Here is a 55,436-nt window from a genome sequence, read left to right as displayed (position 1 = left end):
CATGTTCATCTGCCTATCCTTAACTCTCTATAGAGTAAATTGAGATAGGCAGTTACACAAAATTAGTTACAGTCTCTCGGTTATCCAACGGGAAGCTCTACAGGCAACACACTTATTTCTACCGTTAACGACACTGAATGCAAAAACGTATTTGACCTAATTCTTCAGTCAGCACCAACAAACACAACGTCGACGAACGACACCGTTGTTGCTGATTTCAGATATGCCGTTCGTGAGGACGACTCAGGTGCAAATACACTTTGTGTTTACTACTTAGTTGAATCTATGGGTTTACCTAATAGCTCAGCACCGGCAGACGGAACGCCAGACGGTACAACGTACGATGGTTTCACTTACAACCCAGCCACTGGCCAGGTTACTGTTTTTTAATTAATACCTAGGAAGTTTAATTATGCAAAAATTATCAACACAACAGGGTTTTACCCTAATCGAGTTAATCATTGTTATTGTACTGCTGGGTATTCTAGCGGTAACCGCAGCACCTAAGTTTTTGAACCTTCAAGATGATGCGCGTGATTCTGTATTGGAAGGTATTGCTGGTTCTTTAGAATCTGCTTCATCGGTTGTTTATGGTAAGGCACTTATCAATGACGTAGCCGCTTCAAGCGACGGATCAGAGTCTGTAAATATTGGCAACAGCACTACGGTTTCTTTGGTGTATGGTTATCCTGATGCTGCAACTGCTGCGAATTTTACAAATATCCTCGATGCTGATATCGATAACACTGGCGGTGAATATGCGACTGAGTCTGTAGATGAAGACACTATTCTTATCTATTACACGGGCGCTTATGACGGGGCTCCAGATCCTGCAGCGGCCAATAGTGCCTGTTCTGTTGCTTACACTAATTCAACAGCTGAAGGCGCGCGACCTACTATCACAGTAAATACTTGCGTCGAATAATGTGAAGAAAACCGGTTTTACATTAGTAGAACTTATCATAACCATAATGGTTATTGGGGTGCTGGCGGTAACCGCCGCACCTCGCTTTCTTGGTAACGATACGGAAGAAGCTATCGCCCTTCGCGATCGCACACTTCAAGTCGTCCGTAACATGCAGTTTCGTGCTATGCAAAATGTGCAAGACACTAGCTGTGTGAAAATAACCGCCACAATCATTGCCCCTCCCGCTGGCCACGATTGTACAAACGCCCTTTCTACCGCTTTTGATGCCGATCAGGTAGTCGATGCATCAAGCACCGACTTTACTTTTCAAACGGCCGATGAAAATGGCGATAGCTTTTCTCAAATTCAGTTTGATGGGTTTGGCAGGCCGCGAAATATCGCGTGTTCAACGAATTGTAGAATTCAAATAAGTACCTTTGCCATGTGTTTACAAAGCGAAGGAGCAGTTTATGCGTGCTAGGGTTGTGTTGCCTGTACATAGAAAATGCGTGAACGGCTTTACCCTGTTAGAGCTGGTGATTGGCATTGTTGTATTTACGATTAGCCTAACCGTAGTACTGTCACTTATTGTCCCGCAAGCTGAACAAACCGCAGAGCCATTTCGTCAGGTGAAAGCGGCCAAGCTAGGTCAGTCGTTGATGAACGAAATTCTAAGCCGTTCTTATGATGAAAACAGCGACCGAAGCCCGCCTTTTGTCACCTGTGTCGATAAACCTGATCCGCCTGATGACAATGATAACTTGTGTTCAGACGTTCTAGGTCCCGACGCTGGTGAAACCTCTGAAGATGCTTATGACGATGTAGATGATTATAATGGTTATGCTATTAGCAATGTTGGCGGCAATTATAATGGCTTTGCTTACCGTGTCGGTGTTACTTATGACTCTTCAATTGAGTCAGACTTAAACAAAAGAGCACCAAAACAATACAAGCGTATCGATATTGCGGTCACAGCTCCAGACGGCCAAGTTTACAACTTCAGTGCTTATCGAGGGAGCTATTAATGTCCCTACCAAAAGCAAGACGCCAGCGCGGTTTTACACTTATAGAACTTATTTTAGTGATCACTATTTTAGGTGTGATTAGCGTATCTGTAGCTCAAGTGATTTCGTTGAGTGCTCAAATCTATATAACTGGCGCAGAGCGTACCCGACTCGTTTCAGATGCGCGCTTTATTATTTTGCGATTGGAAAAAGAACTTCGAAATATTGTGCCTAACTCGGTCTCTTTTGACGCTAGTTTAGGGTGCTTGACCTACTATCCAATTGTCATGAGCGGTACATATACCGCAGACCCTTTCGATGACAAGCTGCATTCCGTAGTGTTTGAAATGGAGGCTCCTACAGCGGACGATAAATTAGTTATTTACCCAACGAGTCCGCAAAGTGTGATTGACAACAGCGTAGACTATAATGGATATACCGTCGCCACCGATGACGAAGGCAATGATTTGGATCACCAATACCTAATTGAGTTAGGGACGGAAAACACTCAATCGTCTCCAGGGAAGCGTTTTTTTGTGTTTAACGAAAACCCAGTGTCAGTGTGTAAGGAAACAACGGCGCAAGGTGAGTCTTTGGTCCGCAGAGATGGAATGAGTTCAGGTATTATTGCAACGAATGTAAGTAGCTGGAGTGCAGATGTAATAACGGTAAGTTTGCGCCAAAATGCTTTGGTCAAATTAGACTTGACGCTCATCGGTAATGATGACGAGGCGTTGGCTTTCTCGCACGAGGTACACTTCCCCAATGTTCCCTGATAGACAATTTACTTTATCGCCTTCTCGCACCCTATCAAAACAACGTGGCTCTACCACTATTGTGGCGATCATTATTAGCATTGTACTTCTAGGACTTGGCATTGCGTTGTCTAATCAGATTTCATCAAACATACGTCAGCAATCCATTGAATATTATGGTGCTCGCGCCTATTTAGCAGCGCAGAGCGGGATGGAAGTTGCGGTTTCCCGGTTAGTTGAAATCCAAGACCGAACATGCCCTTATCAGACCGAAATAATGTTTACAACAAGTGGTCTTAAAAACTGTAAAGCGGACATAGAGTGTATAGGTCCTGCAGTAGCACCAGAACCGGAAGTTACCTCTGATGCAGTGGAAGTCTACTTGCTGACATCGGAATCTAGTTGCTCTGCGGGACAAATAGAAACATCGAGGAAAGTAAGCGTTGAAGTAAGGCAGGAACAATAATGAATTTAAAGTCTATTTCGCTGTTTTGTTTGTTTCTCACGTTATATGTTGCACCCCCGGTACTAGCCGTCCCTCAAATCGAAGGCAGGTTCATCGAGCTTCAAAACACCTACAATAAAGCAGAGTGGACAACCATTAGCTTTTCACAGGTATACGACGAGCCGCCAGCAGTGTTTATGCTCTCTACCAATCAAGGTAGCAACCCAGCGATTGTCAAAATTCGCAACGTTACCCGCACAGGTTTTGAAGCTTTGCCCCTTGAGCCTTCTGGAGAAGATGGTCCGCATATCACGATGGGAGCTCATTACTTAGCGATTGCGTATGGCGTTCATGAATTTCCTGACGGTGATATTGTTGAAGTCGGTAAGATGGAGCTCGGAGGGGGGACTATTCAGGCATCGACAAGCTCTCCTTGGTATGAACCTAACGGCCCCTTGAAGGTGGGTGAAGAAAATGCGAGATATGCTCGCGTTTCACTTGAAACTGATTTTGGTGAACAGCCTGTTTTCTTTCACTCTATTCAAACGTTAAATAACCAAGTTGACGTTAATGGAAAGAAGCCACCCAACGAACATTTGTTACCGTTTCTAACTATTGCAGCAAAGTATGAAGCACCGTCTTATTTTATGGCGTTGGAAGCGTCTGAAACAGATTATGCGCCAGTTACACGCAATGAAACGGTAGCTTACATGGCGACAACAGAGGGATTCAATCGTAGATTTTTCGATGACAATGGTATTGAAGTGGTTTGGGAAGCCGATTTTGCCGACGTACGCATACAGGGGTGGGACGATGGTTGCTTTCGAAATGACTTTAAAAATAACTATGCGCAAACTCCTTTGGTTGCAGCCAGTAAAATAAGTAGAAACGGCGGCGACGGCGGTTGGCTTCGCAGCTGCGGCGTAAACAAAAATAGGCTTGGACTGCGTGTAGATGAGGATAGAAGCTTAGACTCTGAGCGCAACCACACTGAAGAAGACGCTAGCATTCTGGCTATGACTTCAGAGTTTGTGTTTAGTGGCGAAGTTCCTAGTTGTGATGACGCCTTTCCTGGCGCGGTTGCCGCTTTTAGTGGTTCTGCAATTTCACTCGCAGCTGGTAGCCGAATGATTGATGAAAATGCAGGTGTGTTGTCAGCACAGCAGTTTATCACCGATGCTACAAGTGGATCTGCAGACTACCCAAAATGCGGACAGAACCCTGTCGACTGTACCGTGAACAATACAGATGCGCTTACCGACTCACAAGCGAGAGCGATACCTACAATTACCATTGACGATAGCGGCCCAGAGATAGCAGAAGGGGATTTAGCGGGGGATTATTATTTTAACCGTCAACTGGTAACCATGGCGGCGGGTAACTACAACGTAATTGCACCCACGCGAATTTATGTTTCTGACCCGGGGGACAATATAGGTGGCGTTGCTACAAAGTTCACTATGGTGAACGCAAATATCACTGTCGCTGAAGGGGCTTATCTCGCTATTTATGTCGATGGAGATGTGGTCATCGATGGCTCAAACCCCAACGCATTGGTTTTAGCAAAAGGTGAAATAACCTTTGCCAATGTGTCTGAAGGCACATTGAGAGGCCGCTTTACCGCAGGAGGTGGCGTCGGCTCACCTGCTACTCTGAGGGTGACGGCTAATGAAGTGCCAAACAATATTCCTGGCATCTGCGGTCGGGAAGTCATTGAAGTACTGAATCATTATCGTTTTGAACTGGCTGATAACAAGGGTAGCAGCTGCGCCGCGAAAGAAGTTACCCTAAAAGCCTGTGCAGACGTCAACTGTGATTTACTCTACTCTCAGCCATCTACAGTCAACTTAGTGCCCGTTAATAGCGGTAACTATCGATGGTCGCCTGACGACAGCGTAACGTTTATCGGGCAGACCTCGCTAACACTCGATAGCCTAAGAGGCGCAGATCCTGAACTTGCTACTTCGGGAGAAAATCCATCTTCTCAATTGCGTTGCTTTATCGGTGGTAAAGAAGTGAATTTAGGTGGCTGTAAAATAAAGTATGAATCCGACGGGCTGGTGTTTAAGAATATCACTGATGATTCAGAAACCATCGTTACTCAGCTTTCTGGTAAGCCTTCAGACACTGGCTTTAACAGCAAGACCTATGCTATCGAAGCATGTGGGAATTCTGACACGCTAAAAAATCAAATTGTCGATGTTGAATTAAATTATAACTGTTCTAGTTCGAGCAATTGTTCTAACACCCTACTGCTTATCAATAACGGTAATGAACATCAACTGGGGCTAACCCCACGCACCTTTCCTATCCAATTTGATGCTGACTCGCGAGCAGCCTTTACGATTCAATACCCAGATGCGGGAGAGTTGTCGTTGTCAGCAGACATAACTAATCGAAGCGGTATTGCAGGTTCTTCTAATACTTTTAAAGTGCGTCCGTTCGGCTTTGCTATGAATATCTTAAATGATAGCGGCACGAGCTCCAATCTTAACGGTTACGCGAATAGTGCGAATGGTTCGCTGCTCAAACTGACAGGGGAAGACTTTGTCTTAGGCTTGCGAACAGTACAGTGGGTCGATGGTGAAGACAGTAACAACGATGGAATACCAGATAACTTTGCAGCACTGGAAAACAATAATACCGCGGAGCATTTTTCAGGTAGCGCGTTGTTAACACCCTTAAATATACTTCCTAGTGGCGGCGCAACGGGTACATTGAGCGTGCCCAGTGTTTTATTTAGCGACGAAGGTAAAGTTAACGTTGGTGTTAATTACGATGAGGTAGGTACAATTTCCATTGCTGCACAGAGTACTTATTTGTCAGATACCACCGTGCAAGGGCTGGTGCAAAACGTTGGGCGTTTCGCACCTTCTAATTTTGCCTTGAGCGGAAGTGTTGAAGCAGCGTGTAACGTCAATGGCGCATTTAATTACTTTGATCAACCCATTAGCGAAGTAAGCTTCTCGCTAACCGCACTTAACCAACATGGCAGCCGCACCACAAACTACTACGATGGTTTTGATAAACTGATCAATATCAGCTTACAAGTCGAGCACGGCACAAGCTTGCTAAATAGGCTTGAAAACATTAATTCAATAAGTTGGCCGCAAAATGCCAGTGCTGGTCTTATTTCATTTTCTGACAACGATATCGTATTTAGTCGCCTTGCTGATAACAGCGTAGATGGGCCTTACCTCGAAGCACACATTGCGCTGGTGGCAGACCAAGCACAAATTGAGGGCGCAAACTTCAATGGACTTTCTTGTTCCGGTCAGTGCGTTGACGATTTTGGTGATTCAATCAGCTTTGCCTACGGTCGCGCAACGTTGATAAATAACTACGGTGCAGCCGACGAAGCGCTTTTGTTACCGCTTCGCACCCAATATTGGGACGGAAATAATTGGCGAATTAATAAGTATGACAGTTGTACGGCTTATGACCACGATAACGTGAATGACGAATCTGGTGAATTGGTTTCTTCGGGGGAAGAGTCGTTAAGTGAAGGAGCCTATAGAAATAGTGACGGAATACGCCTGTCATCACCAAACGGTGCTGGCAATTATCCTGTTAGTTATACGCCTGATGCTTGGCTATTGTGGGATTGGGATGGAGATGGCGAAGCTGATAATCCTCCAAACGCAACGCTCACGTATGGTGTGTACCGAGGAAACGACAATATCATTTACAAGCGCGAGCAAATCAATAATTAGCAAAGAAGGTTGTCCCGCTTGGTCGTAATGCTGGTTGCGTAGCACACCGTAGTGGCGCCAACATAAAGAGATGTAAATTATTAGCAAATTGTTTTTGAACCTTCTAATTTTCACAGGGTCACTATGTGGGTCTAATTTTAAAATTATTTGGAAACGCGTGTGTGGTATCCCTTCATGGGTAAAGCGCTAAAACTACTAAGCAAAAATGCAGTTATTTCGTCACTTAATTACAGCATTACTTGCCCAAAATAGCCCCCATTGTTAAAGTGTGCGAATAAATATCGACTTCACGTTAAAGCGTCGCCATCTCACCTTTGCAAATACGCGTTAACACAGAAACAGGAATACACTCTTCATGTTTAAAAAGCTTCGAGGCATGTTCTCTAACGATCTGTCCATCGACCTCGGAACAGCTAATACGCTGATTTATGTAAAAGACCAAGGTATTGTTCTAAACGAGCCTTCAGTAGTAGCTATTCGTCAAGAGCGCGCAGCAGGACCAAAAAGTGTTGCAGCAGTAGGTGCAGAAGCTAAGCGAATGCTTGGTCGTACGCCGGGTAATATACGTGCAATTCGTCCGATGAAAGACGGTGTTATTGCCGACTTTTACGTCACTGAAAAAATGCTTCAGCATTTTATTAAACAAGTTCATGACAATAATTTCTTGCGCCCAAGTCCTCGTGTATTAGTGTGTGTTCCTTGTGGTTCAACACAAGTAGAGCGCCGCGCAATTAAAGAATCTGCATTGGGTGCAGGTGCCCGCGAAGTTTATCTTATCGACGAGCCAATGGCGGCTGCTATTGGTGCGGGTTTACCTGTATCAGAAGCAACAGGTTCAATGGTGGTCGATATTGGTGGTGGTACAACAGAAGTTGCCATTATCTCACTTAACGGCGTAGTTTATTCATCATCTGTTCGTATTGGTGGTGACAAGTTTGATGAAGCTATTATCAACTACATTCGTCGTAACTTCGGTTCACTAATTGGTGAAGCAACCGCTGAACGCATCAAGCATGAAATAGGTGCTGCCTATCCAGGTGAAGAAGTGCGCGAAATTGAAGTGCGCGGTCGCAACCTAGCAGAAGGCGTACCTCGCGGGTTCACGCTAAACTCAAACGAAATTCTTGAAGCGCTTCAAGAACCACTAACCGGCATTGTTTCAGCCGTTATGGTGGCGCTAGAACAGTCTCCGCCAGAGCTTGCTTCAGACATTTCTGAGCGCGGTATGGTACTTACCGGTGGTGGCGCGTTACTTAAAGACTTAGATAGATTGCTAATGGAAGAAACGGGCATTCCAGTTGTTATTGCTGACGATCCGCTTACTTGTGTAGCACGCGGCGGTGGTAAGGCATTCGATATGATTGACCTTCACGGTGGCGACCTGTTTAGCTACGAATAAACAGGAAAGGCAACCGTAAGGTTGCCTTATTTGTATCATGGATACTATTTTTACCCGCGGCCCTTCGTTAAATAACAGGCTTACACTGGCGCTTGTGCTGTCGGTGATTCTGATATTTGTCGACCATAAGCTAGACGGTTTCAAATCAACGCGGGTTTATCTCAACTCATTAATGAGCCCACTTCAGTATTTAGCAAACCTTCCCGGTTTAATGCTAAATGAAAGTGCCCAGCGTCTTACCTCTCAAGAGCAATTGCTGGCCGAAAACCAGAAACTTAATAATCAGCTGTTGTTAATGAGCGAAAAGCTCCAGCAGTTCGATGTCATTGCAAAAGAAAATGCACAATTAAGAGAGTTACTGCAGGCACCTATTCGGGTTTCTTCTCGAAAAATGGTTGCTGAGTTAATGGCGGTGGATAAAAACCCGTATAGCCAGCAGGTGGTTATCAACAAGGGTGCGATAGACGGCGTATATCTGTCTCAGCCAGTTATTGATGATAAGGGCATAGTGGGTCAGGTAATGGAAGTTGGGTCTACAAACAGCCGTGTATTGCTGATTGCCGATGTTACCCACGCTATTCCTGTGCGATCTCTTCGAAACGATATTCGCTTTATCGCAACCGGAAGCGGCGCACTAAACGAGCTGTATCTAGAGCACGTTCCTCATAGTGTCGATATTCAAGAAGGTGACACATTAATTTCGTCTGGCTTAGGAAAGGTCTTTCCAGAAGGTTACCCTGTGGCAAGAGTGTCACAAGTCGTCCGAGATGAAAGCCGCCCTTTTGCTCGTGTTATTGTCACACCTTTAGCAAACCTAGACAGGCTTCGACACCTATTGCTGTTATGGCACACGCCTGAGTCAGAGAATGAGTCTGATGCTAACTCAACCGACGACACTGATAAGCCAGCTGTAAACGAGGAAGAATCTTCAGATGCGTAAACGTAACCTCGTTATATGGATTAGTTTGTTAGTTGCCCTGGTACTGCAAATTGTTCCACTGCCCACTCAAGTAGATGTGTACCGTCCTGACTGGGTGCTGGTTGTATTAGCATATTGGAGCATGGCGTTGCCCCACAGAGTGAATGTGGGTGTAGCCTTCTTAACGGGCGTAGCCATGGATGTATTGGTAGGCACAACCTTAGGTATTCATAGCCTTGGGTTGAGTATATGCGTATACGTTTTAGCAGCTAACTACCAGCGGTTGCGTAATTATTCTGTATGGCAGCAAGCCATTATTATCGGCCTACTATCGGCGCTATATCACTTACTTACATTTTGGGTGCAGCATCTACTGACTGATATTTATTTCCAAGTCGATTACCTGTGGCCAGTGATAACGTCAATGGTGTTGTGGCCGTGGGTATTTTGGCTGCTTCGACGCACGCGCAGACAGTTTTCAATTTCGTAACCCGAACACGTTCTCGATTAAACCAAAGGTAAGCCAATGACAAAATCGGTAGTGTTAGCGTCAGCCTCTCCACGACGCACCGCTTTGCTCAAGCAAATGAACATAGCCCATACAATACAGCCTGCCGATATTGACGAGTCGCCCCGTGACAACGAGCCACCGATGGAGCTTGTCGCAAGGCTAGCCAGTGAAAAAGCCCAAGCGGTGAAAGCATACCTTGAGGATCAGCAGGCAATGACCGACGACAAGGTTATTCTGGCCAGCGACACGCTAATATCGTTTAACGGACAAAGTGTTGGCAAGCCAGAAGATAAAGCAGATTCTAAGCGCATCCTCACTATGCTTTCTGGTAAAACTCATGACGTCCTTACCGCTATTTGTGTGCTTGATAACGCTCAGCAGCAGACTCAAGTAATTACCACATCTGTGACTTTTGCAGCATTGACGGATGAGCAAATTGACGCATACTGGGAAACAGGAGAACCTGCCGACAAAGCAGGGAGTTACGCTATTCAAGGTATTGGTGGTGAGTTTGTAGTTTCCATTAACGGCAGTGCTAGTGCCGTAATAGGCCTACCACTGTACGAAACCCGCCAATTACTTAATGCATTTGGAGTTGTGTCGTGAGTGCTGAACTGCTTATTAACGTTACCCCGTCAGAGTCACGGGTGGCGCTTATTGAAAACGGAATACTGCAAGAAATTCACGTAGAGCGTCATACCAAACGCGGTTTGGTTGGCAATATCTATCGCGGTAAAGTTAGCCGTGTATTACCGGGAATGCAGGCAGCATTTGTTGATATCGGTTTAGAAAAGGCCGCCTTCTTACATGCATCTGACATTGTCATTCACAATGAAATTGCTGAAGAAGTCTCGGCAAGCCATATTCAAAAGCAAGACATTCGCGAGTTGGTGCGAGACGGTCAAGATATTGTGGTTCAGGTAGTGAAAGATCCTATCGGTACCAAAGGCGCACGCCTTACCACAGACATTACTATCCCCAGCCGTTATCTTGTATTTATGCCTTCGGTGACTCACGTAGGCGTATCTCAACGCATTGAAGAAGAAGCAGAAAGAGAGCGCTTAAAGTCGCTGGTGCAAGAGTTTTGTGATGAAAACGGTGGCTTCATTCTGCGTACTGCGGCTGAAGGCGTGGGCAAAAACGAACTGCAGTCCGACGCAGCATTTTTGCGAAGGCTGTGGGATAAAATTCAGTCGCGTATGAAAAAGCGTAAGTCGAACGTGCTTTACGAAGACTTACCGCTAGCACGACGAGTGCTACGCGACTTTGTTGGTACAGAGCTCGACAGAATTCGAATCGACTCGAAACTATCATTCAATGAACTTCACCAGTTCACCAAAGAGTACGTGCCTGAAATGAACGGCAAGCTCGAATACTACCCGGGTGATAGACCTATTTTTGATTTATACGATGTGGAAAATGAGGCGCAGCGAGCCTTGGAACGCCGTGTCGATTTAAAATCTGGCGGCTACTTGATCATTGATCAGACCGAAGCGATGACTACAATCGATATTAATACGGGCGCTTTTGTTGGCCACCGGAACTTAGAAGAAACGATTTTTAACACCAATATTGAGGCGACGCAGGCAATTGCCCGTCAGTTAAGATTGCGCAACTTGGGTGGGATGATCCTTATCGACTTCATCGATATGATTGAACCAGACCACAAACGACGTGTCTTACACTCATTAGAGGTGGCGACGAACAAGGACAGAGCCAAGATAAATATTCACGGTTTTACTGCGCTAGGGCTAATTGAAATGACCCGTAAACGCACCCGTGAAAGCATTGAGCATATATTGTGCGGAGAATGCCCGGTGTGTAAAGGGCGAGGCACGGTAAAAACCATTGAAACCATTTGCTTTGAAATTATGCGTGAAATTGTACGGGTGAATCGCGCCTACGACGCAGACAAGTTTGTGGTTTACGCTTCACCAAAAGTGGCGGAAGCCTTAATGGGTGAAGAGTCTCATATGCTGGCAGAACTGGAAGTATTTGTGTCTAAACAAATCAAGGTTCAAACAGAAACATTGTACAATCAGGATAAGTACGACGTCGTCATGATGTAATGCATTAACGTATACAAAGGCAAAATGTGACAAATTTTTCGTCGGTAGCCGCTTATCTACTTAAGAAGTTTTGGCTGCTACTCGCCGTATTGCTTGTACTTTTCGCGCTTGTTTTAAGCGCTGCACGCTATGCTCTGCCGCATATTGAGCACAACAAACACCTGTTGGAAAATTATATTAATGAGCAGTATGGCGTAAACCTATCCATCCAAAGTGTGCATGCTGTTTGGCAGCGCAATGGTCCAAGTATTGTGCTCAATTCGGTGTCGTTGGCTAAAAACGATGCTTCCCCTGTTGCATTGGATATCAGGCAAATCTACGTCGAGCTAGATTTTTGGGAATCGCTACGCCACCAACTTATCTCATCTACCCGTTTTGAGCTGCGTGGTCTTAAGCTTGATATTGACGCCGATCGTCTTTCTGGAGGCGATAAGAATAACTTCCCTGTAGTAAATGCACTAGAGCGTCTGTTTTTAGAGCAGCTTCAAAGCTTCTCGTTAGAAGACGGGGTGGTATCTGTCACTCATCTTAATGAAACCAATTCATTTGATATTGAAAGTTTATCGTGGAACAACCATGAAGAGCGACACCAAGGTTTAGGTCAGCTTAAGGTTGCAGATTTAGCGGCTAACTCGGCGTCGTTTATCATTGATATCACGGGCACGCGGGAAGACTTTGACGGCGTGTTTTACGCCAAAGCAGAAGAGCTCGATATTTCTCCGTGGGTTAGCGATCTCATCAAAACCAAGCGTCCACTAGCGCAAAGCCGCGCAAACTTTGAAGTATGGACTAACTTTTCTCAAAGTGAAGTCACTAGCGTACAAGCCGAGCTTAGTGAAAGCCTTTTAGAGTGGGGCAGTGGCCGCGCGAAAACGGTAACAGGTATCAGCGGAGGTAGTCTTCAGGCGTTGCCTAACGATGAGAACAGACAGGGAGGCTGGAATGTCCGAGTGGATCAATTGGTGCTTAATTCGAGCAACGAGACCCTTACAACAGACCTAATTGGCAGTATAAGTGCAAATGGTGATGCGCTGATAAACACCGTAAAGCCAGTGCAAATTAACCCCTTTCTGCTGCTGTTACCGCTTTTCATGGATGATACCAGTGAAGAAGAAATACGCGGGCTTAATCCAAAAGGCGAGTTGGCCACGTTGCAGGTTCAATGGCACAACGGCCAGCCTTCTTTAGCGGCTAAAGTGCTAGATTTGCAGTGGGACAAAACAGATAAGGTACCAGGTCTTTCGTCGCTAGATGCAGACTTTTTCTGGTATAAAAATAATGGCGCTATCTACTTAGAGAGTGCGGATAGCTTACTAAGTGCCAACGGCGTAATTAAGAAAGACGTCAATATAAACCTGTTTAAATCTCAGTTTTATATTTACCCAGAGCAGATAGATAGCGAAGACAAGCAGTGGGTAGTAAAAGGCAGCGATATGCTGTTCGATAGTGATGTCGTTACTCTTCACCCGCAGTTTAAACTGAATACGTCGACAGGGTTTATGTCGCTTTATGTGGATGTAAGCCCATTGGTGCTAAATGAGGTGAGCAGTTTATTTCCCCCTTCTTTAATGGGGGCCAATACCGACAAATACCTTACTCGTGCGTTTACAGGAGAAGGTGAAATCGCAAATGCGCGCGTGCTGTGGCACGGTCGCACGAGTGACTTCCCGTTTGACGACAACACAGGCATTTTTCAGGCGTATGTCGATATTGAGCAGGGGGATTTTCTTTTTGCGCCAGACTGGCCGGCACTTAATAACTTAGACCTATCTTTGTATTTTGTGAATAATGCATTAGTGATGGAGAGCCCTAGTGCGACGCTTGCTGGTATGAAAATCAGTGATATGTCGGCTGCCATTCCAAGCTTTAGTCCAGATGCTCGCCTGATTATTTATGCCAATGGTACTGGCACTGGTAACGCGCTAACCGCGTTAATGATGGATTCGTCCCTTAAAAAATCTTTAGGCAAAGTACTTAACGAAGACGTGCAAATTGGCGGGCCTCTATCTGCCGATATAAAGCTTGATATCCCGTTTAAAGGCAAAGATGTGGTGGCATCGGGAACGGCGCACTTGTCGAATAACCCCGTTTTTGTTGCGACCACAAATATGCTATTTGATAAGGCATCGGGAGAGGTGTCATTTGTTAATGGCGATATAGACGCAAGTGGGCTTCAGGCGCAGTTTCTTAAACAGCCGGTGAACTTGTCGCTATCCGGTAGACAGGGCGACACATACGACCTAAATGTAGAGTTAGGCGGGCGATGGCATGTACACCCGCTGGCTAACTATGTGAATACAGACCTCACCGAATACATCGACGGCGAAAGTGATTGGAACACTACAGTTCAACTGTCGCTTTCAAACAGTGGGTTTAACTATACTGCCAATTTAACTGCAGATTTAACGGCGACACAAAGTGTATTGCCTGCTCCCTTTGATACGCCAGCGGGCAGCAGTTTACCGCTGCTTATTACCAGTAAAGGCGATAGCAAAGCATCAAATGTGGAGGCGTCACTTGGTGATAACATTCGTTTTGATGGCGTACTACCGCACAAAGAAATGCAGTTTTCACGTGCGCACTTGGCACTTGGCGAAAGCGATATAGCCAACATTGGTACAGGTTTTAGTATCAGTGCGAATCTAGCTCAAGCTGATGTGCAAGAATGGTTTACCACTATAAATATGTTACTTTCCGGTAAAGGGAAAGACACCAGCACCGCCGTTGCAAAAACAAATGCTCAATCGAGTATCCAATCAAACGAAAGCAAAAAAGCGAATTTGTTTGGTACTCCCTCGCGGATATTCGCCAAAGCCGACAAGCTAAATTTTGCTGGCCACAGTATTAAAGATGCGCAGCTCAGTGCAACAGAACGCAATAAAGATTGGATCCTAGACTTAGCGTCGCCTCAGGCAAGAGCCACTATTCGTATTAATAGTGATTTAGACGAGCAGGGCATTGAAATAAATGCCGACTATTTATCACTAGAGAAGCCTGCTGAAGCCGGGGGGACGACAAAAGCCGACTCAGAGAGCGGCGTTGAGTTAGCTACCAATAGTGCAATGCCAAATGAGGAAGGCGAATCGCCCTACAATATTGACCCAAATACGCTACCGCCCATTTATTTTTATTGTCAGTCCTGTGGCGTGCACGGCATCGATTTAGGTGAAATTACCTTAGACATCGCGAAGGAAGAGAATGGTTTAGCCATTCGCCAGCTTCTAGTGAAATCTGATGAAACTAACGTTACCGCAACGGGTTATTGGAAGCACATTGGAGGCGAGATTCAAAGCGCGTTAAACGGAACATTAACGTCTCCCGACGTTGGGCAGATGCTAAAAGAGTACGGTGTTGAATCAGGTATAAAAGATTCTAGCGCAAACGTCGCGTTTGATATCAACTGGCCAAATGCGCCGATGGATTTCGGGTTTGAAAAGCTAAACGGTAATGTTGAGTGGTCGCTCTCAGATGGGTATCTAACTGAGTTGAGTGATAAGGGGTCACGTATCTTTACCCTGTTTAGTTTGAACTCGTTAGTGCGGAAGCTCAGCCTCGACTTTCGAGACGTTTTTGCTAAGGGGTTTTTCTACGACGATATGGGCGGCACGTTAAGTATTGTTGATGGCAAAGCGTATACCGACGATACTGAAATTGACGGCGGCGCTGGTGAAATAGAGATCACGGGTTTCACCGACCTCAATACCGGTGGATTAAATTACAACGTATCGTTCGCACCGAACGTAACCGGGAACTTACCGTTTTTAGTGTATTTCTTGGCTACGCCGCCCACTGCACTCGCTGCTCTTGCCATAGACCAGGTGCTAACCTCTGCGAAAGTTATTTCGAATGTGAACTATCGCGTTACAGGCACCATAAAAGATCCTAAGTTCGACGAAGTTGAGCGCAACAGCAAAGACATCAGCTTACCTGCGCAAAATGCGCCTGTACCGGCCAACCCGCAAGACAGGCCATTAACGGAAGATGACGTACGCAGGCTTAAAATGGAGGTGATCGATGGTTAATTTAGTTGCATTACAAATGACATCTACGCCAAGCGTGGAAGAAAATCTCGACACCGTTGCAAACGAAATGGCATCGGCAAAGATTGAGAAAGACAGTTTAGTTGTGTTTCCAGAGTGTTTTGCTTATTTCGGCGGTAAAGACAAAGGCCAACTTGCTGTGGCAGAAACAAAGGGCGAAGGTGAGATTCAGCGACGTTTGTCAGCGCTTGCTGCACAATATCAGTGCTATCTGGTTTCGGGTACGTTTCCAGTGAAAACCAATAGCCCAGAGAAGTTTTCCGCAGCCTGCATGCTGTTTGGCCCCGATGGTGATGTGTTGGCAGACTACCGCAAAATTCACATGTTCGATGTATCAGTTAACGACAACACGGGCAGTTATCGTGAATCGGCGACAACCGAAGCGGGCAGCAAGGTGGTTACTGTTGAAACGCCAATAGGCAACATTGGTCTTGCGGTGTGCTATGATGTACGCTTTCCAGGATTATTTACTGCAATGGGCGATATCGATATTTTGGTGTTGCCAGCGGCCTTTACCCAGCGCACCGGAGAAGCGCATTGGCATGCGTTGTTGCAAGCCAGAGCCATTGAAAAGCAGTGCTTTGTGGTAGCTGCGAATCAAAGTGGTGTGCATGCAAATGGCCGTGAAACATACGGTCACAGTCTTGTACTGTCGCCTTGGGGGGATACCCTTGCCGAACGCAAAACCGACGTAGGGTTAGTTTCGGCAAAAGTAGATATTGCAGAAAGAGAAACCATTAAACAGAATATGCCGGTTGCCGAACATAACCGATTCAGGAGTCACTTTGTCTAAATCTGTTGAGCGTCATTTATTATCTGACTCAGGGCTAGATATCTCTAAGCTAGAGCGTGCTTTAGCGACTATTCATCGTCACGATACCGACTATGCCGATTTATATTTTCAGTCAAGCCAGCACGAAAGCTGGGTGTTGGAAGACGGCATTATTAAAGAAGGCAGCTATAACATAGAGCGCGGCGTAGGCGTGCGTGCAATTAGCGGCGAGAAAACAGGGTTCGCTTATTCAGATGAAATAAGCGAAGAAGCGTTGACCAAAGCGTGTAAAGCGGCTCGTGGCATTGCGCCAAGCGGCGGATCACAACAAGTTGCTTCGCTTGGACAAAAACCAGTGCAAGCGCGATACAGCGAAAATAACCCTATTCTTGCGATGCAAGACGCTGAGAAAATTTCGCTTTTAAAAGCAGTAGATGCCTATATCCGCAAACAAGAGCCGTCTGCCAATCAGGTAGTGGTGAGCTTAAGCGGTGTGTATGAAGAAATTTTAGTTGCTGGCAGTGACGGTACTTTAGCTACTGATATTCGCCCGCTGGTGCGCTTGAACTGCTCGGTATTGCTAGAACAAGGCGATAGACGTGAACGTGGTTCAGCTGGAGCTGGTGGTCGTTATGCCTACTCGTTCTTTAAACAAGACGAAAACGGCAAACCGTATTACGAGACGTTGGCAGAAGATGCCCTTCACATGGCGCGGGTTAACATGCAAGCTGTGGCATCGCCGGCAGGCGCTATGCCTGTAGTATTAGGTAACGGTTGGCCCGGTGTATTACTTCACGAAGCGGTAGGGCACGGTCTTGAAGGCGACTTTAACCGTAAGGGTGCATCAACATTTAGTGGCCGTATTGGTCAGCGCGTTGCAGCAAAAGGCGTGACGGTTGTTGACGATGGCACATTAAACGACCGTCGTGGCTCGTTGTCGGTAGACGATGAAGGCACACCAACAGCGCACAACGTGCTTATTGAAGATGGTATCTTGAAAGGTTATATGCAGGATAAACATAACGCCAAGCTTATGGGCGTTGCGCCTACCGGTAACGGTCGTCGTGAATCCTATGCGCACTTGCCTATGCCCCGCATGACGAATACTTATATGTTGGAAGGCCAACACGATCCGCAGGAAATTATCGCGTCTATCGACAAAGGTATTTACGCGCCGAACTTTGCTGGCGGACAGGTAGACATTACGTCAGGCAAATTTGTATTTTCTAGCGCGGAAGCCTACTTAATTGAAAACGGTAAAATTACTGCACCAGTGAAAGGGGCTACCTTAATTGGTAACGGTCCAGAGGTTATGCAAAAAATCTCAATGATTGGCAACGACACTGCCCTAGATAAAGGCGTGGGTGTATGTGGTAAAGACGGTCAAAGCGTGCCGGTGGGTGTAGGTCAGCCCACACTTAAAATTGACGAGTTGACGGTGGGTGGTACGGCTTAATTCAGCTCAAACCCGTAAACTGGAAAATTAAAAAAGGTTGGGCCTAGGCACCAACCTTTTTTGTATGCAAACTGGTATAAGTCGTGGCTAACTTTCAAATCCTTTTCCATTCAACCACTCAATAGCATCTTCTTCGTTGGTAAAAATACCTAGCTCAAGGCCTGCATTGTCGTAAATTCTCTGAAATTGCGCTCTTACAATGGGCTGCACCGTGGTATCGCCGATAACCAGCGCGCCAAGCGCCATTCCGTGCTTCGCACGCCACTCTATTGAACGCTGCAGTTCTGTCTCACCTGCTTTAGTGAGAAGGGCAGAACCATGCAAAAAACCTAAAAATGCCCAGCTATCCCCACCAAAGCTATTAATCACATCCATCATATCCCGCGCATAGCGTTCAATGGCTGAACCATCGGCAATACCTTCAGCCGACACGCCAACAATGCTACCAAGCACAGCAATTTGATACTGACCGTACTTGCTTTTCAGTGTTGCGTTAGGGTTAGAAAATATTTTCACACTATCCCCCTTTGGCTGGTGAACGAAACTTTGATGTTGAGATTACTTTAATTGCAGACCGTTAATCCTCATGAATAACGTCTTTCAAATACTGAAACAGCTCTCTGAATGCTTTAGGCGGCGCATTTTTTTCACGCTCTTTTTTAACTTGGCGATGAAATTGGCGCAGCTTTTGGCGGTCCAGTTCAGGATGCGCTTCAATCAGCTTTTGAATAGCGGGGTCGCCCTGTTCAATCACGGCTTCACGGGCTTTTTCTAGTGCATGAAAGGCCGCATTGCTTGCCTGATGCTGATGTGTAATTTTAGCCAACGCCTCTTCAATAGGGGCGGTATCTCTATGACGTAAAGCTTTGCCGATAAACTGAAGCTGACGGCGGTAACCGTCTTTTTTCTTATTCACTTTGCGGGCAATAGCTACGGCGTCAGCAAGCTCTTCATCCATTGGAATCGTCGCTATGTGAGCATCGGTCAGGTTAACCAACGTTTCACCTAGTTTGTGAAGTTCTTTAGCTTGACGCTTCAGCTCAGTTTTACTGATTAATTCTTCCTCTTCGAACTCATCTGCTTGCGCATCTTCGAAGTAAGGATCTTCAGGAGAATTGTATTTCTGATCACTCATTTCAAACTCATTAGTGTTACACTTTAGCTAAATTGTAACTATCACAGTCGAATTAAGACAGCGAAACTTACTATGCAAATTGAGCAGCAGTTAGCCGACATTCAAAATGTCGTAGATGATGTACTGAAATTAGCCCTTTCTAAAGGCGCAACACAAGCCGAAGCCAGCATGTCTAAAGTGCAGGGCATCGCCGTTTCTTCACGTATGCAAGAAGTTGAAAACGTTGAATTTACCAACGACGGTGGCTTAGGTATAAGCGTATACGTAGGCAAGCGAAAGGGGAGTGCGTCTACCGCAGATCTGAGCAAAGCGGCGCTAACACTCGCGGTAGAAAAAGCCGTCGATATTGCTCGCTATACCAGTGAAGATCCTTGTACAGGTTTGGCCGATGCCGACCTTATTGCTACCGAGTTCCCTGATTTAGATCTGTATCACCCTGAAGAATTAGATACTGAAAAGGCCATTAAAACTGCTATTGAAGCCGAAACGGCGGCAATGAATTACGACTCGCGCATTACAAATTCAGATGGCGCGTCGTATAACGCAAATCTAGGTATGCGCGTTTACGGCAACACGCACGGTATCAATGCAGGTTATCCTAGCAGCCGTTATTCACTAAGCTGTATGGTTATTGGCGCACAAGATAACGATATGCAGCGCGATTACGCTTACACAGTAAGTCGTAAAGCGTCTTTGCTGCAATCAGCAAGTGCAGTGGGTATTGATGCCGCTAAAGCTACTGTAGACCGTTTGGGGGCTCGTAAAATCAACACGGCAAACGTGCCTGTGCTTTTACACCGTGACATCGCATCTAGTTTGTTTGGTCATTACGTAGGAGCCATTAGTGGTGGCAGCCTTTACCGTCGCTCTAGCTTCTTGCTAGATAGCTTGGGTAAACAAGTTTTCCCAGAATGGCTTAATATTGAAGAGCGTCCGTTTATTAAAGGCGGTCTGGCAAGCTCAAGCTTCGATAACGAAGGTGTGGCATGTTCTGACATGACCATTGTCGATGCGGGTAAATTGGCTACATATCTTTATACCACTTACTCGTCGCGTAAGCTAAACACCCGCTCGAATGGCCATGCCGGTGGTATTCATAACTGGCTAGTAGGTGATACGGGTCACAGCGACGCCGACCTGCTTAAAGAAATGGGCACAGGTTTGTTCGTAACCGAACTGATGGGGCAGGGCGTTAACGGTGTGACGGGCGATTACTCGCGCGGCGCAGCGGGATACTGGGTTGAAAATGGCATCATCCAATACCCAGTTCACGAGGTAACTATTGCTGGCAATCTGAAAGATATGTTTAAAGGCATTGTGGCAATTGGCGCTGAAAAAGATGTGCGCGGTAGTGTACAGACCGGTTCTGTGCTTATTGACCAAATGAAGATAGCAGGCAGCTAGTTTACGCTTTCTCGAAACGCTGAAGGAGACAGCCCGGTCGACTTCTTAAAGCGTTTCGAGAACGTAAATACATTTGCGTAGCCTACATAACTGGCGATATAAGATACGGGCCACTGCGTGCTTAGTAATAAGCTTTTGGCTCGTGTCATACGCAAATGGATAACGTGCTGTTTGGGACTGCGCCCAAACACTTGTAAGCACAGCCTGTGAAGGTGAGGGGCAGAATAATGCGCTTTCTCACTTAAGCTTTCCATATCCCAATCAAACTGAAGCTGTTTTTCAACCGCAGAAAAGAGACTGTGTAGTCTGCTTACTTGGCGTCGTTCTTTCTCATCGTGAGTATGTACGTCACTCAAAGGCGCATCAATAATACGGTACAGGTGGCGAGAGACAACTTGCATCGCCGAATTTCGATTCTCGACGTCACGCTCTAAATACAAAAGTTCCATTGCATAATGCAGGCCTTCCAGCATGGCATTATCCACTATCACAGCACTTCGCTTATTAAATGGTGTCCAGCGTTCGGAGTCTGCCAAGTTTACCCAAATTATATCCCATTGCTCACTGACTATTGTGACTTCAAAACTTTGTCCAGCGGGTAAAATAATTAGCTGTCCTTCATCTAATTGCATCTCGCCTGATGGGACACGAAATTTTCCTTGTCCATGAATGCTGTAAAACAAGGTGTGGTTAGGAGGCGAAACGCGACCTACCGTATAGTTACCTGATAAGTTAGAGCATCCTGCTAGTTCAATCTCTATGTCGCTGATTTCAGGCGCATTACTACTATCAATAAAGCGTTCAAAGCACTTAGGGCCTATGTCTACAATGTCTCTAAAGCTAAGTTGCATAAATGTGAAATGATAGTTTTGGATAAATATTTGAAAGATTAGAGCATAAAGGATTTAATGAAAGTTAGCTATATTGCGCTTAACGAAAAAGTAAAGGATATGACATGCTTAATGTTGCGCAAGTAGTAGCTCAAAACGATTGGCAAAACCCGGTTGTATTTCAGAGGAATCGTATCAATGCCCACAGCCCACATCACGGATATAAAACGCTAAAAGACGCATTGCACAATACCAACGCGCAAAAACGTAGTTTAAACGGTCGGTGGGATTTCCGTTTATTTGAAGCTCCAGCAAACGTACCTGAAAGCCTGCTTTCTAAAACATTAAGTGATGACGAGTCTGCTAATTGGCAGCCTATTGCGGTGCCTTCTAATTGGCAGCTGCAAGGTCACGACAAACCAATTTACTGTAACGTTAAATATCCCTTTGCGGTGAACCCTCCAGTGGTACCCAGCGAGAATCCAACGGGTTGCTACCGTACGACATTCAACGTTACCAAGGATGAGTTAAAACAGCGCAATCATATTGTCTTTGAAGGGGTAAATAGCGCGTTTCACTTGTGGTGCAACGGCGAGTATGTAGGCTATTCCCAAGACAGTCGACTACCGGCTGAATTCGATTTGTCTGGCTACTTGGTCGAAGGTGAAAACCGACTAGCGGTAATGGTGATCCGATGGTCAGACGGCAGCTACTTAGAAGATCAGGACATGTGGTGGCTTAGCGGTATCTTCCGCGACGTAAATCTAGTCACCAAACCTCAGCATCACATTCAGGACGTGTTTGTTACGCCAAGCCTTGACGCATGCTATCGCGACGCAACAGTAACCGTACGTACCGCCATCAATGCGCCTTCTACTTACAAAGTGGGCATCCAGCTTTTTGATGGCGATAACGCTGTCACAGAGCCAGTCATTACCGGCACTAACAATAAACGTATTGATGAAAAGGGCGGTTGGGATGATGTAGTTTTTCAAACGCTTCATGTGAATGAACCTAAACACTGGACTGCTGAAACACCGAATCTGTACCGCATCGTAGTCTCACTTATTGATGAGAATGGCAACGCCGTTGATGTTGAGGCCTATAACGTTGGCTTTAGAAACATTGAAATGAAAAGCGGCCAGTTATTGGTAAATGGTAAAGCCGTGCTAATTCGTGGGGTTAACCGTCACGAACACCATCAGACGAAAGGGCATGCAATCAATGAAAATGACATGCTTGAAGACATTAAGTTGTTAAAGCAAAACAACTTCAATGCCGTGCGTACCGCTCATTATCCAAATCACCCTCGTTGGTATGAGCTTTGTGATGAATACGGGCTTTATGTGGTAGATGAAGCCAACATCGAAACCCACGGTATGTTCCCAATGGGAAGGCTTTCTCGCGACCCGCTATGGGCCGGCGCCTACATGGCACGCTTCACGCAAATGGTCGAGCGCGACAAAAACCACCCCAGCATCATTATTTGGTCGTTAGGGAATGAGTCTGGTCACGGCCCTACACACGATGCAATGTATGGCTGGGCAAAGTCATTTGACCCATCGCGCCCTGTACAGTACGAAGGCGGCGGCGCTGATACAACGGCTACCGACATTATTGCACCAATGTACGCTCGGGTTGATACCGACATTAAAGACGATGCCGTGCCTAAGTGGGCCATTAAAAAATGGTTGTCGATGCCGGGGGAAAACCGCCCCGTTATTCTATGCGAATATGCGCATGCTATGGGTAATAGCTTGGGTAGCTTTGATGAATACTGGAAAGCGTTTAAGGCTTATCCTCGCCTTCAAGGTGGCTTTATTTGGGACTGGGTTGATCAAGGATTAGTAAAACACACTAATAGCGGCGAAGCTTACTGGGCTTACGGCGGAGACTTCGGCGATACTGAAAACGACAGACAATTCTGTATAAACGGTCTGTTATTTCCAGACAGAACGCCACATCCGCACTTATTAGAAGCTAAATATTGTCAGCAGCACTTAAGCTTTTCGTTGGTTGAGAAAGACAACAAGTTTGAGCTTACCGTAAGCAGTGATTACCTATTTAGACGTACAGACAATGAGTTGTTACGTTGGCAATTGCTAGAAAACGGAAAACCGATTGCTGAGGCAAAGGGCGAATGTGAAATCGACATTGCCCCGCAACAAACACAAACGCTCAGCCTGGCCCCAGATATTACATTCAAAGCGGGTGCCGACTATCACTTAAATATTGACGTAGTATTAGCAAAAGATAGCCCGTGGGCTCATGCAGGGCATGTCATGGACACCGCCCAGTTAGCGCTAGTCAACAAGCTTGGAATTGTGTCGTTTTCTCTTAATGATAACGACATAGCAAACGGTACTAGTGAGCTATCAATTGAAGCTCAGGATGGGATGTTGCTGGTACATGCGCTAAACAACGTATTTAGTTTTAGTAGTGAAAGCGGGCTATTAACCTCGTGGCTTCAAGGCGCGGAGGAAATACTTAGCGCGCCGCTAGAAGATAACTTCTTTAGAGCGCCGCTAGATAACGACATCGGGGTAAGCGAAGTTGATAATCCCGACCCGAATGCGTGGGAGTCACGCTGGCGTCGTGCTGGAATTGGCAAGTGGACACGCACTTGCACAAGTGTAAATGTTGAGCAGGGCGCGCAAGACGTGCGTACAACATCGTTATTTGATTATCACCATTCAGGAAAGCTGGTAGCGGCAACAAAGTGGGTTTACACCATAAATGTACAGGCCAAGCTATCGGTAGACGTTGAAGTGCTTTTGGATGATGGTTTACCGCCTATGCCGCGTATTGGTATGCAAACGGCGGTACCCGTAGCCAATAAGCCAACGTCGATTACCTGGCAAGGACTAGGGCCATTTGAGAACTATCCTGACAGAAAAGCGGCAGTGCGTTATGGTCGCTACACCTTACCTATAGAAGAGATGCAAACGTGCTACATATTCCCAACGGACAACGGCTTGCGCTGTGGCTGTACACAACTTGAGGTTAGCGGCCTGAAAGCAAAAGGACAGTTCTATTTTAACGTGAGCGAATATGGACAAGCACAGCTAGACGAGGCAAAACACACCTGTGATTTAACACCTCAAGATTGTGTGTTTGTGTACATAGATCATGCCCACATGGGCGTAGGCGGCGATGATTCATGGAGCCCAAGTACACATAAAGCATTCTTGTTGGAAGAGAAGCAATACCGCTACTCAGTTTGCTTTAGCGCTGCTGACAACTAATCCTCAGTGCGAAGTCGATCATTTAGCACTCGATATCTCAAATGACAATTCGCGGCATAGCTTAGTTATGCCGTCACTGGGATAAAGTGTTTACATATAAAAAAGCCGCTACACAGTAGCGGCTTTTCATTAATTCAAAACTCGTTCAGGCAACGTCTTAGCCGTCAACCTGACCGCAGAAACGGTAACCTTCACCGTGAATGGTTACAATCAATTCTTCATCTGAAGGATCTGATTCGAAGTGCTTACGAATACGACGAATCGTTACGTCAACCGTACGGTCATTCGGACGAAGTTCACGCCCCGTCATTTCCATAATTAGCTGCTCACGGGTAAGGATCTTACCTGGATTGCTTAGGAAAAGGTGAAGAGCGCGGAATTCACTGCGTGGTAGACGGAACTCTTTCCCGCTAGGCGAAATCAGTGAACGGCTATCACCGTCAAGCGTCCAACCGTTGAAGCTTACACGGCTTGGTAAATCGTCGTCTTCTGAAGAGTTTGTAGTACGAGACAGTAAGTTGCGCGCGCGAATAGTCAATTCACGAGGGTTGAAAGGCTTAGTCAGATAATCGTCTGCGCCAATTTCAAGACCTAGAATACGGTCAACGTCGTTATCACGACCCGTTAGGAAGATAAGCCCGACGTTTTTACGGTCACGTACTTCACGTGCCAAGATAAGGCCATTTTTCCCCGGTAGGTTAATGTCCATGATAACCAAATTGATAGCGTGATTCTCGAAGAAATCATGCATTTGATCACCGTTCTCGGCCTCAAACACATTATACCCTTCCGCTTCAAATAAACTCTTAAGCGTGGTACGGGTTACCACCTCATCTTCAACAATTAACACATTTGGCGTCTGCATGGTGTTCTACACTCTTTCTAAAATACGATTTAAGCAACTAACTGGTTAAATTTTAATATTCATGTACTTGATTGCAAGCAACTTGTGAATATTCTTACTGTTAAGGTATTGGGGTTAGCCAATAAAAATCAAGAAAAGTTCATACTTTATACAACTATTCTGACGTTTTCGCATTAACAACGGGGAAGATAATTACAAATTCTACGCCGTTGCCTTCCTCACTGGTGATCGATATTGAACCATTAAGGGCTTGCGTTACTAAGTTGTATACCAAGTGCATTCCCAATCCGGAACCACCTTGCCCACGCTTCGTGGTGACAAAGGGATCAAATATCCGTTTGCGAATCTCTGGGGAAATGCCTTTTCCGTTATCGGTATAAACAAGCTTGAGCTTATTGCTACTCACCATTTCGGCACGAATATCAATTGTGCCTTCATCCATGGTTTCAAACCCATGAATAACCGAATTCATGATTAAATTAATCAAGATTTGATTTATTGGGCCAGCCTTCGTTTCAACGCTAAGGGTAGGGTCGCAATCTACGTTGATGTTGTGTTTTAATTTTTTGAGTCGAGGCTGCAATGACAATAGTATCTCATTAACTAGCTGTACAACGCAAAAACTTCGACTAGATTCTGAGGTTTGATCTACAGCAACCTGCTTAAAACTGCTAATAAGTTCGGCAGCTCTGTTCAAATTGCGGTAAATTATGTTGAGGTTTTCGTTACTTTCATCCAAAAAGCGTTTCATTGCACTGGCTTTCAGCGTTTTATTTTCAAAGTCTTTTTGAATAACCGCTAACCTGTCTAGCATCATTGTCGACGCAGTAACGCCTAAACCTATCGGAGTATTTACCTCGTGCGCAACGCCCGCAACCATATCACCAAGCGAGGCCATCTTTTCATTCTGTACAATTTGACGCTGAAACTGATGTAGCTTTTCTAACGTTTGAATAAGTTCCTGGTTTGCATCCTTAAGGGCGGTGGTTCGGTGACTTACCATATCTTCTAAGCTGGCATTGAGCTTTCTATGTTGCTCCTCCGCCTGTCGTTGCTTTTGCATGTACTCTTGCATGCGAAACAGCATCACATTCACGGCGTCAGCCAAGATATCGAGTTCTCTAATAGTGGAGCCGCTGGCACGGGCTGAATAATCACGTTGTCGTGAAGTACGCTGCAAGAAGTTAGCAATGTCTTCAACGGGGCCAGTTACAATACGTTGCATACGCACTGCAAAGTAAAAGCTAATAGCCAAAAGCGCCAAGGCTACTGCCAAATTAAGCCAAATCGACTTTCCAACAAGCTGGTTAAAATTCTCTGAGGAAATTCGTAAATATATCCAGCCCAACTGAATGTTCGTCTCAGTGTCGAAGACTTTTGCACTTAATTCAAGGTATTGACCATTGTCGGCCAATTGAGGTGTCATAAACATGGACGCCAGTTGATTTTCCTTGCCTCCTAACAATAACTGGCCTTCCTTGTTATAAGAGGCGAAAATCTGGGGCTCTAGGTTACCGCTTTGCGCTTTGTAAACATGGGCATTTAAAACATGGTCGGCGGCAGCAAGGTTACTTAGGGCAAGTTCAATACGCTCTGGCGTTTCGTCATAAAGATACATAGCTGAGCTGCTTGCGACCAACTTGGCCAACATGAGTGCGTTAGACTCAAGTTCATGACGGTAGGTTTTAATTTGCGTGTAGACGGCAAGACTGGATAACACTGCAAGCGAAAACGTAGTAATTGACATTACCACCCAAATGAAAAGGCTTTTAATCGTAAGCTTGACTACTTTATCCGTCATATCCGTTTTGCGTATTGTCCATTCGCGTCTTCCATATATTCATAGTGGCGCAAAAATGCGCAAAAAGGAAGACGCCCATAAACAATAATTAATGTACGCAAAGCCCTTTAGTTGAGGGTTGAAACGTATAGTTGCTGGTAATTCTTCGCCGCTGCTTCCCATGTGAATCGCGTTCGCATTCCACGTTGCTGCATCGCCCTGAATTTTCCGGCATCTTCGTAGAACGCCAGCAGAGCTCGACGAATACAAGATAGCAGTGCATGTGGCGTAGGATCATCAAACACAAAACCCGTACCTTCGCTATCGTTGCTGTAATCGATAACCGTGTCTTTGAGTCCGCCTACCGAACGTACGATGGGGATGGTTCCATAAGCTAAGCTGTACATCTGGTTCAATCCGCACGGCTCAAACTGAGAAGGCATTAGGAAGAAATCAGCGCCGGCTTCTACCAAATGGGCATGTTCGGAACTAAACCCATTTATAAACGCGAATTGGTCAGGGTGTTGTTGAGCGAATTCGCCAAGGTCCATACACACTTTAGGGTCGCCCGTGCCCACAATTACCATTTGAACATTGTGCTTAATTAAATCGTCCAAGATGGGCAGTATGTAGCCAAAGCCTTTTTGTTCAGTCAGCCGGCACACCATTCCAATAAGCGGTACGTTGCCATTCTCAGGTAATCCCGACTTCTCCTGTAATGCTCGTTTACATGCGGTCTTTGGATGAAGATTCTCTACACTGTAATTCTCAGGTAGGAATGTATCTGTCTCGGGGTTCCACTGCGTGTAGTCACATCCGTTAAGAATACCGCTTAAGTCGGCTTGACGATTTACAAGCCGCTCGTGCAGGCCATGACTACCCAGGTCAGTAAGTAACTCGCTCGCATAGTTAGGGCTTACGGTTGTCACTTTCGTGGCAAACTCAATTCCGCTTTGCAGCATATTGATGTAACCGCCGTGCACTTGCGCCAGAATGTTTGGATGATGGCGAAGAAAGGGAATGCTCTCAAGCTTATGCACGCCTTGAAAAGCCGCGTTATGAATAGTGAATATGGTTTTAGTACCGTCAAAATACCCAGATTTGTCGTGGGTAAGTAAAAACGGCAGCATGGCCGCATGCCAGTCGTGACAGTGAATAATGTCAGGCTTTTTATCAATAGCTTTTAGCGTTTGAAGTACGGCGCCACTGAAAAAGCTAAAGCGCTCACCATTGTCTTCATAGGCCTCAAATGCGTTGGCGTATAGCCCTTCACGCATAAAGTATTCAGGCGAGTCTACAAAGTAAATAGGAATGCCGTGCCATTGCATGTAGCGAATATCAAAATGGTACACCTGACCTTCAGTAAACAGGGTTTGTTGCTCGGTTACAGTTGGTAAGTTCAACTGTTCAGCCAGTACTTGGTAATAAGGCATAACAATGGTGATGCTTTCGCCCAAGGTATCAAGCGCGAGTGGGAGTGCTTTTCCAACGTCTGCAAGGCCGCCGGTTTTTACCAATTCTTCAACTTCTGAAATAGCAAATACAATATTCACAGGTGATCCCCCAGAGCGTAACGTGCAGTGCACTTGTAATGCTTAAATATAGTGTACGGAAAAAGCGCCGTATGCCATTGCGTGGAGTACGCAATGGCATGAGCAACAGGTAGAAAAGCTAAATTAGCACAAGCTAATGGTTTTTTTAATCACAAAGCCGCTTGATAAACAGAAAATTGCGACGTTTGTGCTGTGGTATAGACCGTTTGGAAGTGCTCAGCGAGCAAACCTGGGTAGGGTAAGAATCGGTTTGCCACCATCTGCATAGTGCCGCCACGACTTAAGCTTGCTTTAGCGTCAGAAATAAAGCGCTTAGTGATGGTGTAGTCAGTTTTAATGCCAGTATGAAATGGCGGGTTGGTGACAATATGCTGTACTTTTTGGGTAAAACCGTGCAATCCATCTGCAGCATAGAGTGTTGCTGATAATCCGTTGTCTGCTAGGGTGAGTGCACTACAGTAAACTGCAAGTGCGCTAACATCAGTAAGATGAAGCTTCAAATGCGGATACTTAAGCATTATATAACTGGCAATCACGCCAGCGCCGCATGCGAAATCCAGAATTTCACCACTCAGTGACGTTGAGAGTTTTTCTAGTAAAAGCTCAGTTCCCGCATCCAGTTCTTTGTAGCTGAATACGCCAGGCATAGAGGCCACTTGCCAAGCCGTGCCCTCAACGTGATAAGTATTCATATCGAGCCATGCATCCGGTTCAAAGGCAAGATGTGGCTCTTCAACTAAAACGGTAATAAGACTGCAGTGGCGAGCAGAATCAACCTTTTGGGTTGGTCCGTATTGGTCCATCAACTTAGCAGCACTCTTTATACCGCCCTTATTTTCACCCACCACGTGAATACGACCATTTTGGCCCACCATGCTGGCTGCCATTCGCAATAGCATCTGAAAATGGGTTTTTGCTTTGGGTAAGAAAATCATCACGTCAGTGTGAGATTTCTCTAGTGCAACGAAAGGCGTAAATATATGAGTATGATTTCCGACTTTTTGCGTCACCTCAAAACCTGTGCGCGTAATATCTCGGCTATCAAACGATACCGAGGGTACGACTCTTACGCACTCTGAAAAAATATCGAAATACTGGTGAATTACCGTGACTTCTTGCGATTTAAGACCGTCCAGAAAATACGCATCAGAAGGGTTGATAAATGCCCACTGACCTTCGTCGAAAAGCGCGATATTACGTTCTAACAGTTGGCTTTGAGGAGATAAAATCATTACTTAGTACGCTCGAAAATTAGATCCCAAACGCCATGACCTAGTTTTTGGCCACGGGTTTCAAACTTGGTAATTGGGCGGTAGTCTGGACGAGGTACATAGTCGCCGTCAGTTGCAGTATTGGTGTAACTGTCGGCATTGATCATAACGTCTAACATGTGCTCAGCATATTGCTCCCAATCCGTCGCCATATGAAAACAACCGCCAATAGCTAATTTGGTGCGAACCAGCTCAACAAATTCAGGTTGAACAATACGGCGTTTGTGGTGACGCTTCTTGTGCCAAGGATCTGGGAAAAATAGTTGTAGGCGAGACAACGAACCGTCTGGGATCATATTCTTAAGCACTTCTACTGCATCATGGTCCATTACACGCAAGTTCTCGACGCCTTGTTCGCTTGCTTCAGCTAAGCATGCGCCAACGCCTGGACGGTGAACTTCAATGCCGATAAAGTCTTTCTCAGGTGCATTTGCGGCCATTTCAACCAATGACTTGCCCATACCAAAGCCAATTTCTACAACAACAGGCGCACTTCGGCCAAAAATTTCTGACAGCGATAACGGTGCTTCAGCGTAGTCAATGCCCTTGGTTGGCCAGTGATCTTCTAGCGCTTTTTCTTGTGCTTTAGTAAGTCTACCTTCGCGTTTCACGAAGCTTTTTACCTTGCTTACGTATACTCCAGCGGCTTCTGCTTCCGCCTGACTTTTGAATTGCCTCATTTGCAATGCCTTTCTTACCCAATTTTATGGTGGCGCATTATCCACTTACCCACGGCTTATGCAACGCTATCGTGGCAAAAATGCTGTAATTTTATACGCCAATTTGTTTAGCAATAATAGACGCTACGGCGTCAGTTTTCTCAAGTACTACCATATGCCCGGCGTCACTAATGGTGTGGAACGTCGCTTTGGGTAGTACATTTTTTAGCTGCTTAATTGTTTCTGCTGGTGCAATGGCGTCTTGCTGGGCAGTAATAAACGTTACTGACGCATTGATCTTTGCGAGCGCTTTAACGGTACTTTCTCGTGGTGTGGTTGCTAGCGTGTGGTTGAGTAACGTTGTTTTACCTAAATCCTGCGCCATCGATTTTACAACGCCAGCCACGTTTTCATCCGCTAAGCGGGAAGGGTGGATAAATCGCGAAAGATAAGCGTCGTTGTCGGGCTTAAAGTTACCTTGCTTAAGCATAGTAGTAAGCTGCTTACGCTTTGCAATTTCTTCTTTTGATAACCCTTCTGGGTTGTAACCGATTAAGGTTAGCGAAGCAATATTGGCAGGATTGCGCTGTGCTACTAATGCAGCTATAAACCCGCCCATCGAATAACCCACAAGGTGCACTTTTTCGTTATCAAGAATACGATATTCACTTAATGCCAGCATTTCTTCTAGCGATGCTGCCCATTGAAGCGGTACATAACGACGTTGTGCAATATTTAGTTCGCGCCAAAGCGGTAGAAATACGCGCTCGTCACAGAGCGTACCGGGAAAAAATAAAACAGGGTGCTGCACAGACACGTGTGCTCCTTAACAATAAACTGGCTAGTTACATGCTACCATAGCGCGCTTTTTAATGAATGGTCGCTAAGTAGAAAACGACCAAGCGGTAGTAACTGCCCATACAGACGATTATGACAGAACAACAATATACAGGTAGCTTTGCAGAGCGAGCACTCGCATGGTTTGATAAACACGGGCGAAAGCATTTGCCTTGGCAACAAGACGTTACGCCTTATAAGGTGTGGGTGTCGGAAATAATGCTGCAGCAAACTCAAGTCACCACGGTAATTCCCTACTTTAAACGCTTTATGGCGTCTTTTCCCACCGTGCACGACTTGGCTAAGGCTTCTCAAGACGACGTGCTTCATCATTGGACTGGGCTTGGCTACTACGCAAGAGCAAGAAATCTTCACAAAGCTGCGAATACGCTGGTAGAAAAGTACAACGGCGAGTTTCCCTATAGTCTAGAAGAAGTCATGGATTTGCCCGGCATAGGGCGCTCTACCGCTGGGGCGATACTTTCGCTGTCTCGCAATATGCGCTTTCCTATATTAGATGGCAACGTGAAGCGTGTGTTGGCCCGATACTATGCAATCGGCGGGTGGCCGGGACAGAAAAAGGTAGAGAATCAGCTTTGGGAAGTGGCCGAGAAAAACACGCCTACCAATTCAGAAGGCGGACGTTGTGCCAACTATACGCAGGTGATGATGGACTTGGGCGCGATGATCTGTACGCGAAGCAAGCCAAAGTGTGATGAGTGCCCGCTTCAAGCCGACTGTATTGCCTACGCCCAAGGCGCGCAAGCCGACTACCCGGGTAAGAAGCCGAAAAAGGCGCTACCGGAGAAATCCACCTATATGATGGTGGCGCAGTTTAACAGCCAAGTGTATTTAGAGCAGCGGCCCTCAACAGGGCTTTGGGGGGGCCTATATGGTTTTATTGAGGTGTCTTCAATAGAAGAGGGGATTGAGCAGTTTGCCAAGCGAGGTATCAGTGTCGACGAAACCCGAACGCTTGAAGGGTTCCGTCATACCTTTAGCCATTTTCATTTAGATATCACCCCAGTAGTGGCCGTGGTAAACTCTGCTCCATCAAAGCGCGTAGCCGAAACGGCATTTCGTTGGTTTTCGTTGAACGAGCCTATTGAAGTTGGTTTGGCGGCACCTACAACCAAGATTATTCAGCAGTTAATGCGTTAGGCGTTCTAAGCCCAACGCAATATTTTTTGCTAAGCAGATAGCGAACGAAAGGAAATAACATGGCAAGAACGGTATTTTGTCGCAAGCTTCAAAAAGAAGCTGACGGCTTAGATTTCCAACTTTACCCGGGGGAGCTGGGTAAGCGTATTTTCGACAACATTTCTAAAGAGGCATGGGCTGAATGGCAAAAAAAGCAAACCATGCTAATTAACGAACACAAGTTGAATATGATGGAGCCGAATGCCCGTAAGTTTTTAGAAGAAAAAATGTCGGCATACTTGTTTGACGACGTAGAGCCTACGATTGAAGGCTACGTTCCGCCTGAAAAATAAGCAAAAAAGCGTTTTTTGAGCAAACAATGCGCAAACAGTAATAAAAGCGCAAAAAAAAGCGAGAAAAACGGTTGACTTGTGAAGGCGAAAACCGTTTAATACGCACCCACAGCAGGACAGGCAGTAAACGCCTAGAACGCTAACAAGTTTCAGCCTCGATAGCTCAGTTGGTAGAGCAGCGGATTGAAAAGTGCAAGCACTTCCAATCAGATTTACCAAGAAAGCTTTTAGAGCAATAGTTTTAAAGTTAGTAAGCACTTCGATAAAGCTTGCAAAGTTTTGCAAAGTTTTTTATAAAGCTTACATAGCACAGTTTAAGTGCCTCGATAGCTCAGTTGGTAGAGCAGCGGATTGAAAATCCGCGTGTCCCTGGTTCGATCCCGGGTCGAGGCACCATCATTCAAGCCCTTGCAGAAATGCGAGGGCTTTTTTATTCTTACTGTTTGCTCGTTAGTAAATGCATCGGATTCAAAATCCACCGCCCGCGAGGGTGTGCCGGTTCAAGTCCGGCCTCTGGTACCATCCATAAAAACGCAACAAAACAATAATCGACCTCGAGTCGGTTTTTTTGTGTCTAGAGATTCTGTAATCTGATAGTAAACAAACCCTAGCTCGATACGTCATACAAGGATGTATTGTTAATTGTCTTACTTTTGAAGTTTCGTGCCTTGAGGTGAAAATTTGCAGTCATTAGAACCCAGTGAGGCGCTACTCCTCGAAAGAATAAAGCAAATAGCATAACTGACTGGGGCAGCAAGTCGGTGACGAAATGTAACTCTAGCTGGAAATGAATTACAACTTAAAGCAAACTTGCGTTCACTGGAACAGTCACAGCGCATTGTAGTATGCTTTCGTAATCGCAATTGTTCTGAAATAATTTATTTTTGGTCGTAGAAAGGATTTAAGTTTAGTGACTTCAGTATCAATTAACAGGGAAGCTTCAGACAAAACCAAAGGTTTTCGACTGCAAAAAGTTAGAGCAATTGAGCTAATGCTTAAAAGTATAAATAAAGATACTGACTCCGTTTTTTATACTGCAATAGAAAATGTAGAAGATGTCTCCCATTGGCATGTCGAAGATAACAGCCAAAAAAATTACTATGAAGAAGATAAAAATTACGCTGCAGATGGGAAGTTCACAATACACAGCCCTGCCGTAAAAAATACTTTAGTAAGCTTTTTCGACATCTACGCTAACCAATTAAAGAATAGTGAACATGTCTACTTGGGGTTTTATACAACCACAGGTGTTGGTAAAGAGAGAAAACATACACTAGACAATGGCGTAACCATTGAGTTGCCTGACGAGCCTCTATTGGAACTACTAGCTTCAAAAAAAGACTTGAAAGACATAGTTGTGACGGCCATTCACGAAGTATTAAAGGAAGAGTATGAGCGGCAATACCCAAACCAAGATAATAGGGGACACCTGCAAACTCTAAATCAACAAAGTATTTCACAATTAAGAACGTTTTTAGGCAGGATTACATGGAAATTTGGTCAAGACGACGAAATCAGCCTAAAAAAGACTGTTCTAGATTTAATAAAGACTTCGCCTCTTCACAATGTAAACCACGCAAATAAAGAAGAAATAATTTTCTCGCTTTTAATGGAAAAGCTTGATGAAAAGCAAAACAAAACAAATCTTGTTGAAAAGCTAGTTCACAGTTCAGATGTAAAGTTAATTTTTAAGCAAGCTGAATCAGAACTACCAGGCCTCGTCATGGATCCAGTTTGGCAAGAACTTGAAAGGCTTCAGCTTGAAATCACGGATAAACGTAGCTTAATTGATAAGATAGAGGCTGTTGCAAAAGACTACCCCAAAAATAAATTTCAACACCTAGCGAGAAAGGCATGTAGATCAAAGAAAGAACAGTCTGACTCTAACAAGACTGTTCTTTCCCTTAAATATAGAGTTTTCGAAGCTTGCAATGATTACTTCTTCGAAAATGATCGAAAGCCAAACCTAACTGTTAATGAAGTGGATAGTTTATTTTCTGATTTATTTAACGAGTCAGTAGAAAGTATTGATGAATTAAAAAAGGATTATCATTATTCTCTTTCTAACAAAAAGTTGATAGAAGGGATAGTTCTAGACCTATTCGATACATGCTTTTTAGCGTTTGATGAGAGAGAAAATGACAAGTAACCACGTTAAAAAACGATTAATGTATCTATCGGGTGAAGATTTCTATCTTTTCTGTTACTCAATATTTATAATCCTTGACGGGCTCGATTGTGACGAAAAATCAAGCTTCAAAGATTACAGAAAGCTAGCATTCCTGGTAAATATAGTTTCTAGTGAAAAACTTATTTATATCATTGAAAATTCAAGTGAAGCCCCTCTAAATCCGACTGATACTGAGATTCTCTTTAACAGTTACTCCAGTGGGCTAATGCGTCGAAGCGAAGTCTTAAAAATACTCTTTACACTAGAGAAAAGAGGATTTATTGAACTTGAAAGAGGAAGTTCACAAGACTCTATCAATCTTTTCCTTAAAAAAAATGTGATACCAAAAAGCTTTTTTAATCGTGAGGTTTTTTCAAAGGAATATGAAAATATTTCAATATTGAGAAAGTCTGTTCGCCGCCTTAAAACCTTAAAACTGGAAACCATGCTAGACAATATCTACACAAAAAACGGAGTTAGCACATGGGGTATCTAAGGATAAATAAAGTTGTCTACTCAGGCCAGAAGTATCACTTTGAATCCCAAGAGTTCAATAAAAATATAGTAGTTATTGAGGGCGACAATGGCACTGGGAAAAGTACATTATTCAATTTGATTTATTATGGTCTTGGCGGTGAGGTTCAGAGCTTTGATAAAAGTTCTGACGTGAAGCACTTACAAATAACTTCAGACCTTGATAATTATGTAGACCTTTTTGTCACAATATCGCGTAATAGCTTTGTGCTAAGGCGTTACATTGGTGATAACGATATCACTATCACACCTTACACGATCGAATTGAAGAAACTAAATGATAAAGCCGAACCAGAAAAAACATTAAATCTTGATACTGAAAATACTCTCAACCTCAAAGTAAACAGAAACGTTAAAAATGATCACATCTTTTCAGATTGGATACTCGACCAGTTGGGTATCGCAGTTGTAGAGCTTTTCCATGGTTATTCAAACTTTAAAGTGAATTTTAATAACCTTCTCAGGTTAATCTACCATGATCAGCAACCCGATCCGGAGAACATTTACAAAAAGCTAGATAATAAGTCTGCTCTCGTTGCGGACTCAGAAGTACTTCGTAAGGCGATCTTTGAACTTCTAATTGGAAAGTCCTACTCGGATTATTACGATGCAATAGTAAATGAGAAGCGCCTAGCAAAGGAAAAATCCATAGCAAAAAGCCTGGTTGACGAATACAGCCTTATTGCAGATAAGATGCGTAAGAGTGATGAGTTAAAAAAGAACACAAGCTTCCTAAACGCTGAAATCAAAAACCAAGAGGCTCGGCTCGAAAAGTTACACGCTGCTAGATTGGCGTTTAAGAACAATAGGTCTAAAGACAGTACTATTGCTCCAGCGATAGAAGCTACTAAAAGCCAAATAATCACCAACGAGTTGTCTTTAAGTTCAAGGAAGGAAAAGCTCATTAGTCTTTTGAATGAAAGGCAAGATTTAGAGTCAATTCTCACTGAAACGCAAAGAGAAATAAGCCAAATTCAAAAAGTTATTTTCTCCCATGATCAGCTTAATTTGTTCACTGCTGACACTTGCCCCTATTGCCTTGGAAAAGTTGAGAGAGCTGAAGGTCACTGTGTTTGTGGCTCTCCTGTTGAAGAAGAACGTTATGAACGTTTCTTCTATACATCTCAAGAATATAAAGAGATATTAAGAGCTAAAATCAAAACTTTGAAGACAATAAAATTGGCATATAATGGATGTAATGAAGAAATAACAGAAGTCAAAAAATCAATATCCGTTCTTGAGAATAAAATTCAAGAATTACGTAGTCAATTAGAGGCAAACCTCAATAAAATTGACCAAAAGGTTGATATAGAGAGCTTGAACGATATTGACGATAGAATCCTCGATGTAAGGGAAGAGATCAACAACTTATATCAACTTCTGGAAATTGAAACAAAGCTGAAATCGCTGCAAGATGATTATGATGCGAAGCGAGATAGTGCCAAGAAAGCAGAATTGTACAGAAAAGGGCTTGAAGTTAAAGCACAGTTAGATATTACTGACAAAGTTAAAGAGTTTAGTAATATCTATAATCGTTTGGTTGTGGATACCCTGCCGGAATGCAGGTCAGCCCGAATTAAGCTTGAGGATTACTTACCATCTATCAACGAAGGAGAATACAGGGAAGCAAGCTCTAGGGTTTCTATTCGTCTTATGTATTACCTTACACTCATGCACTTGTCACTTAAAAATGACGATGTGTCTTTCCCGAAATTTTTGATGATAGATACGCCTGAAACAGCCGGTATAGAGTTAAAGAATTTGATAAATTGTATTAGTAAGTTCGAGGAGCTCGATGAATATGGCAAAGATTATCAAGTCATACTAGCGACAGGTTTGGGCAAATATCCTGAATCTCTCAAAGACAATAGGGTACTGTTTATGCCCAGCAAACAAAAACAGCACATGCTGCTTAGAGAAGTTAATTAAAACTGTTCATGTAGCAAACGTTATTACTGGAATAGTTAATTAATCACTGTTAAGTCGTATTAATATGGAGTTATTTTTGTTTATTACCGCAACTACTCTGATTATCAGAGGTTTCTGTGAACAGCAACTATTTTCACTTTTTTACATTGACTCGTTCTGCAGCTAATCGGTGATCTTCTTGCTTTGGAGGATTTTATTTGAGCGAATTTCAGGTCATCGCTACCGCGAAAGCGGGAGTCTGTTTAAGACAAGTAGACGCTCGACGCCACCTAAAGCGGTGATTAAAAGTTAGCTAACGGGTGAAAAGTTAAGCACCCACTTTGGTGTCCATTCCTGGGGGTTTCATTGATACTGCTTTTTGTGCAAATACTGGGAAAGTGGCACCTAAGTACAATGCCGCGATCCAAGTTGTTACGTTTCCAGAGCTCGTTGCGAATGCTGTAATTATTAATGCACAGGTAGGCAGGATTACAAGCTTAACAAAATAGAATAATTTACACAGGTCAGTTCGTTTCGATATCTCTATATTCTGTCGTTGTATAAGATCAACAATAAAAGGGAAAAAACCACCAAACAAACCGGCTAAGTTAATGAAAGTATCCTTAGCAATACCAAACCCTAGAAGAGTAATTTCAGTAGACACGATTAAGTAAAGCCCCCATAAACCTCTCAGAAACACCAGCTGTTTTTCTGTATTTTTTTCTTGTGCTGAATAAGCGATGTCCAGCTCTATCTGTTCTATGGAGTTGTACAATCTCGTCAGAATGCTTTTGTATAATTGCTATGATTTGAGCCTCAGATAACCCGGTCTCTTTTGCAATACCTTGCAAAGTCCGATATTTATAATCTTTGTTTTCTAGAGAATTAAGTATCTTCGAATAAATTGTAACTGGCTTTCTCTTAGCTTTTTTCTTTGCAACGTGCGCCACAACTCCTCCTTGGTTTATAACGAGTTAGTAAAGCGCGATTTACGCGTTTTTCTGCCAACGAATCGCAAAACTTTTATACTTTCTGTATTGATAGCAAATTATCTGTCATATTGCTACATTAAGAAAGAATGGTGATCGGGATAACATCGTCTAAGAACAAAACCCCAACATATGTAAAACGTACAAGCCAGATTTTTGCTCTCGCACAGATAACGAGCGAATAATTGCGCATCTTTATCTTTAAGTCGCATTACCACTGGTCTATTTCTCGCTTTTACCTAAGCCAGTTTGATTGCTTTCAAGACGATTAACATCAACTAATTTTGAGTTTTTTCCCGCACGTTGTAGTGATTTTATGGGTATAGTGAAAAAACCGGAAACCACGAATTTTCCCCATTTTTTCAGATTGACTAGGAGTAAGAATGTATAAGCAAGTTTATGATGCCAAAGGCAATCACACAGGGACATTTGATGGGGAATACGTTTATGATTTATCTGGCAAGATTTTATATCGTGTAGATAATGATGAAGTTTACAATACTATAGTACCCTGTAAGTATCTCGGCAGCTATGAAAATGGTCAAGCGACCAAAATTGATGGTTCAAGCCTTTTTCGCGTAAGTGACTAAGTTTTAGTTAGTTTTTTAGATATTAATATTATTAGCATTTAGTCAGGCTTTTTTAGTCAACTTACGTTGAGATTATACCCTTAGGAATCGGATTCTCAGGGTAGTCTTCAACCGCAGCCAAGAGCTCATTGAAACGAGCGTACTTGAGCAGATTCGTTTTAGCCATTTTGTTGATATGCTTAGAATAGTAATAGTCCTCCAAAATCTCTTCACAAAACCCAAGTAACTCACTTGCTCTCAATTTGGGGCATCCTAAACCTCTTACCTGCGTAAGTTTTTCAACTATGTTTTTTATACTTGCGTCAAGTAAATCTAATTTTTCTTTAAAATCCCTAGATGCTGTCACATTGTCACCAGTGGCTGATGCTCTAGAGGCTAAGTAACCTTTTTCCTTGGCAATATCCATAAGCCCATTATTGGAAATAATTTCAAATAGCGTAAAGTTTCCAATCTCGTAGTTATTTTTATGGGAAATGTCTAGAGTTAGCTTTTCATCCAAATATTCCCTGAAATTTAAGGCTGACATTTTGGTGTCGGAACCTTCTTTTTGAAAATCTTCAAGTAAATGCTCATATAGACTCATGTTTACTGTAGACTGATGGACGCCTCTAGTAAGCTCCAACTCTTCAACTACTTTACCCAGTTCTTGCCTTTGCAAAAACAATGAGCCAATGAGTAGGACTATAGTCAGAAAGGAGAAAATCGGGTTTAGCAAGCCGCCAATGAAATCTCCGAACTGTGCAAACATCTCCTGAGTGCCGAGTTCGCCGGAAAAAGTAAAGAAATACAATCCAAAAACAATGATCATAAATATCAGCGCAATACCGAATACCAAGCCTAGTAACCAGTAAAATCCTTTACTTATCTCTCTACTCGTATTTTCCTTCGCCATAAAAATCCTTTAATTACCCAGTAATAGTGATGCAAGTCCACAACGAACAAGACTATACAAGTCTTACTATTTAGACCTGTCCCCTATTCTTCTTAAAGTTCTCCGCCTGCTCGAAGATTTCCTTATACACCTCATCGCGATCGACTGGTGGGTAGCCGTGCTTAGCTAACAGTATGATTAAATCCACTTTCAACTCTGCTTTAATATCGTCGCGCTGACTCCAGTCCGTGTACTTGGCCTTGTCGTCCACAACTTCTTTTACTGCCTTCGCTAGCTCCAGCAATTTATCATCGGGGTAGTTGAAGTCGTATTTGGCGGCTAAGGCAAGCAGGATGTCGTAGAACGCTTTCTCCTCGAAGTTGATGCCCATGTCTTCGAAGGAGTTCATTTCGGTTCTGAGGTCGTTGTACATGTTGATGATTTCGTCCGAAAAATCTTCCAGTACATTGCTCACCAGTACGTCTTCTTCTTTTCACTCGTTATATTTTTCAACCAGTGATTTAAACCGCTCTGAGAAATCAAACGCTTTGGTTTTATTGACCTTTTTAAACTCGCCCAAAGCTTTTGCCAGCATCTGCTGAAGCAACTGAATTTTGGTATTAGGCTGCTTTATCTTTTCTATCTTGGCAAGGTAATCATCGTCAAAGATATCTATGCCATCTTGGCCTTGTCCAAGCTTAAAGATTTCTTCAACTCCATCAGCCTTTAATGCCTCGGTGATCATTTCGCGTACTTTGGCATTCATCTGCGCGGTATCTGGCGCATTGCCTTTTGTTAGCTTGTACACGATGGAGTGCGGAACAAGTTCTCTGGCATTCGAACCGCTAGAAAGTGACGTGTAGATAACGCTAACCGCTTTATTATTAATAATGGCCTGAACAAGGCGCGCTACGATAAAGATATCTGGCACATTCAGACTAGACGGTGCCTCTACTGGGAAATGAATATCACCAATAGCATCGAAACCATCGGAGATATCGTTGGCAAGTTTGGTTAGGGTGCGCCTTGCGTCGTGCTCGAAAACAGGTTTGAACTGAGGAGTCTGGAAGTATCGCTTTTCTCGTGAATCGTAAGACAGGTTATCCGGTGCAAGCTCTTTGTAAATACCGAAATCGCGTGAGCCTGCCGATAAGCCGACCTGAAAACGATTAACTAAGTCCTGACGATAAATCGCACCTTTAAACAATAGGCAAAAGTCGATGTAGGCAAGGCGCTGTTTTTGAGCAAAGCTGATAGAGTCGAGCATCGTCCCTGTTTACGTTTCTATACTTTAGCTCAGTGTGGTTTATTTTGAGACGGTTGTAAAGCATGCACGCGTCTAACTGCTCATAAATCGGCGCTTAAACTCCTTCTTCCTTTCTTCAGGCTCGACCTCTGTTAGTCCAGTGCAGCGATGCGCTGCATGCGCATCCCACCCAAACGGCCATCGTTTAAATTCATGCTGATGACAGGCAGGACAAGAACGCTTATTTTCTGCATTGGAGACAACCTGTTTTGTCTTGGTTATGGGAATGGGCTTTGTCGGTGGCTTTGCAGATATACCGTTTATAGGCTTAACTTTTGGTATCCAGATAGCATCGCCTTTCTCTGGGTCACCAAAACAGGTGCGCTCCATTTCGGGTAAGCTGGCTACCCATGCGGCACTATAGGCGTCCACTCTATCGTGCATCGAACCAAGACACATGTTGGCTGCTTGTTCCCAGTCTTCGTTAGTTATCGGCCAACCCGTATATTGCGACATGGCAGATAATTGTAACTCGGCCTGATTCCCTTTGCTTTTATGGATATCAGCAACGCCTAATTGTTTGACTGTCGCGTGTGGATAGACTTCTATGCACTCAGCTATTTTGCTTAGCCGCTCGTTCAGTGCAAAACCTAATAGCATAAATATTTGATGAGCATGTGGCAGGTTTTGTATTGGCTTATCTGCTTGCAGATGATCAATACCCTTTGCCTTAATGGCTTCGAAATCGTCTCTCGATGGCGTTGTGTAACAATTGATGCCTGCCTTATCGAGTGCCTGTTCCGCGAGCCTGCGTTTAAGCCGGTTATCTCTTGGTCTAAGTGGTGAGTCAATGCCAATACGAACAGGATTCAACTGATAGGTGACGCATACCGTTTCAATGTAGCGCGCGACATCGTTTGCAAATGTTTGATTTACTTTTTCGTGCAGTGTTAGAGCGTTTCCCAACCCTCTAGGTGGTTTTATTTGGTAATTAGCTAATGGAAACGGCAATAATTGTCCATTTTGTCTGGTGCAAATCACCAGCGGTAAATACTTATCTTTCGCACAAGCGACATCAATGCCGATAAACACGTCCATGTTTACCTCTCCTATTTCTCAAAAACCTACCGTCTATTGTTAGACGATACTACACGATTGAAATTAATACCCAATCAAGATATTGCTTGAGTTAATATATTTTTGATATTTAACAAGGATGTTCAATTATGCCTAGAAAAACCACATCTTTTGCTGACCTTCTTTTCCAAGCGCCATGGTGGGTTTCAGTTATAACATCGGCAATTACCTATTTATTGATGGGCCATTTACTACCTTCTATCGAAACGGATAATCAGCTTATCAATATGGTATTTAAGGCGCTCGCTGTTCCTGCGCCTTACTTTGCAATTTTCATATTACTCATTGCTCCATTTTCATTTTTTAATGCTCGACGTAAGGCCAAGCAATTAGATGCTCAAAAGAGTATTGAAACTATACGTCAGCTGCACTGGCGCAACTTCGAAGAGCTAGTGGCAGAAGCCTTTCGTAGACAAGGGTATCGAGTAACCGAAGGTGGGTTTGGTGCTGACGGTGGAATTGACCTAGAGCTTAGGAAAGGTGATGAACGAGTCATCGTTCAGTGTAAACAATGGAAAGCGCAAAAAGTTGGTGTCAGTGTGGTACGCGAGATGCTTGGCGTGCTCACTGCCAGCAACGCAGCCAAGGTTGTCGTAATTTGTTCGGGTAAATTCACCCAGCAAGCTATAGATTTTGCCTCTGATAAGCCCATTGTACTCATTGATGGAGGCGAGCTGCTTTCACTTATCCTTGATGTGCAAGCGGAGCCAAAGGTAGAGGAGATAAAAAAGACCGCTTGCCCTAGGTGCGGAAGTGATCTTGTTGAACGGCAAGCAAAGCGTGGAGCCCATGCAGGCAATACCTTTCTAGGTTGTTCTGCCTTTCCTAAATGTCGTTACACAGAATAAGTATTTTTAAGGATAAAATTGATGAAAGACTTGGATGTTCACAAAAAAGTAGCGGTACTAATTGATGCTGATAACGCTCAGCTGTCGAAACTTTCTGCCATTTTGGATGAGATATCAGCACACGGCCATGTTCTCATCAAGCGTGCCTACGGGGACTGGTCTATTGATGCGTTGAAGAACTGGAAGACGCCTCTTAATGAATTAGCCATACAGCCGATTCAGCAATTTGCTTATACAACGGGTAAAAACGCAACAGATGCGTCGATGATTATTGATGCAATGGATTTACTCTATTCTGAAAAAATAGACGCATTTGCTTTAGTATCCAGTGATAGCGACTTTACTAAGCTAGCGTCACGTTTGAGAGAGTCAGAGAAGTTTGTGTTTGGCGTAGGTGAGAAAAAAACGCCAGTGTCATTTCGCAACGCCTGTGATGACTTTATATTCACCGAAAACCTAGAGGCTGGTCAGGTTTCTAAATCAGGTAAACCTAAACAGGAGCAAAGTAGCGCTGGTAATGGTGCAGAAGAGCTAATACCAGCAATGCTTAAAGCTTGGGAGTTATATCAGAATGATGATGGTTGGGTGAATGTTAGTCCAGTTGGTAATTTTCTAAAGCGTGCTAAACCTGATTTTGACCCGAGAACTTATGGTGCAGCAAAAGTGACCGATATTGTTTCTAGTCTTCCTACCGTCTTTGAAATGACGAGACAGAAAGGAAAAGGGACGACACAAATTATTTTGTACCGTCCTATCTTCGCGACCACTTAGCCTAATCTAATTCCCAAGGAGGAAGATCAACGTTTTCCATATTCGGCTTTAGAGGTTTCTTTTGCTTGGTTTTGCGTTTTGCCTTGAGCACTATTTTGCCGTCGTCTAAAAAGCGTCTGTAGGCGCGTTTTGCTTCTTCGATAGACGCGAAACCTTGGTAACGGCTTCCTGAGTAGCCATTCACTAAGGCTTTAGTTTCTTTCCATGATTTGTAAACTCCCGGCGTTCGACCTTTAAAGACTACATAAGCGGCATACCTGCTAGTGATGTTGTAGTTGGAAAAGCATCTCGACATGATTACCTCCTTTGGTTTGTCAGCTTTCCCAATGTGTTTACACTTTTATGTTTTGTAGCTACTCGGATACCGATATCGAGAAAACATCTAATTCCAGCCAGTAATGCAAGAAGTTACCTTCCCATATTTGATACATATCGGTTGCTTGCTCAATAGGAAACACACCGAACAGGTTTTGAAAAACACCTGCATCGAAATCAAAGTCGAGGTCTTTTGCTAACTCTGCATAGGGGACATTTCCTATATAGGCAAAATCCGTGACGTAGCAAAAGTGCCATGCGTTATTGCGTTTCTCCAAACGAATCTCTACAGGGTGAAAACCACCGTTTTCAGCTGAGTAATTAAGGTCTCTGAAGTTAATTGTCACGCTTGTTTGTGACATGCTATGCTGCACAAGTAAATCGACGAGTGCTTGTGCAAATCGCTTTGAGACAGGCAAAGCGAGTCCTTCATAATGAATATGCATAATAAAAAAATCTTCTAATTGAAATCCATGAATGTGAGTGCTGCCTAGCGCGTCTGTACGACGCTTTCAAGCAACTAAGTAAAGTAGCTGACTAGCAATTTGCAATGTCTACTACGTCGCTTTCAGTAGCGCCATTCGTTATGCTTCTGAAAAGCTGGCGCTACGTAAGTGCGACTTACTTTTGTAAGATAGACAGCACTCGATTCTTGGTTCGCTATCGTTGTTCGCGCAATCAAGAGTTAAGGACGATATCTGATGAGTAGAGCAGGGGACTAACTACGATTTTGCTAACTTTGCGTTGACCGGAGTTTTACCCTTGGTTTCAGCCTTTGGCGGCGATATTAAGAACTCATCAAGCTCTCCTTTTTCTACCGCGCTTATTAAGATGTCGATGACCTCGGGAAGCTTTTCTTTATCGCCAACATCTATGGCTGGTTTTCCCTTTTGTAACTCTATTGCTCTTATGCCCACTTTTACTTCAAGGAAATAATGGTTATCGGTGTCGTAGTACCAAGGACGAACAGTAGCCTGCCAACGCTTTTTAATCCGCTCTCCTGTTTCTGGATCTTTGACTGTTTTTTCTTTGTATGCCACGAATGGTGTGCCTTCAAGCATACAAGTGGCGAGCTTTTTTTGCTGTTCGAGTCGGTTGATTAGCTTCATGCGCTTGTTCAATACCGGTGGCTTTTGCTTAACTTCAGGACGAGCGATAACCTTGAGCGAACTCAATACAGATGTAGTCATAATGTTTACCTTTGAATGTTAAGGGCGGATAAAGCCCATTGAGGTGTGTTTCTGCTTACGCAGGTTTTCGTCTGCCAACAGGTTGATGGCAAAGTCACGAATTTGAATTTTGGGTTGAAACTTCTTTCGACGAGCCAATAGAGCGAAATCACCGGGTGTAAGGTTGCGCAGTGAAGATAGCCTTTGTGTTTCAACTTCCTTGAGCGTTCTTACTCTAGTGAGCTTTTTGTACAACTCTATTACTTGAGTCGATGTAAGATATTGGCAGTCTAGTTTGAAATCGAACCGACGTAACACGGCTTTATCAAGCTTGTCGGAAAAGTTAGTAGCAGCGAATAAAGGCTGTGTGAAACACTCTATTTGCGTTAAGAACTCATTAACCAGCTGATGTTCGTGATGGGCAGTAAGTGCCTCGCGTGAGCTTAGTAAGCTATCCACTTCATCAAGCAAGATTACTTGCTCTTCATCATGAGCGCGTTGAAATAGTTCTGCTACCTTTTGCTCACTTTCGCCCACCCATTTACTTAAAATATCAGAGCATTTAACACGCTGCAGTTTCCTACCATGTAGCTCTGTCAAATAGTGCGCGAAAGCGGTTTTTCCTGTTCCTGGAGGACCTGAAATCAATGTTCTCGCTGGCTGGTTGTGTTTAAGTGCGAACGCTATCTCGTTGAGATACTCCTTTGACTGCTTAATATTTAAGTAGCTCGTATCGAAAGGTAGCTCACTTTTGTACTCAAGTTTATTTTGCCATTGCTCCGTTGCTCTAAGTGACGCTTCGACAACTTGACCGATTACAGCTTCTGCGCGAGCACGTTTAGCGTTTACAGCGTGAGCGACATGTGTTGCGTTAGCAACAATTGCTGGCGTAATGTTCTCTGTTTGACTAATCATTTTTCGTGCTGACGAAGAAACACTCAAGCCGTGATAGTAAGGCCGCGTTATCTGTTCGATTTCTTCTGGTCTCAACGTAGGAACGTCTAATACGAGCTTGAATCGCCTTATAAAGCTTGGCTCAAGATATTGGATATGGTTTGTAATCCAAATGCAGGGAATTTCGTTTTGCTCAATGAATCGCTGTAGATGTTCTTTACTGTATTGGCTGTCAGCACAGTCGAATAAACTCTCGCATTCATCTACCAGCAACATAGCGTCTGCCTTATGCGTCAGCAATGATTGAAGTAACGCTAAATAACGAAGCCTTTCTTTGTTTGGAAAGCGGCTATTGAACTCATCTTCAGAAAAATTGCTAGCAAGTGCAGTAGAACGAATTTCGTAAAGTGTTCTATCGCAGTATTTGGCAAGTGTCCTCGATAACTCTGTTTTACCTGTTCCTGAAGCTCCATAGAGCAAAATGCTTGCTCCAGACTGTCTAGACTTACTAGCAGCAGTGAGATATTGCGACAAAAGCGCAGTATTTACGTGAGGAAAATCATCTAATGTGAAGCTTGCGTCGGGCGAAGGATGCAGCAACGGTGCTATTAGTGTTTCCCTTGAGGTAATTGTTTCACTTAACAACGTTCGAACAAGTGCTTTTGGCATTGCGCCATATTCGAAGGACAAAAAGTCTGTATCAGGCAGAAAACCATAATGATTGAGCTGCGCAGTTGCGTGAAAAAATAGTTCGTCACTGATGCCTGAAATGTCTTTGAGGATTTCGTTTAACGAAAGGTGGCTTGTTTGCATGTGCACCTCAGAAGAAAGCGCTCTAATCCACTTGTTAACCTGCGAGAGTAAGGCGAACTGAATCAGTAACTCGGTTTGCTTAGGCAAGTCCATCACGGTTCTGATATAGCGACAATTTGCTAAAAAGGTTTTCGTTACCTGAGGCTGAGTATCAGTAATAGTGAGGCAAGCTTTGTAATTGACGTTTTTGCTTCTACCTATGAAAAACGATTGGGTAGATACCTTGCTACCACGTAAGTTACTGGCAAGACTTTTACCGAGTATATCGGTATCGACTAAAGGCAGATAGTTGAGTAATCGCTTGCCCCATTCACATGCAAGGTAATTAAGCTCACTCGACTTATTGAGTACTTTATATGACATGCTAGTGCCCCATTATTGATAGGAAAGTAGAGATGCAGCCTCTTGCATCACTTTTTCATTTCGCTTGTCGTACATGATGGTTGTACTGATATCCTCATGCCCTGCCATTTGGCGCACAGTGTTTATATCTACATTTTGTTCAAGTAATCGTGTGATAAACGTTCGTCGAAGGTCATGCGGCGAGACTCCTTCTACGCCAATTGATGCTAGCGACTTTTTAGTGAGTGAATAAATAGAGCAAGATGACAAAGCGGTGTTGGGTTTAATATTTCCACCTTTTGCGACACGAACAAATAGATGACCGTTACTATCACCTCGAAGTGCTAGCCATTGATTCAGTGCAAGTTGCGTCCATGCTGGCAGATGAACAGTTCGGCTCTTGTTACCTTTTCCTTTTCTGACGATCAGAGCAGTACCTTCGATAAAGTCTTCTACCAAGAGTGCTACTAGTTCACTTCGTCGTAACCCTGTGCCTAATAGAGTTGAAATTAATGCATAGTTTCGAATGCCAAGAATAGATGTATCGCGTTGTAATTTTATCAACAGCTTATTGACCTGCTCAGTTGAGAGAGGCTTTCCATTATGTTTGCCGTGATTCACTTTGCTGATAGCCCGAAGCTGAATTGACTGCATTTCTGGTACGAGCCCAGACAGTACAGCTATTTTTACGATACTTCTGATTGCTATCATTGCTCTGTTGATAGATCTAGCTGACCAACCCTGAGTAATAAGTTTCGTTTTGATATAGGTAGCTTGTTGAAAGTCGATATGATGATATTTATCTGTTCGCTCTTCATCAGTCCAACCCATCATGTCTGCGATGCTATTTAGTTGTGAAGCAATAGAGCGCTGACTATTAGGCGCAAGTCGACCTAAATACAGCGCATAGGGGTAAGCTGCATTCATAAAATGCTCCGAATTTGAAGTTAAAAGTATTGAATTTGAATGGAAGTGCTTAGAAAGCGAAGAAGATAATATCAGGCGATTTTAGTGATTTATATGGCTGTTTTGTCCCAGCAAAAAATAGTTATTTTGTTGATTTCCCCCAGCGTTTAGTGAGATCTATTTTGTTGAACCGCTCATTGAGACGGATGTGTACCATCTTTGCGTCTTCAGACAATAAAACTTCCTGATATCTATATTCAAACCCTATCCTATTTACAGCAAGGTTCTCTTCACATAATTCTGTACAAGTTATGTAGAAGAAACTGTGTAGTCTATTGAGCAAACTAATAAGACGTGATGTATCTATGTCCAGCCGACATTTCTTAGCAATGCCTAACAGACTTTGCTTTTCCAAAAAGTCATATCCAAACTCACAGTTGCGAGTGCCGTGAAAGTAGAGCACCCCATTTTCTCCAATTTGTGACATATGGAAGTCAGACATTGGTATGAGAAGAAAGCTTTGGCTTCCTAAGTTGTGCTCAAGTAAATGAAACAGTAAAAAGCCGAGCCGAATATCGTCAGCATTAAGTCTCGGATTTCTGACTAAATTTTTTAAGTAAAGGTCGAAAGCTTGCTGGGGGGATTTCATTCTGCTTAGTTCAATATTTACATCGCCACTACGACCAAGCCCTGTCGCTTGTTCTAACGCCTCACGTTTAGCGTTGTCTGGCACCAGTCTGATTCGGCTTTCTTCCGTTCCTAATTTCATAATCATTTAACTCCGAACTATTGGAAAGTTTTTTATTTTAGCTTTCTCAGCCTATCAGTTTTTTTTGTCAATAAGAACAATAGCTTAAATTGATAAATTTTCTCTAGCATAAAGATTGACTAGCACACTTTTAAACGTGTCAGAAAAAAATAGAAAAAAGGTACGGTCTATTTCTACTAAGTAATTGATATTATTTAATTTTTTAGCTTTTTTATTGGCTGTTTAATAGGCTTTTTTCACTGAGGACAACACTACTACACATCCGGAAAATAGGTTTTGATTTTACACACCGTATGGTCATCGAATTAATTTTTTGGAGCAAAAATGATGAAGAAAGTAACAAATATTTCTACGTTAAAAAGAATGGGGTTTAAGGGCATCAAAGACCTTTACGAGCTAATTGAAATAACTGAAATGAATTCAGCAGAATTAATTTACTGCGCGCCTGATGGAAGTACTAGAAATGTCAGGCAAAATCTAAGAGTAGCTGAGGGCTTAAAATGGTTAAAAGATGAAAATAATGAAGGGAGAAAAGCCTTTGTTAAAAACAATAAGTGGCTGGAACGAAGAAGAGTAATAGGGATTCAAGGATCATTCAATCTCGATAACATTGAAGAAATACAATTTTTGAGAAAAGTGTCTCATGCCTCTGTCATTAAAAAAGTTGGGTTAACGAAGTACAGCGTTATTTGGTTCGTCTTTCACGAAGATGAGGAGCAGCATGAAAAGTTAACCAATGCCTTAAAAGCAGAAAATGAAGGCTGTAAACGTGCGAACGTTATAACCTATTTTCCGATTCAACTTTCGGGCTCGAAGAACTGGGATAGAGGCGAACTTGCGTATGAGCAATGGTATAAGTATCAGCCCCTCACGCTAGTAGAATTTGTTCTTAAGAACAATTTAAACGTGTGGGTGCCGCCAGCTAAATTAAACCTATATGAGGGTAGTAGCGAGGCATTGCCTCTTGATGTATTACCTAAATTAATGCAAGAGACTGTAAAAAACTTTAGCAAAGCCTATTGTTGCCCCCCTGAGTTTGCTTTCGTTCCACTTGTAACGATGATTGGTTCAGTCATCGGTCATAAAATTCACGTCAAACCGAGAAAAAATAGTGATTTGGTGATTGCGCCAAATTTCTGGGCTATATCGATAGGAGACTCAGGAGCTGGTAAATTTCCTGTTCATTTACGGATGCGGGAATTTTTTGGCCCACTCAATGATAAAGCTTCGATGGACTACGATGATGCCAATAAGCGGTATGGAGCGCAGCAAAAAATAGAGAAAATACGTGAAAGGATAAATTCAGAGCATATTAAACAGCGCATTATTGCTATCGATAAAATCTTAGACCCTATAGAAAAAAGAAAGATGGAGGAATTACTAGCATCTGAAGTAACTGAAAACTCAAGACAGCCTCAAAAACCGTCGTTAGTACGTTATACAACCAATAAGGCAACATATGCCGACTTGCAACGCACACTAGGTGAAAATCACAATGGGATTTTGATGGACCTAGAGGATCTAAAAGGATTTATTCATCAGCTTCGAGGCTCCAAGGGATTTGAATATCGTTCATTCCTATTGGAGTGTAATTCGGGGTTTGGTCAGCATGATATTGATAGGTTAAACATGGGCACTACGTATGCCAGTAACATGCTCTTGTCGATTTTTGCAACCACCAAACCATCTGTTGTTTATCCACATATTCGAAATACTTTAAAGGGAAGTGAGGAAAATGATGGACTGTGGCAGCGCTTTAACATTCTTGTTCATCCGAAAAATACTGACAAAGTTTCATCTGCTTCCGGAGAAGTGGAAGTATCATTAATTTCGAAAGTACAGAGTCTCTTTTGTTCAATCAATCAATGCGATTTCGGCTTCCAGCCAAATCTTGGCCTGAAGGAACGCAGCGTTTGCTTGTCAGTGCAAGCATTGGGTGTTTATAAACAGTGGTACAGAGAGATTACTTCCTTCAAAAGTAAAAAAGACGTCAATGATGTGTACCAAAACTACCTATTAAAATATAAAACGCTAGTGCCTAAACTTGCACTGCTTTTTGAAGTGGTTGAAAGTTTTGACGATGCGAATCAAGTTATCGGCCCTATAAAAAGCGTTTCCGAAACCTCAGCTAAAAAAGCCGTCAGAATTGCAAAATTTTTGGAATCTCATGCTCGCCACGTTTTTGACGTTAGAACAAATGTTGATACTGCTAATGCGATACTCATTTTAAAACGGATAGATCGACTCCCGCCCAAATTCTCGGCTCGTGACATAGCGCAAAAGAATTGGAGCGGACTAAACACAAACACCGATGAAGTGAACCGAGCCATTATGGTTTTAGAGTCTGCGTTAGTGGTTCGAAAGGCTACAAATTGTAGACAGAAACCATTGTGGGAAGTGAATCCTTATATCACTGAAGCTGGTTCTCAATGATATAAACCTTAGTAGTTGTTTGAGGTGCATTTTTAGTTCAACAAAATGCACACTCAACACCTTCACTTTTAGTTGTTAATCTCTGTAATACCACTGTAACTATCTATTAATACACACTATTAATATACGGTATAGGCAGACACTTCTACGTATTAAAAGAGTATTTTTATGGCAGATCGCAAAAATACACAGTCATGGATTCGTAGCACTTTTGATAAGTCTCGCTATGAACTTATTAACGACAAATACAATTCGCAGCTGTTGACACTGCTTGATTTGGATAATACTGAACCAAGTTTTAAGCAAATTAATAACGTTACAGCAAAGCTTCAAGACAAAACATTATGCCGATACCAGGCCATGTTACTGCAAATATATTGTAATGAACCGCAGCGATATCTGAGATTAGATTGCGACCAAATCACACTGACAGTGAGGTGTTCAATAAAGGATATCGATTCACTACTCAAACCTATTGGTGCTAAAAATAAGTCTCGCATTTATAAAGCAGGGACAGCGGCAAAGCCAGCAGACTTCACAGTTTTTCCTACCTCGACCTACGAACTCAATGGTGGAGGCTCTGGGCTTATTTACGGCAAACCATTTTATTCACACGGATTCGAGTTTCGGTTCAACGGTGATAGTTATAAGTCCCTGTTCTTATATTTAGAAGGGAACGAAAAGGAGTCCGGTAAGTATTCTCTACGATTATCGTTTAATCCAAATAAGCTAACACGGGATGAAATAAAGCAGGCGTTAATTCATGTTCAAAAACGTATTGGCGGTGAATACCGGTATACGCAATTATTCAGTAAGGCAAAGGTGACAAGAATCGACTTCGGCATTCTATTACCTGGTGTTTCATCAGCGTTTGTACAAGCGTTCAGAGACAACGCAAAATCTATAAAGTCACATTGTATACCGTTCAATGGACAACAAGTTGTCGAAACTACTTATCTAGGTAGCAAGTCTAACGCTAGTCACTGCATCGTGTATGAAAAACTACTCAAAGAAAGTAAGTGTTATCCAGAAGTTAAAACAGTAATCGATAGTTTAGCTGTCACTACGCGTATTGAGGTGCGTCACCTTTTATATAAAGAGAGGCACGAACTAGATGTAAAACAAATGCCAGAGTTTCCTTCAAGGTTGAAGCAAGTCAGGATTATATCGCCTAGACATTTTCACTTACTGAATAACGAGATGTTACAAGAATTGCTTACTGACAAGCGACAGGAAAGTGTAAAAATTATGCGGAAAAGTATTCGTAGCGAGCTTATAAAAAGCAGAAAAAGATTGAGAGTGCATAAGATTGATCAGAGGTGGTTGGAAGAAGAACAAACAATAGTAGCGAATTCCTTGATGAGTTTAATAATAAACCCAAATAGCTGAACGCTAATTTTCCAAGACTTACTTACTCTTGATTTAGCTTTTAAATACTAATTTATCAATATCGAGTAATCTCCAATATTTACTAGTGAATTGATATTAAGTAACACTGATAAAAAGCATCGCAAAAAGTTAGCTTTTTGACTTGCCTAAGATAGGTAGCGTAGAGCTTATTAACGCTACCTTTACCTACTATAACCTAAAGAACTAAATGATTAGAAATATAGCTACGATACTGCGAAACTCGCTTTTAGCTAATGCTATTCAACCATAGCGTCTAGCTCTGCGTGTGTTGTATACAAGCCTTTATGAGTACCATCCAAAATATCGTTTAACGAATTACGTAAGGCCGTATATTTCGCATCGGTTTCAAACTTTGCAGATGTGAGGTGAGTAAACAAATTGTAAGGCTTATCTTTTTCCGGTGCTTCATTGAGATAGAACCCTTCAAAATCAGGGTTGTGTACCACTGTTTGCACACGGCCATTTGCTTCATCTGCTAGAGTCCTAATCTTCAGGTTTATTGACCACATTGCGTTAGCCTTTCCAACCTTATTCAATTTCGTGTCGAGGTCATGCACAGCGATTGCGTTTGCGTTGAATTGATCAAATATTTTAATAAAGGTTGGAATATTAGCTTTACCTCTACAATTTATAACGCAGTATTGAGCCTCTAAACCACTTTTCTCAATAATATACTGATATGCAAGGTATTCCGTGTCACCTTCAACAAGTATCGAATTTGGGTAGAAGAAAAATTCATTCACTGTAGGGCAGCAACGGTTTAGCATCTTTAAATTGTCTTTTTCGTCATCACTGAATTTTGCTCGATCTGTCTGGAAGTAAAATACGTTTTCTTGGTTGTTTGAAACCTTGATCAGAGTGGTGTGATCTTGAGTCAAGTCGATAAAGATAGGCGAATGGGTAGTGCAAATAATTTGCCAGCCTTCTATGTCAGCCAATGCGTAGATTGCTTTGCGTGCAGCTTTAATTATCGAAGGGTGTAAATTGATTTCGGGCTCGTCTATCAAAAGAATTTTTGGGTTTTCATCGTGAATTTTCTTTGTCCCTTTCTTTAAGAGGCCTTCACTGCATAGAGCGTTAACTGCTGACCATAAGAAAGCTCTTTTGATGCCTGTTCCTTGATGTTCTAATGATGATTGATGGTTACTTGTCTTTATAAAAAACTTACTTCCATCTTTGATAGCATCTTCGACTTTAAACTTACCTACGCCAGTTTCGAAGATTACAGATGAACCAGAAAATAGCTTATTAATTTCGAGTTCAATTTTCGAGCTAAGTTTACCAATGCTACCTGATAACTCTTTATCTACCTCTTTGGCAAGCTTTTCAATTTCGGCTACTATACCCGCAACTTTTGTTCTATCGTCCTTAACCTTTTTAGCTGCATTTTTGGACGCTAGGTCTTTTACTATCTTTTCTAAGGCTTCAACTCCGTCATTTGGATTTAATCTAATAGGGGTAGGTAATCTACTTTGCAATAAAGCGTCCCAGCCACCAGCACCACCTTTTTTCCAATGGTTGGTTATGGAACTAAAACTATATTTAACACCTTTTTCATCAGGGTTTTCCCACCTGATCTGAAACTTTGCACAAGAACCAAAATCTGGGTCGTTCAGTAGGAGCCACTCTCGACCAAAAGTGTCAATATCTTCTTGAGTTAAATCTGTAAAAACACCTGTGATAGATATTGGCTTTTTAGCATCTCTGCAATGAAAGTAGTCGATACTCAGCGGACTACCCAAGGAAACATAAGACTCGTATGCATCAAGAATTGTAGATTTACAGCTATTGTTTGGACCTACCAAAACAACGATGTTGTCTATTAAAATTGTAATTTCGTTACTAATGCCTTTGAAATTCGAAATAAGGATTGCTGAAAGTTTCATAAACGTCCTTGTTGTCTTAAATATTCTGACTACTGTTTTCGAAGACCGTAATTAAAGATTCATCCAAATAAGGACCGATCTCGCTAAAATCGTAAATGCTATTTATGTTCTTATTGCTAATGATCCTTCTGCATTTTAATTTAGTTAAAAATGAATCACTACTAGCAACGGTGAGAATATCTTGTTCAAGATCTCCAGCTAGTTTTTCAACCAATTTAGATTCTAACCTTCGCGAAATACTCTCAAAAGAAGGCAAATTTTCTTCGTTAGTGTTATCGACCCAATCTTTGGTCCTTGTTAGATGATTCTCTATTACCTCGAAAGTTTTTTCAATTTTTATGTTTTTCTGCAATCGGTAAGCAAGTATTGGGTC

The 55,436-nt window shown here is 43.3% G+C and carries 46 protein-coding genes, 1 tRNA gene and 3 pseudogenes; 27 read left to right on the top strand and 23 right to left on the bottom strand.

Annotated elements, in window-relative coordinates; translation table 11 throughout:
- Nucleotides 1-412: 412 nt before the first annotated feature.
- The 14 genes from WA381_RS17875 (at nt 413) to tldD (ending at nt 17,990) form a co-directional block, all read left to right on the top strand.
- Entirely contained in the window at nt 413-925 is a 513-nt protein-coding gene (locus WA381_RS17875) for a prepilin-type N-terminal cleavage/methylation domain-containing protein (RefSeq protein ID WP_061439073.1), read from the top strand.
- Between the two features lies 1 nt (nt 926).
- Nucleotides 927-1,388 carry a type II secretion system protein gene (locus WA381_RS17870; RefSeq protein WP_061439074.1) on the top strand — a complete coding sequence of 154 codons (462 nt, stop codon included), beginning with the start codon at nt 927-929 and terminating at the stop codon, nt 1,386-1,388.
- A complete protein-coding gene (locus WA381_RS17865) occupies nt 1,378-1,932 on the top strand; it encodes a type IV pilus modification PilV family protein (RefSeq protein ID WP_061439076.1) in 555 nt (184 codons plus the stop codon). The genes WA381_RS17870 and WA381_RS17865 overlap by 11 nt, the downstream gene beginning before the upstream one ends.
- The gene (locus tag WA381_RS17860; RefSeq protein WP_061439078.1) at nt 1,932-2,687 is read left to right on the top strand and encodes a PulJ/GspJ family protein; all 756 of its coding nucleotides are present in this window, start codon (nt 1,932-1,934) and stop codon (nt 2,685-2,687) included. Before WA381_RS17865 ends, WA381_RS17860 begins: the two co-directional genes overlap by 1 nt.
- Entirely contained in the window at nt 2,677-3,132 is a 456-nt protein-coding gene (locus WA381_RS17855) for a hypothetical protein (RefSeq protein ID WP_061439080.1), read from the top strand. Before WA381_RS17860 ends, WA381_RS17855 begins: the two co-directional genes overlap by 11 nt.
- Complete coding sequence (locus tag WA381_RS17850) at nt 3,132-6,824, top strand: H-type lectin domain-containing protein (protein ID WP_061439082.1); 3,693 nt, start codon at nt 3,132-3,134, stop codon at nt 6,822-6,824. The genes WA381_RS17855 and WA381_RS17850 overlap by 1 nt, the downstream gene beginning before the upstream one ends.
- A gap of 355 nt (nt 6,825-7,179) precedes the next feature.
- Nucleotides 7,180-8,223 carry a rod shape-determining protein gene (locus WA381_RS17845; RefSeq protein WP_014947909.1) on the top strand — a complete coding sequence of 348 codons (1,044 nt, stop codon included), beginning with the start codon at nt 7,180-7,182 and terminating at the stop codon, nt 8,221-8,223.
- A gap of 37 nt (nt 8,224-8,260) precedes the next feature.
- Nucleotides 8,261-9,163, top strand: coding sequence for a rod shape-determining protein MreC (gene mreC / locus WA381_RS17840; RefSeq protein WP_014978010.1), 903 nt, complete (start codon nt 8,261-8,263; stop codon nt 9,161-9,163).
- Nucleotides 9,156-9,632 carry a rod shape-determining protein MreD gene (gene mreD / locus WA381_RS17835; protein WP_014978011.1) on the top strand — a complete coding sequence of 159 codons (477 nt, stop codon included), beginning with the start codon at nt 9,156-9,158 and terminating at the stop codon, nt 9,630-9,632. Before mreC ends, mreD begins: the two co-directional genes overlap by 8 nt.
- Before the next feature lie 36 nt (nt 9,633-9,668).
- On the top strand, nt 9,669-10,259 hold the full coding sequence (locus tag WA381_RS17830) for a Maf family protein (RefSeq protein WP_039236916.1): 591 nt from the start codon (nt 9,669-9,671) through the stop codon (nt 10,257-10,259).
- Nucleotides 10,256-11,722, top strand: a complete 1,467-nt coding sequence (gene rng, locus WA381_RS17825) for a ribonuclease G (RefSeq protein WP_014947913.1) — start codon at nt 10,256-10,258, stop codon at nt 11,720-11,722. The genes WA381_RS17830 and rng overlap by 4 nt, the downstream gene beginning before the upstream one ends.
- Nucleotides 11,723-11,748: 26 nt before the next feature.
- Nucleotides 11,749-15,744 (top strand): YhdP family protein, encoded by a 3,996-nt coding sequence (locus tag WA381_RS17820; RefSeq protein WP_156085772.1) that lies wholly within the window; start codon nt 11,749-11,751, stop codon nt 15,742-15,744.
- Nucleotides 15,737-16,555, top strand: a complete 819-nt coding sequence (locus tag WA381_RS17815) for a carbon-nitrogen hydrolase family protein (RefSeq protein WP_156085773.1) — start codon at nt 15,737-15,739, stop codon at nt 16,553-16,555. Before WA381_RS17820 ends, WA381_RS17815 begins: the two co-directional genes overlap by 8 nt.
- Nucleotides 16,548-17,990, top strand: a complete 1,443-nt coding sequence (gene tldD, locus WA381_RS17810) for a metalloprotease TldD (RefSeq protein ID WP_039217280.1) — start codon at nt 16,548-16,550, stop codon at nt 17,988-17,990. The genes WA381_RS17815 and tldD overlap by 8 nt, the downstream gene beginning before the upstream one ends.
- 87 nt (nt 17,991-18,077) lie before the next feature.
- On the opposite strand, the gene WA381_RS17805 is transcribed toward tldD, so the two are convergent.
- Both WA381_RS17805 and yjgA read right to left on the bottom strand, forming a co-directional pair.
- Nucleotides 18,078-18,506, bottom strand: a complete 429-nt coding sequence (locus WA381_RS17805) for a hypothetical protein (protein WP_156085774.1) — start codon at nt 18,504-18,506, stop codon at nt 18,078-18,080.
- A gap of 61 nt (nt 18,507-18,567) precedes the next feature.
- On the bottom strand, nt 18,568-19,125 hold the full coding sequence (gene yjgA, locus WA381_RS17800) for a ribosome biogenesis factor YjgA (protein ID WP_014975398.1): 558 nt from the start codon (nt 19,123-19,125) through the stop codon (nt 18,568-18,570).
- 72 nt (nt 19,126-19,197) lie between these two features.
- Here yjgA and pmbA point away from each other — a divergent pair, with 72 nt between their 5' ends.
- Entirely contained in the window at nt 19,198-20,529 is a 1,332-nt protein-coding gene (pmbA, locus tag WA381_RS17795) for a metalloprotease PmbA (RefSeq protein WP_039236933.1), read from the top strand.
- Here the strand turns inward: pmbA and WA381_RS17790 are convergent.
- Nucleotides 20,526-21,380: an AraC family transcriptional regulator gene (locus WA381_RS17790; protein WP_156085775.1), complete on the bottom strand. Its 855-nt coding sequence runs from the start codon at nt 21,378-21,380 to the stop codon at nt 20,526-20,528. The genes pmbA and WA381_RS17790 overlap by 4 nt on opposite strands.
- 104 nt (nt 21,381-21,484) lie before the next feature.
- On the opposite strand from WA381_RS17790, the gene WA381_RS17785 reads away from it, so the two are divergent.
- Complete coding sequence (locus WA381_RS17785; protein ID WP_156085776.1) at nt 21,485-24,604, top strand: beta-galactosidase; 3,120 nt, start codon at nt 21,485-21,487, stop codon at nt 24,602-24,604.
- 157 nt (nt 24,605-24,761) lie between these two features.
- Here WA381_RS17785 and arcA read toward each other — a convergent pair whose 3' ends face one another.
- The 6 genes from arcA to WA381_RS17755 form a co-directional block, all read right to left on the bottom strand.
- Complete coding sequence (gene arcA, locus WA381_RS17780) at nt 24,762-25,469, bottom strand: two-component system response regulator ArcA (protein ID WP_014947922.1); 708 nt, start codon at nt 25,467-25,469, stop codon at nt 24,762-24,764.
- Nucleotides 25,470-25,623: 154 nt separating this feature from the next.
- Nucleotides 25,624-27,270: a sensor histidine kinase gene (locus WA381_RS17775; protein ID WP_039236941.1), complete on the bottom strand. Its 1,647-nt coding sequence runs from the start codon at nt 27,268-27,270 to the stop codon at nt 25,624-25,626.
- A gap of 107 nt (nt 27,271-27,377) precedes the next feature.
- On the bottom strand, nt 27,378-28,802 hold the full coding sequence (gene glgA / locus WA381_RS17770) for a glycogen synthase GlgA (protein ID WP_069943557.1): 1,425 nt from the start codon (nt 28,800-28,802) through the stop codon (nt 27,378-27,380).
- A gap of 149 nt (nt 28,803-28,951) precedes the next feature.
- Entirely contained in the window at nt 28,952-30,034 is a 1,083-nt protein-coding gene (locus tag WA381_RS17765; protein WP_014947925.1) for a methyltransferase, read from the bottom strand.
- The gene (gene trmB / locus WA381_RS17760; protein ID WP_156085777.1) at nt 30,034-30,753 is read right to left on the bottom strand and encodes a tRNA (guanosine(46)-N7)-methyltransferase TrmB; all 720 of its coding nucleotides are present in this window, start codon (nt 30,751-30,753) and stop codon (nt 30,034-30,036) included. Before trmB ends, WA381_RS17765 begins: the two co-directional genes overlap by 1 nt.
- A 91-nt stretch (nt 30,754-30,844) precedes the next feature.
- On the bottom strand, nt 30,845-31,549 hold the full coding sequence (locus WA381_RS17755; protein ID WP_156085778.1) for an alpha/beta fold hydrolase: 705 nt from the start codon (nt 31,547-31,549) through the stop codon (nt 30,845-30,847).
- 113 nt (nt 31,550-31,662) lie between these two features.
- Here WA381_RS17755 and mutY point away from each other — a divergent pair, with 113 nt between their 5' ends.
- The 6 genes from mutY (at nt 31,663) to WA381_RS17725 (ending at nt 37,695) form a co-directional block, all read left to right on the top strand.
- Nucleotides 31,663-32,730: an A/G-specific adenine glycosylase gene (mutY, locus tag WA381_RS17750; RefSeq protein WP_156085779.1), complete on the top strand. Its 1,068-nt coding sequence runs from the start codon at nt 31,663-31,665 to the stop codon at nt 32,728-32,730.
- Nucleotides 32,731-32,789: 59 nt separating this feature from the next.
- Nucleotides 32,790-33,062: an oxidative damage protection protein gene (locus WA381_RS17745; protein ID WP_014947929.1), complete on the top strand. Its 273-nt coding sequence runs from the start codon at nt 32,790-32,792 to the stop codon at nt 33,060-33,062.
- Nucleotides 33,063-33,382: 320 nt separating this feature from the next.
- Nucleotides 33,383-33,458, top strand: a tRNA-Phe gene (locus WA381_RS17740).
- A gap of 514 nt (nt 33,459-33,972) precedes the next feature.
- Entirely contained in the window at nt 33,973-35,211 is a 1,239-nt protein-coding gene (locus tag WA381_RS17735) for a hypothetical protein (protein WP_197044376.1), read from the top strand.
- The gene (locus WA381_RS17730; RefSeq protein ID WP_061439114.1) at nt 35,201-35,728 is read left to right on the top strand and encodes a hypothetical protein; all 528 of its coding nucleotides are present in this window, start codon (nt 35,201-35,203) and stop codon (nt 35,726-35,728) included. The genes WA381_RS17735 and WA381_RS17730 overlap by 11 nt, the downstream gene beginning before the upstream one ends.
- Nucleotides 35,716-37,695 carry an AAA family ATPase gene (locus WA381_RS17725; protein ID WP_156085780.1) on the top strand — a complete coding sequence of 660 codons (1,980 nt, stop codon included), beginning with the start codon at nt 35,716-35,718 and terminating at the stop codon, nt 37,693-37,695. The genes WA381_RS17730 and WA381_RS17725 overlap by 13 nt, the downstream gene beginning before the upstream one ends.
- A 307-nt stretch (nt 37,696-38,002) precedes the next feature.
- Here WA381_RS17725 and WA381_RS17720 read toward each other — a convergent pair whose 3' ends face one another.
- Entirely contained in the window at nt 38,003-38,338 is a 336-nt protein-coding gene (locus tag WA381_RS17720; RefSeq protein ID WP_061439117.1) for a hypothetical protein, read from the bottom strand.
- Nucleotides 38,328-38,624, bottom strand: a complete 297-nt coding sequence (locus WA381_RS17715) for a hypothetical protein (protein ID WP_061439119.1) — start codon at nt 38,622-38,624, stop codon at nt 38,328-38,330. Before WA381_RS17715 ends, WA381_RS17720 begins: the two co-directional genes overlap by 11 nt.
- A 422-nt stretch (nt 38,625-39,046) precedes the next feature.
- On the opposite strand from WA381_RS17715, the gene WA381_RS17710 reads away from it, so the two are divergent.
- Entirely contained in the window at nt 39,047-39,253 is a 207-nt protein-coding gene (locus WA381_RS17710) for a 4-fold beta flower protein (protein WP_156085781.1), read from the top strand.
- Nucleotides 39,254-39,314: 61 nt separating this feature from the next.
- Here WA381_RS17710 and WA381_RS17705 read toward each other — a convergent pair whose 3' ends face one another.
- The 4 genes and pseudogenes from WA381_RS17705 to WA381_RS17690 form a co-directional block, all read right to left on the bottom strand.
- Complete coding sequence (locus WA381_RS17705; RefSeq protein WP_156085782.1) at nt 39,315-40,145, bottom strand: hypothetical protein; 831 nt, start codon at nt 40,143-40,145, stop codon at nt 39,315-39,317.
- A gap of 70 nt (nt 40,146-40,215) precedes the next feature.
- Nucleotides 40,216-40,950: pseudogene (locus WA381_RS17700) on the bottom strand (DUF3387 domain-containing protein); the annotation flags it as partial.
- Nucleotides 40,930-41,391, bottom strand: a pseudogene (locus WA381_RS17695) (WYL domain-containing protein); the annotation flags it as partial. The pseudogenes WA381_RS17700 and WA381_RS17695, both read right to left, overlap by 21 nt.
- A gap of 72 nt (nt 41,392-41,463) precedes the next feature.
- Nucleotides 41,464-42,468 carry a DUF429 domain-containing protein gene (locus tag WA381_RS17690; protein WP_156085784.1) on the bottom strand — a complete coding sequence of 335 codons (1,005 nt, stop codon included), beginning with the start codon at nt 42,466-42,468 and terminating at the stop codon, nt 41,464-41,466.
- Nucleotides 42,469-42,596: 128 nt separating this feature from the next.
- Between WA381_RS17690 and WA381_RS17685 the strand changes: the two genes are divergently transcribed.
- Both WA381_RS17685 and WA381_RS17680 read left to right on the top strand, forming a co-directional pair.
- Nucleotides 42,597-43,355 (top strand): DUF2034 domain-containing protein, encoded by a 759-nt coding sequence (locus WA381_RS17685; protein WP_156085785.1) that lies wholly within the window; start codon nt 42,597-42,599, stop codon nt 43,353-43,355.
- Nucleotides 43,356-43,376: 21 nt separating this feature from the next.
- Nucleotides 43,377-44,126: an NYN domain-containing protein gene (locus WA381_RS17680; RefSeq protein ID WP_012516807.1), complete on the top strand. Its 750-nt coding sequence runs from the start codon at nt 43,377-43,379 to the stop codon at nt 44,124-44,126.
- 1 nt (nt 44,127) lies between these two features.
- On the opposite strand, the gene WA381_RS17675 is transcribed toward WA381_RS17680, so the two are convergent.
- The 6 genes from WA381_RS17675 to WA381_RS17650 form a co-directional block, all read right to left on the bottom strand.
- Nucleotides 44,128-44,421 (bottom strand): RNase H1/viroplasmin domain-containing protein, encoded by a 294-nt coding sequence (locus WA381_RS17675; RefSeq protein WP_101563297.1) that lies wholly within the window; start codon nt 44,419-44,421, stop codon nt 44,128-44,130.
- 58 nt (nt 44,422-44,479) lie between these two features.
- On the bottom strand, nt 44,480-44,887 hold the full coding sequence (locus WA381_RS17670; protein WP_044445991.1) for a DUF2787 family protein: 408 nt from the start codon (nt 44,885-44,887) through the stop codon (nt 44,480-44,482).
- 276 nt (nt 44,888-45,163) lie between these two features.
- Complete coding sequence (locus WA381_RS17665) at nt 45,164-45,631, bottom strand: DUF6641 family protein (protein ID WP_156085786.1); 468 nt, start codon at nt 45,629-45,631, stop codon at nt 45,164-45,166.
- Between the two features lie 18 nt (nt 45,632-45,649).
- Nucleotides 45,650-47,680 carry an AAA family ATPase gene (locus WA381_RS17660; RefSeq protein ID WP_156085787.1) on the bottom strand — a complete coding sequence of 677 codons (2,031 nt, stop codon included), beginning with the start codon at nt 47,678-47,680 and terminating at the stop codon, nt 45,650-45,652.
- A gap of 12 nt (nt 47,681-47,692) precedes the next feature.
- Complete coding sequence (locus WA381_RS17655; RefSeq protein ID WP_156085788.1) at nt 47,693-48,586, bottom strand: tyrosine-type recombinase/integrase; 894 nt, start codon at nt 48,584-48,586, stop codon at nt 47,693-47,695.
- A gap of 121 nt (nt 48,587-48,707) precedes the next feature.
- Nucleotides 48,708-49,334, bottom strand: a complete 627-nt coding sequence (locus WA381_RS17650; RefSeq protein ID WP_156085789.1) for a hypothetical protein — start codon at nt 49,332-49,334, stop codon at nt 48,708-48,710.
- A gap of 324 nt (nt 49,335-49,658) precedes the next feature.
- Here WA381_RS17650 and WA381_RS17645 point away from each other — a divergent pair, with 324 nt between their 5' ends.
- Together WA381_RS17645 and WA381_RS17640 are read left to right on the top strand one after the other, a co-directional pair.
- Nucleotides 49,659-51,767, top strand: coding sequence for a DUF3987 domain-containing protein (locus WA381_RS17645; protein WP_156085790.1), 2,109 nt, complete (start codon nt 49,659-49,661; stop codon nt 51,765-51,767).
- A gap of 168 nt (nt 51,768-51,935) precedes the next feature.
- Nucleotides 51,936-53,156, top strand: a complete 1,221-nt coding sequence (locus tag WA381_RS17640; RefSeq protein ID WP_156085791.1) for a hypothetical protein — start codon at nt 51,936-51,938, stop codon at nt 53,154-53,156.
- Between the two features lie 257 nt (nt 53,157-53,413).
- Here WA381_RS17640 and WA381_RS17635 read toward each other — a convergent pair whose 3' ends face one another.
- Both WA381_RS17635 and WA381_RS17630 read right to left on the bottom strand, forming a co-directional pair.
- On the bottom strand, nt 53,414-55,063 hold the full coding sequence (locus tag WA381_RS17635) for an ATP-dependent nuclease (RefSeq protein WP_156085792.1): 1,650 nt from the start codon (nt 55,061-55,063) through the stop codon (nt 53,414-53,416).
- A 16-nt stretch (nt 55,064-55,079) separates the two neighbouring features.
- A pseudogene (locus tag WA381_RS17630) lies at nt 55,080-55,436 on the bottom strand (hypothetical protein); the annotation flags it as partial.

This window comes from Alteromonas sp. CH_MED4-4 (assembly GCF_037029575.1).
GTDB lineage: Bacteria > Pseudomonadota > Gammaproteobacteria > Enterobacterales > Alteromonadaceae > Alteromonas > Alteromonas macleodii.
The sequence above is the reverse complement of the archived record's forward strand: the minus strand, read 5'-3'. Positions and strand labels throughout refer to the sequence as shown.

Bases quoted from the DNA above. Each gene is read 5' to 3' on its own strand.
- WA381_RS17875 (WP_061439073.1), top strand. From the start codon at position 413: ATGCAAAAATTATCAACACAACAGGGTTTTACCCTAATCGAGTTAATC.
- WA381_RS17865 (WP_061439076.1), top strand. From the start codon at position 1,378: ATGCGTGCTAGGGTTGTGTTGCCTGTACATAGAAAATGCGTGAACGGC.
- WA381_RS17860 (WP_061439078.1), top strand. From the start codon at position 1,932: ATGTCCCTACCAAAAGCAAGACGCCAGCGCGGTTTTACACTTATAGAA.
- WA381_RS17855 (WP_061439080.1), top strand. From the start codon at position 2,677: ATGTTCCCTGATAGACAATTTACTTTATCGCCTTCTCGCACCCTATCA.
- WA381_RS17850 (WP_061439082.1), top strand. From the start codon at position 3,132: ATGAATTTAAAGTCTATTTCGCTGTTTTGTTTGTTTCTCACGTTATAT.
- WA381_RS17845 (WP_014947909.1), top strand. From the start codon at position 7,180: ATGTTTAAAAAGCTTCGAGGCATGTTCTCTAACGATCTGTCCATCGAC.
- mreC (WP_014978010.1), top strand. From the start codon at position 8,261: ATGGATACTATTTTTACCCGCGGCCCTTCGTTAAATAACAGGCTTACA.
- mreD (WP_014978011.1), top strand. From the start codon at position 9,156: ATGCGTAAACGTAACCTCGTTATATGGATTAGTTTGTTAGTTGCCCTG.
- WA381_RS17830 (WP_039236916.1), top strand. From the start codon at position 9,669: ATGACAAAATCGGTAGTGTTAGCGTCAGCCTCTCCACGACGCACCGCT.
- WA381_RS17815 (WP_156085773.1), top strand. From the start codon at position 15,737: ATGGTTAATTTAGTTGCATTACAAATGACATCTACGCCAAGCGTGGAA.
- yjgA (WP_014975398.1), bottom strand. From the start codon at position 19,125: ATGAGTGATCAGAAATACAATTCTCCTGAAGATCCTTACTTCGAAGAT.
- pmbA (WP_039236933.1), top strand. From the start codon at position 19,198: ATGCAAATTGAGCAGCAGTTAGCCGACATTCAAAATGTCGTAGATGAT.
- WA381_RS17790 (WP_156085775.1), bottom strand. From the start codon at position 21,380: ATGCAACTTAGCTTTAGAGACATTGTAGACATAGGCCCTAAGTGCTTT.
- WA381_RS17785 (WP_156085776.1), top strand. From the start codon at position 21,485: ATGCTTAATGTTGCGCAAGTAGTAGCTCAAAACGATTGGCAAAACCCG.
- arcA (WP_014947922.1), bottom strand. From the start codon at position 25,469: ATGCAGACGCCAAATGTGTTAATTGTTGAAGATGAGGTGGTAACCCGT.
- WA381_RS17775 (WP_039236941.1), bottom strand. From the start codon at position 27,270: ATGACGGATAAAGTAGTCAAGCTTACGATTAAAAGCCTTTTCATTTGG.
- WA381_RS17765 (WP_014947925.1), bottom strand. From the start codon at position 30,034: ATGATTTTATCTCCTCAAAGCCAACTGTTAGAACGTAATATCGCGCTT.
- trmB (WP_156085777.1), bottom strand. From the start codon at position 30,753: ATGAGGCAATTCAAAAGTCAGGCGGAAGCAGAAGCCGCTGGAGTATAC.
- mutY (WP_156085779.1), top strand. From the start codon at position 31,663: ATGACAGAACAACAATATACAGGTAGCTTTGCAGAGCGAGCACTCGCA.
- WA381_RS17745 (WP_014947929.1), top strand. From the start codon at position 32,790: ATGGCAAGAACGGTATTTTGTCGCAAGCTTCAAAAAGAAGCTGACGGC.
- WA381_RS17730 (WP_061439114.1), top strand. From the start codon at position 35,201: ATGACAAGTAACCACGTTAAAAAACGATTAATGTATCTATCGGGTGAA.
- WA381_RS17725 (WP_156085780.1), top strand. From the start codon at position 35,716: ATGGGGTATCTAAGGATAAATAAAGTTGTCTACTCAGGCCAGAAGTAT.
- WA381_RS17710 (WP_156085781.1), top strand. From the start codon at position 39,047: ATGTATAAGCAAGTTTATGATGCCAAAGGCAATCACACAGGGACATTT.
- WA381_RS17705 (WP_156085782.1), bottom strand. From the start codon at position 40,145: ATGGCGAAGGAAAATACGAGTAGAGAGATAAGTAAAGGATTTTACTGG.
- WA381_RS17690 (WP_156085784.1), bottom strand. From the start codon at position 42,468: ATGGACGTGTTTATCGGCATTGATGTCGCTTGTGCGAAAGATAAGTAT.
- WA381_RS17685 (WP_156085785.1), top strand. From the start codon at position 42,597: ATGCCTAGAAAAACCACATCTTTTGCTGACCTTCTTTTCCAAGCGCCA.
- WA381_RS17680 (WP_012516807.1), top strand. From the start codon at position 43,377: ATGAAAGACTTGGATGTTCACAAAAAAGTAGCGGTACTAATTGATGCT.
- WA381_RS17675 (WP_101563297.1), bottom strand. From the start codon at position 44,421: ATGTCGAGATGCTTTTCCAACTACAACATCACTAGCAGGTATGCCGCT.
- WA381_RS17670 (WP_044445991.1), bottom strand. From the start codon at position 44,887: ATGCATATTCATTATGAAGGACTCGCTTTGCCTGTCTCAAAGCGATTT.
- WA381_RS17665 (WP_156085786.1), bottom strand. From the start codon at position 45,631: ATGACTACATCTGTATTGAGTTCGCTCAAGGTTATCGCTCGTCCTGAA.
- WA381_RS17660 (WP_156085787.1), bottom strand. From the start codon at position 47,680: ATGTCATATAAAGTACTCAATAAGTCGAGTGAGCTTAATTACCTTGCA.
- WA381_RS17655 (WP_156085788.1), bottom strand. From the start codon at position 48,586: ATGAATGCAGCTTACCCCTATGCGCTGTATTTAGGTCGACTTGCGCCT.
- WA381_RS17650 (WP_156085789.1), bottom strand. From the start codon at position 49,334: ATGAAATTAGGAACGGAAGAAAGCCGAATCAGACTGGTGCCAGACAAC.
- WA381_RS17645 (WP_156085790.1), top strand. From the start codon at position 49,659: ATGATGAAGAAAGTAACAAATATTTCTACGTTAAAAAGAATGGGGTTT.
- WA381_RS17640 (WP_156085791.1), top strand. From the start codon at position 51,936: ATGGCAGATCGCAAAAATACACAGTCATGGATTCGTAGCACTTTTGAT.
- WA381_RS17635 (WP_156085792.1), bottom strand. From the start codon at position 55,063: ATGAAACTTTCAGCAATCCTTATTTCGAATTTCAAAGGCATTAGTAAC.